This is a genomic window from Vibrio gelatinilyticus, assembly GCF_022836845.1.
Classification (GTDB): domain Bacteria; phylum Pseudomonadota; class Gammaproteobacteria; order Enterobacterales; family Vibrionaceae; genus Vibrio; species Vibrio gelatinilyticus.
This window is the reverse complement of record NZ_JAJNNZ010000008.1, coordinates 57,672-115,342: the sequence shown is the minus strand read 5'-3', so window position 1 is coordinate 115,342 and position 57,671 is coordinate 57,672. Positions and strand designations below refer to the sequence as shown.

General features: G+C 43.5%; 53 protein-coding genes and 1 pseudogene (1 of these 54 only partly in view). 29 read left to right on the top strand and 25 right to left on the bottom strand.

Going from position 1 to position 57,671, the window contains the following annotated elements:
- Positions 1 to 401 precede the first annotated feature (401 nt).
- Complete coding sequence (gene zwf, locus LNL84_RS11725; RefSeq protein WP_244357528.1) at positions 402 to 1,904, top strand: glucose-6-phosphate dehydrogenase; 1,503 nt, start codon at positions 402 to 404, stop codon at positions 1,902 to 1,904.
- Between the two features lie 93 nt (positions 1,905 to 1,997).
- Positions 1,998 to 3,446 (top strand): decarboxylating NADP(+)-dependent phosphogluconate dehydrogenase, encoded by a 1,449-nt coding sequence (gnd, locus tag LNL84_RS11720; RefSeq protein ID WP_244357525.1) that lies wholly within the window; start codon positions 1,998 to 2,000, stop codon positions 3,444 to 3,446.
- A 72-nt stretch (positions 3,447 to 3,518) separates the two neighbouring features.
- On the opposite strand, the gene nfsA is transcribed toward gnd, so the two are convergent.
- The gene (nfsA, locus tag LNL84_RS11715; protein ID WP_244357522.1) at positions 3,519 to 4,241 is read right to left on the bottom strand and encodes an oxygen-insensitive NADPH nitroreductase; all 723 of its coding nucleotides are present in this window, start codon (positions 4,239 to 4,241) and stop codon (positions 3,519 to 3,521) included.
- Between the two features lie 89 nt (positions 4,242 to 4,330).
- Positions 4,331 to 4,603 (bottom strand): annotated as a pseudogene (locus tag LNL84_RS11710) (hypothetical protein); the annotation flags it as partial.
- Between the two features lie 256 nt (positions 4,604 to 4,859).
- Between LNL84_RS11710 and LNL84_RS11705 the strand changes: the two are divergent.
- On the top strand, positions 4,860 to 6,116 hold the full coding sequence (locus tag LNL84_RS11705) for a sensor domain-containing diguanylate cyclase (RefSeq protein ID WP_244357516.1): 1,257 nt from the start codon (positions 4,860 to 4,862) through the stop codon (positions 6,114 to 6,116).
- 20 nt (positions 6,117 to 6,136) lie between these two features.
- Here LNL84_RS11705 and amrA read toward each other — a convergent pair whose 3' ends face one another.
- Positions 6,137 to 6,748 (bottom strand): AmmeMemoRadiSam system protein A, encoded by a 612-nt coding sequence (gene amrA, locus LNL84_RS11700; RefSeq protein ID WP_244357513.1) that lies wholly within the window; start codon positions 6,746 to 6,748, stop codon positions 6,137 to 6,139.
- A complete protein-coding gene (gene amrB / locus LNL84_RS11695) occupies positions 6,720 to 7,511 on the bottom strand; it encodes an AmmeMemoRadiSam system protein B (RefSeq protein ID WP_244357511.1) in 792 nt (263 codons plus the stop codon). The genes amrA and amrB overlap by 29 nt, the downstream gene beginning before the upstream one ends.
- A gap of 91 nt (positions 7,512 to 7,602) precedes the next feature.
- Here amrB and amrS point away from each other — a divergent pair, with 91 nt between their 5' ends.
- Positions 7,603 to 8,679: an AmmeMemoRadiSam system radical SAM enzyme gene (gene amrS / locus LNL84_RS11690; RefSeq protein ID WP_244357508.1), complete on the top strand. Its 1,077-nt coding sequence runs from the start codon at positions 7,603 to 7,605 to the stop codon at positions 8,677 to 8,679.
- Positions 8,680 to 8,765: 86 nt separating this feature from the next.
- Here amrS and LNL84_RS11685 read toward each other — a convergent pair whose 3' ends face one another.
- The 4 genes from LNL84_RS11685 to LNL84_RS11670 all read right to left on the bottom strand — a co-directional run bounded on the left by LNL84_RS11685 (position 8,766) and on the right by LNL84_RS11670 (position 12,713).
- Entirely contained in the window at positions 8,766 to 10,004 is a 1,239-nt protein-coding gene (locus LNL84_RS11685) for a quaternary amine ABC transporter ATP-binding protein (protein WP_244357505.1), read from the bottom strand.
- Positions 10,001 to 10,897: an ABC transporter permease gene (locus LNL84_RS11680; protein ID WP_244357502.1), complete on the bottom strand. Its 897-nt coding sequence runs from the start codon at positions 10,895 to 10,897 to the stop codon at positions 10,001 to 10,003. The genes LNL84_RS11685 and LNL84_RS11680 overlap by 4 nt, the downstream gene beginning before the upstream one ends.
- Before the next feature lie 80 nt (positions 10,898 to 10,977).
- Complete coding sequence (locus LNL84_RS11675; protein WP_244357499.1) at positions 10,978 to 11,988, bottom strand: ABC transporter substrate-binding protein; 1,011 nt, start codon at positions 11,986 to 11,988, stop codon at positions 10,978 to 10,980.
- 536 nt (positions 11,989 to 12,524) lie between these two features.
- On the bottom strand, positions 12,525 to 12,713 hold the full coding sequence (locus LNL84_RS11670; RefSeq protein ID WP_244357496.1) for a hypothetical protein: 189 nt from the start codon (positions 12,711 to 12,713) through the stop codon (positions 12,525 to 12,527).
- 304 nt (positions 12,714 to 13,017) lie between these two features.
- Here LNL84_RS11670 and lhgO point away from each other — a divergent pair, with 304 nt between their 5' ends.
- The 5 genes from lhgO (at position 13,018) to LNL84_RS11645 (ending at position 18,456) form a co-directional block, all read left to right on the top strand.
- Positions 13,018 to 14,256 (top strand): L-2-hydroxyglutarate oxidase, encoded by a 1,239-nt coding sequence (gene lhgO, locus LNL84_RS11665; protein WP_244357493.1) that lies wholly within the window; start codon positions 13,018 to 13,020, stop codon positions 14,254 to 14,256.
- 189 nt (positions 14,257 to 14,445) lie between these two features.
- On the top strand, positions 14,446 to 15,561 hold the full coding sequence (locus LNL84_RS11660; RefSeq protein WP_244357490.1) for a phosphoserine transaminase: 1,116 nt from the start codon (positions 14,446 to 14,448) through the stop codon (positions 15,559 to 15,561).
- Between the two features lie 126 nt (positions 15,562 to 15,687).
- A complete protein-coding gene (locus LNL84_RS11655) occupies positions 15,688 to 16,857 on the top strand; it encodes a 3-phosphoglycerate dehydrogenase family protein (protein WP_244357487.1) in 1,170 nt (389 codons plus the stop codon).
- A gap of 155 nt (positions 16,858 to 17,012) precedes the next feature.
- Positions 17,013 to 17,903: a patatin-like phospholipase family protein gene (locus LNL84_RS11650; protein WP_425244305.1), complete on the top strand. Its 891-nt coding sequence runs from the start codon at positions 17,013 to 17,015 to the stop codon at positions 17,901 to 17,903.
- Positions 17,904 to 17,976: 73 nt separating this feature from the next.
- Positions 17,977 to 18,456, top strand: coding sequence for an aminoacyl-tRNA deacylase (locus tag LNL84_RS11645; protein ID WP_244357484.1), 480 nt, complete (start codon positions 17,977 to 17,979; stop codon positions 18,454 to 18,456).
- A 107-nt stretch (positions 18,457 to 18,563) separates the two neighbouring features.
- Here the strand turns inward: LNL84_RS11645 and LNL84_RS11640 are convergent, their stop codons facing one another.
- Both LNL84_RS11640 and LNL84_RS11635 read right to left on the bottom strand, forming a co-directional pair.
- A complete protein-coding gene (locus LNL84_RS11640; protein WP_244357481.1) occupies positions 18,564 to 20,375 on the bottom strand; it encodes an ABC transporter ATP-binding protein/permease in 1,812 nt (603 codons plus the stop codon).
- A 168-nt stretch (positions 20,376 to 20,543) separates the two neighbouring features.
- Positions 20,544 to 21,278 (bottom strand): HAD-IIB family hydrolase, encoded by a 735-nt coding sequence (locus LNL84_RS11635; protein ID WP_244357479.1) that lies wholly within the window; start codon positions 21,276 to 21,278, stop codon positions 20,544 to 20,546.
- Positions 21,279 to 21,548: 270 nt separating this feature from the next.
- On the opposite strand from LNL84_RS11635, the gene LNL84_RS11630 reads away from it, so the two are divergent.
- Both LNL84_RS11630 and LNL84_RS11625 read left to right on the top strand, forming a co-directional pair.
- On the top strand, positions 21,549 to 22,217 hold the full coding sequence (locus LNL84_RS11630; RefSeq protein WP_244357477.1) for a glutathione S-transferase: 669 nt from the start codon (positions 21,549 to 21,551) through the stop codon (positions 22,215 to 22,217).
- A gap of 152 nt (positions 22,218 to 22,369) precedes the next feature.
- Entirely contained in the window at positions 22,370 to 23,029 is a 660-nt protein-coding gene (locus tag LNL84_RS11625) for a nitroreductase family protein (RefSeq protein WP_244357474.1), read from the top strand.
- Positions 23,030 to 23,035: 6 nt separating this feature from the next.
- Here LNL84_RS11625 and LNL84_RS11620 read toward each other — a convergent pair whose 3' ends face one another.
- A complete protein-coding gene (locus tag LNL84_RS11620) occupies positions 23,036 to 23,986 on the bottom strand; it encodes a LysR family transcriptional regulator (RefSeq protein WP_244357472.1) in 951 nt (316 codons plus the stop codon).
- 248 nt (positions 23,987 to 24,234) lie between these two features.
- Here LNL84_RS11620 and LNL84_RS11615 point away from each other — a divergent pair, with 248 nt between their 5' ends.
- Positions 24,235 to 25,290, top strand: a complete 1,056-nt coding sequence (locus tag LNL84_RS11615) for an alpha/beta hydrolase (protein ID WP_244357469.1) — start codon at positions 24,235 to 24,237, stop codon at positions 25,288 to 25,290.
- A 176-nt stretch (positions 25,291 to 25,466) separates the two neighbouring features.
- Here LNL84_RS11615 and LNL84_RS11610 read toward each other — a convergent pair whose 3' ends face one another.
- Together LNL84_RS11610 and LNL84_RS11605 are read right to left on the bottom strand one after the other, a co-directional pair.
- Entirely contained in the window at positions 25,467 to 26,333 is an 867-nt protein-coding gene (locus LNL84_RS11610; RefSeq protein WP_244357468.1) for an alpha/beta hydrolase family protein, read from the bottom strand.
- Between the two features lie 347 nt (positions 26,334 to 26,680).
- The gene (locus tag LNL84_RS11605) at positions 26,681 to 27,172 is read right to left on the bottom strand and encodes a VOC family protein (RefSeq protein WP_244357467.1); all 492 of its coding nucleotides are present in this window, start codon (positions 27,170 to 27,172) and stop codon (positions 26,681 to 26,683) included.
- A gap of 1,109 nt (positions 27,173 to 28,281) precedes the next feature.
- On the opposite strand from LNL84_RS11605, the gene LNL84_RS11600 reads away from it, so the two are divergent.
- Together LNL84_RS11600 and LNL84_RS11595 are read left to right on the top strand one after the other, a co-directional pair.
- Complete coding sequence (locus LNL84_RS11600; protein WP_244357465.1) at positions 28,282 to 29,442, top strand: hypothetical protein; 1,161 nt, start codon at positions 28,282 to 28,284, stop codon at positions 29,440 to 29,442.
- Between the two features lie 66 nt (positions 29,443 to 29,508).
- Complete coding sequence (locus tag LNL84_RS11595; RefSeq protein WP_244357463.1) at positions 29,509 to 29,982, top strand: hypothetical protein; 474 nt, start codon at positions 29,509 to 29,511, stop codon at positions 29,980 to 29,982.
- Positions 29,983 to 30,015: 33 nt separating this feature from the next.
- Here LNL84_RS11595 and LNL84_RS11590 read toward each other — a convergent pair whose 3' ends face one another.
- On the bottom strand, positions 30,016 to 30,894 hold the full coding sequence (locus tag LNL84_RS11590) for a LysR family transcriptional regulator (RefSeq protein WP_244357461.1): 879 nt from the start codon (positions 30,892 to 30,894) through the stop codon (positions 30,016 to 30,018).
- Positions 30,895 to 31,151: 257 nt separating this feature from the next.
- Between LNL84_RS11590 and LNL84_RS11585 the strand changes: the two genes are divergently transcribed.
- Complete coding sequence (locus LNL84_RS11585; protein ID WP_244357458.1) at positions 31,152 to 32,366, top strand: hypothetical protein; 1,215 nt, start codon at positions 31,152 to 31,154, stop codon at positions 32,364 to 32,366.
- A gap of 34 nt (positions 32,367 to 32,400) precedes the next feature.
- Here the strand turns inward: LNL84_RS11585 and LNL84_RS11580 are convergent, their stop codons facing one another.
- A complete protein-coding gene (locus tag LNL84_RS11580) occupies positions 32,401 to 33,282 on the bottom strand; it encodes a LysR family transcriptional regulator (RefSeq protein WP_244357455.1) in 882 nt (293 codons plus the stop codon).
- Between the two features lie 327 nt (positions 33,283 to 33,609).
- Between LNL84_RS11580 and LNL84_RS11575 the strand changes: the two genes are divergently transcribed.
- The 3 genes from LNL84_RS11575 (at position 33,610) to LNL84_RS11565 (ending at position 35,902) form a co-directional block, all read left to right on the top strand.
- On the top strand, positions 33,610 to 34,038 hold the full coding sequence (locus LNL84_RS11575) for a hypothetical protein (RefSeq protein WP_244357452.1): 429 nt from the start codon (positions 33,610 to 33,612) through the stop codon (positions 34,036 to 34,038).
- Positions 34,039 to 34,146: 108 nt separating this feature from the next.
- Entirely contained in the window at positions 34,147 to 35,040 is an 894-nt protein-coding gene (locus LNL84_RS11570) for a LysR family transcriptional regulator (protein ID WP_244357449.1), read from the top strand.
- Positions 35,033 to 35,902: a LysR family transcriptional regulator gene (locus LNL84_RS11565; RefSeq protein WP_244357446.1), complete on the top strand. Its 870-nt coding sequence runs from the start codon at positions 35,033 to 35,035 to the stop codon at positions 35,900 to 35,902. Before LNL84_RS11570 ends, LNL84_RS11565 begins: the two co-directional genes overlap by 8 nt.
- Positions 35,903 to 35,910: 8 nt before the next feature.
- Here LNL84_RS11565 and LNL84_RS11560 read toward each other — a convergent pair whose 3' ends face one another.
- Entirely contained in the window at positions 35,911 to 36,786 is an 876-nt protein-coding gene (locus tag LNL84_RS11560) for a LysR family transcriptional regulator (protein ID WP_244357442.1), read from the bottom strand.
- Positions 36,787 to 36,954: 168 nt separating this feature from the next.
- Between LNL84_RS11560 and LNL84_RS11555 the strand changes: the two genes are divergently transcribed.
- The 4 genes from LNL84_RS11555 (at position 36,955) to LNL84_RS11540 (ending at position 39,466) form a co-directional block, all read left to right on the top strand.
- On the top strand, positions 36,955 to 37,947 hold the full coding sequence (locus LNL84_RS11555; RefSeq protein WP_244357439.1) for a DUF1989 domain-containing protein: 993 nt from the start codon (positions 36,955 to 36,957) through the stop codon (positions 37,945 to 37,947).
- A 63-nt stretch (positions 37,948 to 38,010) separates the two neighbouring features.
- Complete coding sequence (locus tag LNL84_RS11550; protein WP_244357437.1) at positions 38,011 to 38,325, top strand: hypothetical protein; 315 nt, start codon at positions 38,011 to 38,013, stop codon at positions 38,323 to 38,325.
- Positions 38,326 to 38,382: 57 nt separating this feature from the next.
- Entirely contained in the window at positions 38,383 to 38,562 is a 180-nt protein-coding gene (locus LNL84_RS11545) for a hypothetical protein (protein WP_244357435.1), read from the top strand.
- Positions 38,563 to 38,566: 4 nt separating this feature from the next.
- Positions 38,567 to 39,466 (top strand): transporter family protein, encoded by a 900-nt coding sequence (locus LNL84_RS11540; protein WP_244357433.1) that lies wholly within the window; start codon positions 38,567 to 38,569, stop codon positions 39,464 to 39,466.
- 811 nt (positions 39,467 to 40,277) lie between these two features.
- Here LNL84_RS11540 and LNL84_RS11535 read toward each other — a convergent pair.
- The 3 genes from LNL84_RS11535 to LNL84_RS11525 form a co-directional block, all read right to left on the bottom strand.
- A complete protein-coding gene (locus tag LNL84_RS11535) occupies positions 40,278 to 41,204 on the bottom strand; it encodes a LysR family transcriptional regulator (RefSeq protein WP_244357431.1) in 927 nt (308 codons plus the stop codon).
- Positions 41,205 to 41,349: 145 nt separating this feature from the next.
- Positions 41,350 to 42,057 carry a hypothetical protein gene (locus LNL84_RS11530; RefSeq protein WP_244357429.1) on the bottom strand — a complete coding sequence of 236 codons (708 nt, stop codon included), beginning with the start codon at positions 42,055 to 42,057 and terminating at the stop codon, positions 41,350 to 41,352.
- Positions 42,058 to 42,143: 86 nt separating this feature from the next.
- Positions 42,144 to 42,902 (bottom strand): hypothetical protein, encoded by a 759-nt coding sequence (locus tag LNL84_RS11525; RefSeq protein ID WP_244357427.1) that lies wholly within the window; start codon positions 42,900 to 42,902, stop codon positions 42,144 to 42,146.
- 434 nt (positions 42,903 to 43,336) lie between these two features.
- Between LNL84_RS11525 and LNL84_RS11520 the strand changes: the two genes are divergently transcribed.
- Together LNL84_RS11520 and LNL84_RS11515 are read left to right on the top strand one after the other, a co-directional pair.
- The gene (locus tag LNL84_RS11520; RefSeq protein WP_244357425.1) at positions 43,337 to 44,794 is read left to right on the top strand and encodes a DUF1214 domain-containing protein; all 1,458 of its coding nucleotides are present in this window, start codon (positions 43,337 to 43,339) and stop codon (positions 44,792 to 44,794) included.
- A gap of 172 nt (positions 44,795 to 44,966) precedes the next feature.
- Positions 44,967 to 46,406 carry a DUF3943 domain-containing protein gene (locus LNL84_RS11515; protein WP_244357423.1) on the top strand — a complete coding sequence of 480 codons (1,440 nt, stop codon included), beginning with the start codon at positions 44,967 to 44,969 and terminating at the stop codon, positions 46,404 to 46,406.
- Between the two features lie 859 nt (positions 46,407 to 47,265).
- Here LNL84_RS11515 and rplY read toward each other — a convergent pair.
- The 5 genes from rplY to radD form a co-directional block, all read right to left on the bottom strand.
- Positions 47,266 to 47,544: a 50S ribosomal protein L25 gene (rplY, locus tag LNL84_RS11510; RefSeq protein WP_244357421.1), complete on the bottom strand. Its 279-nt coding sequence runs from the start codon at positions 47,542 to 47,544 to the stop codon at positions 47,266 to 47,268.
- 191 nt (positions 47,545 to 47,735) lie between these two features.
- A complete protein-coding gene (locus LNL84_RS11505) occupies positions 47,736 to 49,109 on the bottom strand; it encodes an ATP-binding protein (RefSeq protein WP_244357420.1) in 1,374 nt (457 codons plus the stop codon).
- A complete protein-coding gene (locus LNL84_RS11500) occupies positions 49,102 to 49,758 on the bottom strand; it encodes a response regulator transcription factor (RefSeq protein ID WP_244357418.1) in 657 nt (218 codons plus the stop codon). Before LNL84_RS11500 ends, LNL84_RS11505 begins: the two co-directional genes overlap by 8 nt.
- Positions 49,759 to 49,768: 10 nt before the next feature.
- The gene (locus LNL84_RS11495) at positions 49,769 to 50,131 is read right to left on the bottom strand and encodes a PepSY domain-containing protein (RefSeq protein ID WP_425244306.1); all 363 of its coding nucleotides are present in this window, start codon (positions 50,129 to 50,131) and stop codon (positions 49,769 to 49,771) included.
- Between the two features lie 114 nt (positions 50,132 to 50,245).
- Positions 50,246 to 51,985, bottom strand: coding sequence for a DNA repair helicase RadD (radD, locus tag LNL84_RS11490; RefSeq protein WP_244357414.1), 1,740 nt, complete (start codon positions 51,983 to 51,985; stop codon positions 50,246 to 50,248).
- Between the two features lie 71 nt (positions 51,986 to 52,056).
- Between radD and rsuA the strand changes: the two genes are divergently transcribed.
- The 3 genes from rsuA to LNL84_RS11475 all read left to right on the top strand — a co-directional run bounded on the left by rsuA (position 52,057) and on the right by LNL84_RS11475 (position 54,887).
- On the top strand, positions 52,057 to 52,755 hold the full coding sequence (gene rsuA / locus LNL84_RS11485; protein ID WP_244357412.1) for a 16S rRNA pseudouridine(516) synthase RsuA: 699 nt from the start codon (positions 52,057 to 52,059) through the stop codon (positions 52,753 to 52,755).
- A 264-nt stretch (positions 52,756 to 53,019) separates the two neighbouring features.
- On the top strand, positions 53,020 to 54,222 hold the full coding sequence (locus LNL84_RS11480) for a Bcr/CflA family multidrug efflux MFS transporter (RefSeq protein WP_244357410.1): 1,203 nt from the start codon (positions 53,020 to 53,022) through the stop codon (positions 54,220 to 54,222).
- Positions 54,222 to 54,887 carry a DUF2913 family protein gene (locus tag LNL84_RS11475; protein WP_244357408.1) on the top strand — a complete coding sequence of 222 codons (666 nt, stop codon included), beginning with the start codon at positions 54,222 to 54,224 and terminating at the stop codon, positions 54,885 to 54,887. Before LNL84_RS11480 ends, LNL84_RS11475 begins: the two co-directional genes overlap by 1 nt.
- Positions 54,888 to 54,921: 34 nt before the next feature.
- Here the strand turns inward: LNL84_RS11475 and LNL84_RS11470 are convergent, their stop codons facing one another.
- Positions 54,922 to 56,349, bottom strand: a complete 1,428-nt coding sequence (locus tag LNL84_RS11470) for a DUF2867 domain-containing protein (RefSeq protein WP_244357406.1) — start codon at positions 56,347 to 56,349, stop codon at positions 54,922 to 54,924.
- A gap of 257 nt (positions 56,350 to 56,606) precedes the next feature.
- Between LNL84_RS11470 and LNL84_RS11465 the strand changes: the two genes are divergently transcribed.
- Both LNL84_RS11465 and LNL84_RS11460 read left to right on the top strand, forming a co-directional pair.
- The gene (locus tag LNL84_RS11465) at positions 56,607 to 57,278 is read left to right on the top strand and encodes an ABC transporter ATP-binding protein (RefSeq protein WP_244357404.1); all 672 of its coding nucleotides are present in this window, start codon (positions 56,607 to 56,609) and stop codon (positions 57,276 to 57,278) included.
- A protein-coding gene (locus tag LNL84_RS11460; RefSeq protein ID WP_244357402.1) for an ABC transporter permease crosses the window boundary here: on the top strand, positions 57,259 to 57,671 show its 5' portion. 2,041 nt of this gene lie beyond the right edge of the window; 413 of the gene's 2,454 nt are visible here — the first part of the coding sequence; the start codon lies at positions 57,259 to 57,261; the stop codon falls past the right edge of the window. Before LNL84_RS11465 ends, LNL84_RS11460 begins: the two co-directional genes overlap by 20 nt.

The following is a 57,671-nucleotide window of genomic DNA, read 5'->3' as shown; positions in this document are numbered from 1 at the left end:
CGCTGTTTTCGCTCTACGTCTAGCCTGTGGTTAGTCCTATAACCCAAATGACCAATATCCTTATTGGTATGAATTACAACTAAGTAGTGTCCATTCCACATGTCGTAACTGCATATAAAAATTTCGTTTTTGCATTATATCTTATTTATCAAAAAGGACGGTGGAATTCTCTCTCAGAAGGTGGATTCATTCATATCGGATTCTAGGATCCATCAACGAAACGCATACAGTTGTATAATGTAGTACGGTGGATCGAACTTTGACTACACTAGTTAAGGCGTAATATATCAAAGATATGAATTTACCTATGGATTTAATAGGCAAAACTTATTTTTAATTTGCGTCGTCCGCTGTTAACATTGCGCGCGCTAAAACAACCGCCTAGTTCTTGAGGAAACAAGATGGTAATACCTGAAAACAGTAGTATTGTAATTTTTGGTGCGTCGGGTGATTTGACTTATCGTAAGTTGATCCCAGCCCTATACCATTTATTTGCGAGCGATCAGCTCCCTAAATCCTTTGCAATCCTAGGTGTGAGTCGAACACACTACAGCGATGAATCCTATCGCGAAAAGCTCAAAGCGTCTCTTCAAGAGATGGAAAAAACTGAGCCTGCAGTTTTGGATGCTTTCTGTAATTATTTGCATTATCAAGCAATCGATACCTCCGACACTGAGGACTATCAGAAATTGTCTGTTCGTCTGGATGAACTTGCTGATTCTTATCAGTTTGAACAGCGAAATACCTTATTTTACCTAGCGACACCACCAAGCCTTTATAGCGTTATTCCTGCTAGCCTTGCTGCTCATGGACTCAACAGCGAAGAGGACGGTTGGAAACGCCTTATCATCGAGAAGCCATTTGGTTATGACTTAGCGTCAGCTCAGAAGCTTGACAAAGAAATCCATGAGCATTTCCAAGAGCACCAGATTTACCGTATTGACCATTATCTAGGTAAAGAAACGGTTCAAAACTTATTGGTTTTCCGTTTTTCCAATGCGATGTTCGAGCCGCTTTGGAACCATCGATACATTGATTACGTTGAGATCACAGGAGCAGAGTTCCTTGGTGTTGAAGGCCGTGGCGGCTATTATGATGGGTCTGGTGCCGTACGCGATATGTTCCAAAACCACTTGCTGCAAGTGTTGGCAATGGTGGGAATGGAGTCTCCAGCGCAAATTAACGCTGATGCAATGCGAGATGAAGTGGTTAAAGTTCTTCAGTGTCTAAGACCACTGTCGAATAGCGACTTGCGTGAAAACTTAGTGTTGGGTCAATACACCGAATCAAACGTACGTGGTGAATTTTTGCCGAGCTATCGTGATGAAGCCGGCGTAGCGGATGACTCTCGTACAGAGACTTATGTTGGCCTTAAGATGTTTATCGACAACTGGCGTTGGAATGGCGTGCCATTTTACGTTCGCTCAGGTAAACGCTTGCCGACACGAGTAACAGAGGTTGTTATGCATTTCAAACGCACACCGCACCCGGTATTCGGTAAAGATGCTCCAGAGAACAAGTTGATTATTCGTATTCAACCTGATGAAGGCATTCAGATGAGTTTTGGCCTGAAAGAGCCGGGGGCTGGCTTTAAAGCAAAAGAAGTAAAAATGAACTTCCATTATGCTTCTTTGCAAGAAACACAAATGCTTACCGCTTATGAGCGCTTGCTTCTAGATTCACTCAATGGTGATGCAACTTTGTTTGCTCGTAGCGATGCGGTAGAAGCGTGTTGGAAGTTTGTACAACCTATTCTTGATTTCAAGCAAGATCCTCAATCACTATTTGGCTATGCCTCTGGTACTTGGGGGCCGAAAGAGTCAGAGCAACTGCTGCAGCGCGACGATCGAGTATGGCGCTATCCATGTAAAAACCTCACAGATACTGACTATTGTGAGTTGTAATAACCCATAAATTTGCAGCCGTGAGTCATGCACTGGCGGCTAACAAGAATAACACTCGGCATGTTTGATTGCTGAATCGATGGAGAAGATATAATGAAAGGTGATATCGGTGTAATTGGCCTAGCAGTAATGGGTCAAAACCTTATCCTAAACATGAACGACCATGGCTTTAAAGTTGTGGCGCACAACCGTACTGCGGCAAAAGTAGACGAGTTTCTAGAAGGCCCAGCGAAGGGAACCAACATTGTTGGTGCTTACTCGCTTGAAGAGCTCGTTGAGAAGCTAGAAGCGCCACGCAAAGTGATGCTTATGGTTCGTGCTGGCGACGTTGTTGATAAGTTTATCGATGCTTTAGTACCACTTCTAGACAAGGGTGACATCATCATTGATGGCGGTAATACTAACTTCCCTGATACCAACCGCCGTGTTGCTGCACTTCGCGACAAAGGTATTCACTTCATTGGTACCGGTGTTTCTGGTGGTGAAGAGGGCGCTCGTTTTGGTCCTTCTATTATGCCAGGTGGCTCTCCTGAAGCTTGGGAAGCGGTTAAGCCTATCTTCCAAGGTATCTCTGCGAAAACGGATGCTGGCGAGCCATGCTGTGATTGGGTGGGTAACGATGGTGCTGGTCACTTTGTCAAGATGGTTCATAACGGCATCGAATATGGTGACATGCAGCTTATCACTGAAGCCTACCAGTTCATGAAAGACGGCCTAGGCATGTCAGCGGATGAAATGCAGGCGGTATTCGCTGAGTGGAATAAAACAGAACTAGACAGCTATCTAGTAGAAATCACAGCGGACATCCTTGGTTATAAAGATGAAGATGGTGAAGCCCTAGTAGAAAAAATCCTAGATACAGCAGGCCAAAAAGGCACTGGTAAGTGGACAGGTATTAACGCGCTAGATATGGGTATCCCACTAACGCTGATCACTGAGTCTGTATTCTCTCGTTGCCTATCTGCACTAAAAGATCAACGTGTGGAAGCTGAGAAGCTATTTGGTAAAACAATTACTCCAGTGGAAGGTGATAAGCAAGAGTGGGTGGATGCACTTCGTCAAGCGCTACTCGCATCAAAAATCATCTCTTATGCTCAGGGCTTTATGTTAATGCGTGAAGCATCAAACGAAAATGGTTGGGATCTTAACTACGGTAACGTCGCGCTAATGTGGCGTGGTGGTTGTATCATCCGTTCAGCGTTCCTTGGTAATATTCGTGATGCGTTTGAAGCGAATCCAGAAATCGCATTCCTAGGCTCTGATGCTTACTTCAAAGGCATTCTAGATAATTGCATGGGTGCTTGGCGTAAGGTTGCAGCAAAGTCAATGGAAGTGGGTATCCCAATGCCATGTATGACTTCTGCACTAACGTTCCTAGATGGTTACACAACAGCTCGTCTACCAGCAAACCTATTGCAAGCTCAACGTGATTACTTCGGTGCTCACACATACGAGCGTACTGATCGTCCACGTGGTGAGTTCTTCCACACAAACTGGACTGGTACAGGCGGCGATACTGCATCCACAACTTACGACGTATAATTTGTTGGAGTGATAAGAAAGGATGCCTAGGCATCCTTTTTTTTGTGTAGTAGCAACGAAGCTGCAAGACGATTATTTACTGTTGAGCAACTTACTTTCAAGATAATGCTTCATATGAGGGCGAGATTCACCAGCGAGTTTACTGGTTACCTGTTGCGACCAACTTACTTGTTTTTGATTGCTTGACCTCGCTGCATAGTAGGCTTGCATGGTTGCATCGTATTTAGCTACTGCCTCTTTATCAAGAGGTTGATAGCTGTTTTCATGAACAATCACATTGGCGGGAAGGCGAGGTTTTTGTTCTGGATCTTGGTCTGGATGGCCAAGACACATGCCAAACAATACCGCACTGTGTTCGGGAAGCTCTAGTAACTTATCTACTTGCTCAGCGTTATTACGCAGCCCTCCAATATAGACGCCGCCTAACCCAAGAGACTCCGCTGCAAGCAAACAGTTCTGGGCCATAATGCCGGCATCGACAGCTCCAATGAGCGTTAACTCTGTAAATTCAGATTGAACGGCGTTATTCAATTCAAAGTGTCGATGGTAATCAATGCAGAAGACTAAAAATTCCGCGGCGCTAGCCACATAGGGCTGGTTGCCAGACAGTTCAACCAGCTTCTGCCGTTTATTGCCGTCGGTGATCCGAATGATTGAAACAACTTGTAGTAGGCTCGAAGATGACGCAGCAAGTCCGGATTGGATGATATCGTCAAGCTGCTTTGAAGCAATAGGTTGGTCTTTGAATTTGCGAATGGAACGATGCGATAGGATGCTTTGGATGACTGAGTTCATAGCTGATTAACTGATTAGGTGATTGTAATATATACAACTAATCTAACCTATTTGTTCCATCACAGCGAGAGTTACCTTAGTGAGATACGCTAGACTATTCCATTTCTGGAAAGACCGCGCTTGACGCTTTTACATAACTTTCCGAAACGACGAATTTCTTCAAAGTTGGGGAAATGACCATTTGAAACGGAGTACTCCCAATAACTTACTTCACTTTCTACCAGTTCCATCAGTTTTTTGGGGCAGCCGATACAGTTACTTTCAGGGCCGCAAACAAATGTATCTTCGTCATAGATAGGCAGCTCTTTTTTGACCTGGGCGAGCAGATCTGTCATCGCGGTTTTTAAATCAGGCTTAGTTGACATCGGGCATAGTGCGATTTGAAGGAATCGTGGATTGTATCGCTCCAATAAGCCATACGCTATTACACCAATTGAGTATATGGGCCGTGTTCAATGATGAAAAACTGTTCAATTAATGAGACAGAAAGATGTTAATGCAATGTTGACATGTCAAAGTTCGTTTGTTGTAGATACATTTATCATTGGTGAGCCTTTAGCTTTGAGGGCTTCCTTTTTTACTTCATCTTGATGTTTCACTGCTAAATGTGCGTAGTCCATGAATATAAAAAGTATAGAGTTACTCGATAGCTCAATATATAGGTTGTTTGAGATCACTCCTGTTGCAACGATTCTATCGTTTCCAGATGGGCACCTGGAATACGTTAATCCGGCGCTCAAAAAATTACTGGGCTACGAGGGGGAAAGTATTTATGACAGTGACGTTGTGATTACCTACCATGGTGATTTGGAAGCGAACAAAAAGCTTCGAGAAAGCCTTCTCGCGTTTCCATCCAATCCCATACAAATAGAAAAACGTTATTTACACCGCTTAGGGCACGTCATTAATGCGCAGCTTAATATGGTTGCTCAGTTAGATGACTCAGGAAAGGTCATTCGCTATATTTCACAAATTATCGATCTTACTTCATTGAGAAAGGCGGAAGCGGCTGACTTAATGCTCAATCATTTCGTTGATAAAACTAACGATGCATTGTATGTGGCCGATTTTGAGTCTGGACAAATTGTGAATAGCAACCAGCTCGCGTACACTCGTTTAGGCTACAGCAAAGAGGAGTTACTCAAACTACGAGTTTCTGACATTAACGAGAAATTTACCGATGATAATTCCTGGACAAAACATGCAAACACAATCAGATTGAAGAAAAGCGCTTTCATTGAAGGTTTTCATTGCCGCAAAGATGGCTCGAAGTTTCCTATTGAGGCCTCAGTCAATTTCATCAAATACAAAGAAAGAGAATATTTGGTTGCGATAGTGCGTGATATTTCCCAGCGCCACGACAAAATGCAGCTAGAAATCGATAGGTTGAATCGAGATCCTTTAACAGATCTCCCTAACCGTCGTTTATTAGATTCATTGTTGCAGAGTCTTCTTACAGAAGCTGAGAGGGAAAATCATACGGTGGCGTTTATGTACATCGACATTGATAAGTTCAAACAGATTAATGATGAACATGGTCACTTAGTCGGCGATGCTATTTTAGTCGAAATGGCACACCGCTTGTTAAATAGTGTTAGGAAACCTGATATTGTCGCGCGCCTTGGTGGCGACGAGTTTCTGATTGTTGTGGGGGGCATAAAAAACAGCACCCACGTCGAAGTGGTCGCCAATAAAGTAGCCAAAAAATTTTTTCAGCCATTTAAAATAGATGACCAAGTGATTGATGTGGACGTCAGTATTGGCATCACAACCTATCAGCGCAGCAATATGGATATTCGCACCTCAATTGGTCGCGCTGATAAGGCCATGTACGTAGCAAAAAAACGGCAAGGAACCGCAATAAATCATGTCTAGCTTATAGCCTTTGATGACGACTAATTTTGATAGGCACGAGCTTTATTGGCAACGTCAAACAGTTTGACTTGTATGTTGTCACTCCAATAATGTTGAGTCCATCCGCCTTTCAGTTTTAGGTGTGTGACAAACTCAGAAGGTGTTGGTAATTGCTCCCAAACTTGAGGAAGAAAGAGAGCATGATGATAAGCGTCCTCTAGGATAACCCCGCAGTGTTTGTGTCGTAGTACATCCAAAAGCTCTTGTTCTGTAGTTACTTCCAATGCTATTGGTGTGCTCAGTACTGAAACTTCAATTTCAAGCCCGCTTGCTTGATGTTTTTGCAGCGGAGCGAATCGACTGTCCTGGCACGCACTGGCCCAAGCTTTACGTTGAACCTCAAGAACTAATGGCGAACTTTCGGAAGTGGTACCAATGCAGCCTTGCAGTTGCCCATCAACATGCAATGTCACAAAACATGCCCCCAGCTGTTGAAGAGATTGTGGAAACTCAGACAAGACAAGCTGAGGAAGAGGGAGTTTATCCAAATAACAGCGAACGGTACTTTCGACGATATCAAGCAGTATTCGAAGCTCGCTTTCCTTTAGTGAAGTGTGACTGTGTTCAATGTTGTGTAATTGTGTAGCTGACATAACCGACCACCCTGTGTTTGTCTCCGAATTCTGTATCGCCGGAATTAATAAGCGATTGTCTTGTAAGTTGATAACCACGAAACTGATTAAGTAATAGAAATGCATTCACTCCCGTCGCGCCACAGGCTTGTTTGTGAGTAACGATAGCCTGCCCGTCTTCTATTAAGGCGCAAGTCGCGGTGTCTATTTTATGAGCGTCTTCATATTGATGAAAGTGACTTAAATCAGTACTAATGACCAATAAGGTATTGCAGGGATCCCAAATAGAATTGATTAACCTCGCCACGTCTTGAGCCTCGATTTGTCCAAAAACAATAGGGACGAGTGTGAAGTCAGCAAGGCAAAGTTGTAAAAAGGGCAGTTGAACTTCTAAGCTATGTTCATGTTGATGGGCATGATCAGAGATGTGCACATTGTCATTTTGACAGAGCTTATTTAAGAGTGGACGATCAAGAGGGATCATACCTACTGGCGTAGAGAATGCGTCTACACCGGGGACGGCACAACCTTGGAACGGGACATAATGGCTTGGCCCAATTAATATCACATGCTTGATGCGCTTAGCGTGGGATAACAGTGAGTGATAGGCCCTTGCCGCCACTTGCCCAGAGAATATATAACCAGCATGGGGAACGATCAGGCCACAGACGTGCCTAGTGTCGGGACTCTTTTCACCCAAAAACGTCAAAACTTGCTTCCTTAGCGAGACGGGGTCATCTGGATAAAATCGGCCCGCTACCGCAGGTGGACGTATCATCGTCATAGTGCCTACTCACAAATAGATTCACGCAGCGACTTTGAGCCCCGCGTATATAATAGAAGTATAGTTAGTGTTTTGAGGGAAGAGGCATTCGATGGAAACGAGCGGTTACCATACGACTAAATACTGGCGGCAACTTGCTGACGGTCGGGTTCGATGCGAACTATGTCCAAGACTATGTACACTACGAGATGGCAAGCGAGGTGCGTGTTTTGTCAGGCTGGCCCATGAAGGCGAGATTGTTCTTTCTACCTACGGCCGCTCTAGCGGGTTTTGTATCGACCCCATTGAAAAAAAACCGTTAAACCATTTCTATCCTGGTAGCTCAGTTCTGTCATTTGGCACGGCAGGGTGCAATTTGGGGTGCAAATTTTGCCAAAACTGGAATATCAGTAAATCTCGAGAGATTGATACACTCGGTAGTAAAGCGTCTCCGCTGCAAATTGCCAGTGCGGCGAAAAATAATGGTTGTGACAGTATCGCGTTTACTTACAACGATCCGGTAATCTTTTTAGAGTATGCAGTGGATACGGCTCAAGCTTGCCACGATGTTGAAGTGAAAACCGTTGCCGTGACGGCAGGATACATTTGTGATTCCCCTCGTGAGAAATTTTTTTCTGTTATGGATGCAGCCAATATCGACTTGAAGGCGTTTAGCGAACGCTTTTATCGAAAGCTATGCAGTGGCCAGCTCGCACCAGTGCTCGAAACCCTGCAATACGTAAAACAGGAAACCGACGTTTGGTTCGAAATCACGACGCTATTGATCCCAGGAGAAAACGACAGTTCAGATGAGCTTGATAACATGACCCAGTGGATCATGAATCACTTAGGGCCAGATGTCCCTCTGCACTTTTCTGCTTTTCATCCTGATTTCAAAATGTTGGATAAACCCAGAACACCGAGCTCGACACTCATTAAAGCAAGAGAGATTGCGCTCAAAAACGGATTACACTACGTGTATGTGGGTAATGTTCATGACGAAGCCTGCAGCAGCACTTATTGCCCAAGTTGTCGCCGTAAATTGATTTCCAGAGATTGGTATGAAGTGGGAGTCGTGGAAATTACGCCTGAAGGGTTATGTGGCCATTGCGGCGGCCATATCGCAGGGCGGTTTAGCAAGCAATCAGCCGCTTTTGGTCGGCATCGTATTCCGATTACTATTCGCTGAGAAGTATGGTGTTAACTTTGATCTAAAAAGCCGAAGAAAAACTCCGGCTTTGCTTAGTGACTACAGCTAATGATTAGTGTTAGTTGTTAGGCAGCATCATTGCTTTTCTTTTCTTCTGGATCGTCTTGATTGCTTGTGGGGGTGTCACTTAGCACATCCGCGAGTGTAGACTTAGAAAGGTGGCCTTGAAGATCGCCTTTTTCATCGACAACGGGCAAAGGATGATCACTGTCTAGTGTTTCTGGTATCACCTCTTCAAGCAGAGCATCGTTTTTCACCGCTGGAACATCATCGAGTAGGGTCGAACAAATCTGTTTGTCGTGATCCTTTTTCTCAACTTGTTCTAAGGTCTCTTGAGTGATAACACCCTGATAGCCGTCATCATTGACAACGTAGCCGTAATCTTCTGAAGAACGTCTCATTTGTTTGAGAGCACCACCGATAGTTTCTGCAGATATGCGTGAAACCTGTGGTTGCATAACGGTTTCTACCGTGAGCGCTCGAGCTCGATTAACGTCTTTAACAAACGCTTCGACGTAATCATCAGCAGGCTTAAGTAAGATATCAACAGGCTTACCTTGCTGTACTACAACACCGTCACGAAGAATAGCAATGCGGTCACCGAGCCTTAACGCTTCATCTAGGTCATGGGTGATAAAGATTATGGTTTTATGCAAGGTTTCTTGCAATTCGATAAGCTGATCTTGCATTTCACTGCGGATTAGAGGGTCAAGGGCAGAAAACGCTTCGTCCATCAAGAGAATATCAGCATCGGTACATAATGCGCGAGCAAGACCTACACGTTGCTGCTGACCACCTGACAATTGCATAGGGTATTGTTTTTCGTAGCCTTCTAGTCCAACAGTGTTGATCCATTGTCGAGCTTTCTCAAGCCGCTCTTGTTTTTCTAACCCTTGGATTTGAAGACCGTAAGCAACATTATCAAGAACAGTTTTGTGTGGTAGTAGCCCAAAGCGTTGAAATACCATCGACATCTTATGACGGCGGAAGTCCTGAAGCTCTTTATTAGATAGCTTCATGACGTCTGAGCCATCAACGATGATCTCACCTTCTGTTGGGTCAATCAATCGGTTAAAGTGACGGATAAGTGTGGATTTTCCAGAGCCAGATAAGCCCATAATCACGAAGATTTCACCAGGATAGATATCAAGATTAATGTCACTTAAACCCAGAGCATGGCCCGTTCTGGCCAGCAACTCATCCTTTGACTCACCGTTTTTTACGTCGTCTAAATACGTCTTATCTTTAGGACCGAAAATCTTGTATAGATTTTTAATTTGAATAATAGGTTCAGTTTTGCTCATGACTCTCTACCTCTTAGATGTGACTGGGTACGTTTTGCATAACTTTGAGTCACACGGTCGAAGATAATGGCTAGGGCTACGATGGCGAGCCCATTAAGAAGGCCCAAAGTGAAATATTGGTTGGTGATTGATTTCAGTACAGGTTGACCTAAACCTTTAACACCAATCATTGAGGCAATAACAACCATCGCGAGCGCCATCATTATCGTTTGGTTAATACCCGCCATAATGTTAGGCATAGCAAGAGGGATCTGAACACCGAACAATCTTTGCGTTGGGCTTGCTCCGTAGGCGGTCGCAGCCTCTAAGACCTCTTTATCGACTAGACGTATTCCTAAGTCTGTTAACCGTATTACTGGCGGGATAGCGTAGATAACCACAGCAATCACGCCGGGTATTTTACCAATGCCAAGCAACATTACGACGGGAATGAGGTATACAAATGCTGGCATTGTTTGCATGATATCGAGTATCGGCGTGATGATTGCCCGAGCCTTATTCGATTGCGCCATGGCTATACCGGCGGGAATACCTATGGCGATAGCCAATAAGGTCGAAACGAGAATAATACTCATGGTTCGCATGGTATCGTCCCACATTCCAAAAAAACCAATTGCAAAGAAGGCGACTCCGACACTTGCACTTAGCTTCCATGAACGACTGGCCGCGAAGGCGAGTCCGACTAGAATGGCAATAACAATCCACCAAGGGGTAGAGAGGAGTAATTTCTCAAATCCGATAAGAAAGCTGAGTAGAGGGTCGAATAGAGACTCGATAAAGTCACCGTACTCTCTGGAAAAGTCTCGATATGCTCCATCGAGGGTTTTACGAATTTGCAGTAATTCTTTACGGTCGAGTTGAGGTATTTCGCTCAACCAACTTGCATCTGACATGTTACTTTCCTTGTGCCAAAAATTTGTATGATCAAATGGGGATCAAAAAAGCCCAGCGAGGTGCTGGGCTAATATCGTTTTTATAATTCGTCGATTGCTTTCTGTACTTTCTGTGCAACGTCTGCTGGCAACCAGTTTGCCCAAGTTTGTTTATACTCGGTCATGAAATGCTCAGCAGCAAATTCACCGTCAGCTTGCTCGTCTTCCATCCAAGCTAAGAGTTCATTCATTTGTGCATTAGTAAATTCACGTTTTGAGAAATACGCCATAGCGTCTGCAGATCGTGCTGCAAATTCACTTGTTACGACTGTTTCTACAGGTGATGGCGGATACATTGTCGCTTTTGGCTCTAGACAAGTTTCTTGAGTTACACACTCTTGAAAATGCTTCTCGTCTACGCCACTACCAAAATCCACTTTAACCATTTTGTATTTACCCAAAACGGCTGTTGGCGCCCAGTAGTAACCTAACCAGGCTTCGTTACGCTCATACGCTTTAGCGATTGAGCCAGACAAGCCCGCACCTGACCCTGGATCGATAACGTCGAAGCCTGAGTTATCAAGACCTAGTGCACGCACCAGATTGCCAGCTGAGATCTGACAGTTCCAGCCAGCCGGGCAAGAATAGAACGCTGACTTTTCAGGATCTTCAGGGTGTTTAAAGAGTTTAGCATTGGCAATCACGCCTTCAATGGTTGCAAGAGATGGGTCTTTCTCAACCATGTATGCTGGAACCCAGAAACCTTCCTCACCACCGTTAGTCAGTGTGGTACCTGCGTATTGGATTTGGCCGTCTTTGACACCCTGGTCTAAAGCGTCTTTCATTGAGTTACTCCAGAATTCTGGAGCAATGTCAGGTTGGCCTTTCGACATCATTGATGCGCCAGTAGGCATCGTATCACCAGGAACAAGCTCGGCATCACAGTCGAAGCCGTGTTCAAGGATAAACTTATCAATGTTGGCGATAACGGTTGCTGAGTTCCAGTTCATGTCAGCAATAGTGACAGTGCCACATTCGCTAGCAGAAGCGATTGGAACACTCGCAGAGAGTAATAAAGATGAGTACAAAATGCCTTTGAAAATTGGTTTCATAATATCCTTCCATGAAAAAATTCGTAAACAATTATATAAAACTTAAGGACAATCACGAAACGAGATGCTACTTATTGCCAGTTTTGAAGGCATCTGGTGGCAATTTGCACGAAATATTGCGGTGTTAAATACTGCTATTGTGTAAGTTTTGGTGAATTCCACTTCATTATTGAACGCCGACAACCCAATGACACCTTAATATGTTTAATATTAGAATAATTTATAATTTTTGGTTATTAAAGAGGGGGAAGTTGGTGATAAAGAGAATATAGAGGCAAGAAAGTGTGACCTTACTCACAACGCTTCCTTACGGAAGGTGCCTAAATGCGGAAGTAGGTACGATTTTGTAAGTAGAAGCTCAGCTAGACAAATGAAATGCCATTTAACAAGCAATAGGTCGGTAACCACAAAGCCGGTAACAAATACTCAGAGACATCCATTGGCGGGATTCTGTGGAATGATTTTTACATCACTTGACGTCTCAGTAGATTGAAACCAGCGTAGGTAACGTTACCGCCATCTTATTAAACTGACATCTAGACAGGGGAATGATATTGGCTATAGATGTCAGACAAACTGCGTAACTTCTTATTTTTAGGAACACGCATTGGCTCGTCAAGCTGCTGTATGGCTTTTTCGTGAGCCCTGGCTGATTCAACGAAATCAGGATTTGATAATGCTTCTTTGCGAAGACGGTTAATGCGTTCTAATCTTTCATGCAACATAACACCACCTCAATTTTCTGTATATAAAAACAGTGTAGTAACCACTGTTTATTTGTCCAGTATTTTTGTTGGTTTTGCTGTTAATTGGCAATATTTCAGTGTCAACATGAGCCCAAGGAGGGAATCTCGAGACACATGTTGCGTCTGACTACCACTATTTAAAGGCGACGAAAGGGCTTGAATGATTAAGAGAAAACGGTTTGATTTGTGTACTGCAGCACCGAGTGTAGCGAATGGCAATGGAACTGACACAAATTGGTGAGTTTAAGACGTAGTGATCTTTAGTGGCAATGGGTGAAGGTGCATGAGCGAAAAAACAGAACCGGTAAAATTTGACGTGGTCGTGGTCGGTGGTGGCATTGTGGGTACCTCCACCGCTTGGCAATTAAAGCAACGATTTCCGAACAAGTCGATACTTTTGATTGAAAAGGAATCGAGCTTGGCTATGCATCAAACTGGACATAATAGTGGTGTGGTTCATGCGGGTGTCTATTACCCACCAGGGAGTCTTAAAGCCGAATTTTGCAAACGTGGAGCGAAAGCGACACTTGAGTTTTGCAAGCGTCATGATATCGCTTATGAAAATTGCGGTAAATTGCTCGTAGCGACTAATCGACTTGAACTCAAGCGAATGAATTCACTGTTCGAACGCTGTTTGACCAATCAGATTGATGTCCAGTTGTTGACAAGCTCTGAGCTGCAACATTTAGAGCCAAACGTCCAGGGGTTGGGCGCTATGTTGGTAAAGTCGACAAGCATTGTCGACTATGGAAAGATCACACAAAAAATGGCAACGGAGTTTGAGCGTATCGGGGGGCAGATTCGATTGGAAACGGAATTAGTTGGCATTGAAGAGTTGCCCGAGCGAGTGATTTTGTCTGGACGCTCATCACAAGGAAACGTGACCATTACCTCACATCAAGTCGTCACATGCAGCGGTTTGATGGCCGATCGCGTTGTTCGCATGCAAGGTATTAAACGACGTTTTCAAATAATTCCGTATCGTGGAGAGTATTATCGATTGCCCAAAGAGCATAATGATGTAGTAACCCATCTGATCTACCCTATCCCTGACCCTGAACTACCGTTTCTAGGGATACATCTTACGCGCATGATTGGCGGGTTTGTCACCGTTGGACCTAATGCCGTTCAAGGCTGGAAAAGAGAAGGGTATGGTCGAGTCAACTTTAGTTTGCGAGATACGTTTGAAATGCTAGGGTTCGTAGGTTTTTGGATTGCGACGTTTACTCACCTAAAAGTGGCTTTAGGAGAGTTAAAAGGCTCCATCTTTAAAGCGGGTTATTTAAAGCAAGTAAACAAATACTGCCGTGCAATAAAAAGAAAAGATCTGCAACCTCACCCTGCGGGGATTCGAGCTCAAGCTGTACTAAAAGATGGTAACTTGGTCCATGACTTTTTATTTGAGGAAACGCCTCGTAGTTTGCATCTTTGTAATGCCCCCTCGCCGGCAGCGACATCTGCCATCCCCATAGGTGAATATATTTGCAACAAAGTAGAGATAAAGTGCCAATTGGACAAGTAAGCTGCCATTGTGTTGCGAGAGCTCTTTTCCAAAATGTCGAACCGTCGTCGTTTTAGCGAACATGTTCAATTTACTGCAGCTCCCAATTTTAAAAGAATAGTACGATTTGTATTGCAAGTAGGGGCGCTTTATTGAGATGATTTTGAATATATATTCAGAATTAGTTTTTACTTCTAGGCAGGGAGGCTTATGAAACCACAAGTTAAACCCCAAAACCCCAACTTTTCATCGGGACCATGCTCTAAACGTCCAGGTTACGATATTAACCAGTTGGATATATCGACGTTAGGGCGTTCACATCGCAGTAGTATTGGCAAAGCGGCTCTAGCGCAATCGATAGAAAAAACCAAAGCATTGTTGGGTATCCCAGATGACTACCGAGTCGGAATCGTGCCCGCATCTGATACAGGTGCAATGGAAATGTTTATGTGGTCGGCACTCGGTGAGCGTGCCGTTGATGTCTTCCATTGGGAGTCGTTTGGTTCGGGTTGGTTAACGGATATTGTTAAACAGCTTAAATTGCAAAATGTGAATTCTTACCCTGCACCGTATGGTGAGTTGCCCGATTTTAGTCTAGCCAATCCAAATCACGATATGGTGTTTACTTGGAATGGTACTACCTCGGGCGTGAAAGTACCGGATGGTGACTGGATCAGTGAACAACGTCAAGGTTTAACCATTTGTGATGCAACTTCAGCCGTTTTTGCTATGCCCATGCCGTGGGAAAAGCTGGATGTCATAACATTTAGTTGGCAAAAGGTATTGGGAGGCGAGGGAGCTCATGGTGTCTTAGTATTAAGCCCAAGTGCGGTTAAGCGACTGGAGTCGTATACACCGCCATGGCCTTTGCCAAAAATATTTCGTATGACCAAAGGTGGAAAGCTGATCGAAGGCATCTTTAAAGGTGCAACCATTAACACACCTTCCATGTTGTGTGTGGCTGATTATCTTGATGCGTTAGATTGGGTTGAGAAAATCGGTGGTGTAGAAGCATCTATTGAGAAATCATTCAATAATCTTACTGTACTGACGAACTTCGTAGAGTCGAGAGATTGGATTCATTTCTTAGCGAAAAATAAAAATGAACGCTCTAACACGAGCGTTTGTTTGACTTTAGACGCAACCGACGAGCAGGTAAAAGCATTGATTAAACTGCTCGATGACGAAAACGTTGCTTTTGATATTGGAGCCTATCGAGATGCTCCTGCAGGGCTGCGTATTTGGGCTGGAGCAACGGTTGAGTCGATAGACTTAGAAAATTTATTGCCCTGGCTCGATTGGGCTTATGCACAAGTCACTAAATAAATTCAAAGCACCTGCTTGTCAGGTGCTTTGTTGTCTCTGGCGCAACAATAAGTAATGGTCAGTAGTGGGACAGGTGAAGTGACTGAGAAGTAGAAAAGGATTTTCAACTTAAGGTGAAACGACACGATGAAACTCATTAAAACCTACAATGCAATTTCTGCGAAAGGGCTTGATATATTTCCCCGAGATCAATATGAAGTGTCCAGTGAATGCAGTCATCCAGACGCCATTTTACTGCGTAGTCAAAAATTGCACGATGAACCAATTGCAGACAGTGTAAAAGCGATTGCTCGCTGTGGGGCAGGCGTTAATAACATTCCCATTGATAAATGTATCGAGAAAGGCATTGTGGTGTTTAATACACCAGGGGCCAACGCAAATGCGGTTAAAGAGTTGGTATTGACCGGGTTATTGTTGGCATCAAGGGACATTAAAGGCGGCCTCACTTACGCAGACAGTCTGACACAAATATCAGATGCTGGCGAGATGGATAAACTGCTTGAAAAAGAGAAAAAGCGCTTTTCGGGATCTGAGATCCGCGGTAAAACCCTTGGCGTTGTAGGTTTAGGCGCAATTGGAGCATTAGTCGCAAATACTGCAATTGATCTGGGTATGAATGTGATCGGATTTGACTCTGCGTTAAGTGTTGAAGCTGCGTGGCGACTATCAAGTGACATTGAGCGTGCAGAGAACCTTCAATCCTTAGTCGCGAAATGCGACTTCGTGACTGTACATGTACCCGCGCTGGAAACGACCAAAGGAATGATCAATTCCGAGGTGTTGGGTTCTGCGAAGAAAGGGCTAGTGTTATTAAATTTCGCTCGTAAAGAGATTGTCGATACAGATGCCGCCATCACTGCTCTTGAGAATGGTCAACTTAGCCAGTATATTTCGGACTTTCCTACACCTTCTCTTATTGGGCGTGACAATGTGATATTGATGCCTCATATCGGCGCTTCTACTTCCGAGGCTGAAGAAAATTGTGCAGTAATGGGTGCTCAGCAACTTATTGATTTTATTGAAAATGGCAACATCGTCAATTCTGTCAATTTTCCAAGGATAAAACTCGAACGAACAGAAGGGTATCGAATCACCTTTGCAAATGACAATGTACCCAAAGTACTTGGGCACGTATTGTCGATGTTGGCAGATCTCGATATTAATGTGCTCGATATGCTCAATAAGAGTCGAAATGAAGTGGCCTACACGATATTGGATGTCGAGCAAGAACCAACGGCAGAGTTACTATTTGCTCTCAGTGAAGTTGAACATGTCTTTAATGTTCGAGCGTTGTAGTGAGTCATTATAACGATTTCCGCAATGTAAAAGTCTGGCGAGTCACGCCTGACTTTTTCACACGCTCTAATCATTAAAGGGACGTTAGCAAGCCATTTGTATTTTTTAATTCAAGGCTTAATAATTGTATTAAATCACATTTTTAACCCAAGAAGATGAATTCTAATAAACAAGCCGATGAGAGCGCACAGATGGTTGCTGAAGACACCTCGCACAGAAAGCATGCACTAGTGGTCGAAGGTGGCGCAATGCGTGGTATTTTTTCAGCGGGCGTGCTTGACGGTTTTATTGATCGTCACTATCGGCCATTTGATTTCTGTATTGGCGTCTCTTCTGGCTCGACGAGTCTAGCTTCTTGGCTCGCCAATCAACGAGAACGAACTTACGACATTATTACTCACTATTCGTGTTCCCCTAAGTTTATTAACTTTAGGCGTTTTGCGATGGGGGGGCATTGGCTCGACCTTGATTGGTTATGGGACATATTGGCGCAGGAGCATCGATTCGATATGGACGCTTTTACTGCTCAGTCAATGCCCTTTTATATCGTCACGACAGAGATTGAATCGGGTCGGGCCGCTTACATTCATGCCAACTCGGAAAATATTGAACAAGCCTTAAAGGCATCATGCTCAGTACCGATAGCTTATCGTGACTATCCAGTTCTCGATAATATTGCCATGACTGATGGTGGTATCGCCGATTCCATCCCTGTGTGCAAAGCGTACGAGATGGGAGCTAATGAAATTACGGTGATTCTTTCTCGACCTTTGGGTTATCGCAAAAAGGTCACCAAAGCGCCGTGGCTGATAAGAAGGGCATTTAAAGAACAACCCCACTTGGCCCAAGCTATGCTAGAACGCGCAGAGCGCTATAATTCTGCGATCGATTTTATCAGTAACCCCCCTTTAGATTGTAAAGTTAACGTTATCGCTCCACCGAAACATTTTGCCGTGGGGCGTCTGACTACAGACCAAACTAAATTGCACGATGGCTACAATATGGGGCTGGCTTTGGCGAACGTAAATCAACTTTCTCCCAAATAGTGCCGCTCACAGTTGGTCGGCTCTCGAGATTATTTCTATACTCATAATGGGTCCTAGAGATACGGAGGTTTGTATGACTATTGCAACCCGACTAGACCGATACTTACATAGTCATGATATACAGTTTCAGACCGTACAACATAACCATAGTCATAGCTCGATGCACAGTGGCGTGACTGCTGGCGTGCCATTGGTCAGCCTCGCAAAAGGCGTGGTACTTGAAGACCATGAAGGGCGCCATGTTATGGCTGTATTGCCAGCGAATAACAAGATTAGTTTGTCTAGGGTTAATGACGAACTCAATGCAAGTTTCCATCTCGTTAAAGAGCAGCAAGTTTATCAGATGTTTGGTGATTGCGATCATGGTGCGGTGCCACCTATTGGCAGTGCTTACCACATGTCTACAGTATGCGATGAGATGCTGACTCATCTTGATTATGTTTACATAGAAGCAGGTGACCACGAGACCCTGCTTAAGTTAGATAGAAATGCGTTTAAAGAGTTAATGGGGGAGAGTAAATGCTTTAGATTTAGCAGCCAAATATTCCATTAATGCATTTCCATCTGCAACCGATAGCTAAAGGCTTTTACACTTTCAACTTGAAGGAGTAAAAGCCTTTTTAGTTATAACTCGCTGTCTTTACTAGTTTGTGGTTTGGCTTACGGGCTCATATGCTTAAATTGCAAGTCGACCAAACGTTGGTACAACTCGCAGCTTTGCATGAGTGACTTGTGATCGCCAATATCCACCAGTTTACCTTGCTCTAACACGGCGATTTGATCCGCATGTTGAATCGTAGATAAGCGGTGAGCAATGATGAGGGTCGTTCTGCCGCGCATTAGCTCTTCAAGGGCTTGTTGAACGTGATGTTCACTTTCACTGTCGAGGGCGCTTGTCGCTTCATCAAGAAGCAGTATTTTGGGATCTTTCAAAATGGCTCTGGCTATTGCGATGCGCTGACGTTGCCCACCAGACAGTCTTACCCCTTTTTCACCTAAAAAACTGTTGTAGCCCTGAGGTAAGTTAGAAATGAACTCATGGGCATGTGCTTTTTTAGCAGCCTCAATGACTTGTTCGTCGGTAGCCATTGGATCGCCGTAACGAATGTTGTGAAATACATCATGACTAAATAGGGCGGGTTGCTGAGGCACTAGTGCCATTTGCTGACGCAGATCGTTAGGGGAAAACTGGCGAATATCGATGCCACCTAGTGTCACTTTCCCTGCTTGCGGGTCATAGAAGCGCTGCAGAAGTTCAAACAGTGTGGTTTTTCCAGCTCCAGAAGGGCCAACTAGCGCCAGGACTTTGCCTTCCGTGGCCTTAAGGCAGAGCTGCTCTGTGGCGGGCAGGTCTGGTCTAGACGGATAGTAAAAAGTGACGTTATCAAAACACACTTCAGCGGATTCCACATTGGCAGAACGGATGTGCTGATCTGGAGCCATAATATGACTTTTGACTTGAAGGATTTCGATCAACCTTTCTGTTGCGCCAGCGGCGCGTTGTAATTCACCAAGTACTTCGGAAATGGTGGCGAGTGATGAAGCCACCATGATGGCAAAGAAAACAAACGCACCTAGGTCTCCAGCGGACATCGTGCCATTAATAACATCACTTCCGCCAACCCAGAGCATGCCAGCAATCGCACTAAAGACGATAACAATGACACCTGAAATCAAGATAGCACGTTGCTTTACTCGTCGTCGTCCAATGTCGAAGGCTTTTTCTACTTCAATGGAAAATGACGCTTTTTCTTGAGCCTCATGACTGTAGCTTTGTACTGTTTTAATATGCTCTATGGCTTCGCCTGCGTAGCTGCCAACATCTGACATTGAATCCTGGCTTTGGCGCGACAGTGCTCTTACTCGACGTCCATAAAACAGTATCGGAACGAGAATAAAGGGCACCGAGGCCAATACAATCAGAGTCAGCTTAATGTTAGTGGCAAACAGCATGATAATAGCGCCAATGCACATTAATGCGCTGCGCATCGCCATGGAAAATGAAGAGCCAATAATGCTTTGCAGTAACGTCGTATCGGTGGTGATTCGCGACATTATGTCACCACTACCATTGGTCTCAAAATAGCTTGGGTGCAAGGTGATGACGTGATTAAACACAGCAAGACGAATATCGGCGCTAACTCGCTCACCTACGGAGGAAACTAGATAGAAGCGAAAGAATGTGCCAATAGAGATCAGTAATGTCACTATTAAAATGAATTGTATTGCGCTGCCAAGTTCCTCTACCGACTGTTGAGAGAATCCGTTGTCAATTAATATCCTGACGCCATGACCAACAGATAAGGTCAGAGAAGCAGTAAAGATCAGAGCGATCAGTGCGGCAATGACCTTCCATTTGTATGGCCGAATGAACTGCGCTAACTCAAATAGGATCGCCAAATTTTTACTTTTTGCAGTGGATGTTGAGCTTTGAGGCTGTGGTATTTCGGATATTTTGGGACTCGATTCCATGTGTGCGCCTACTATTCGTTGTTCTAAAAGGGCTATAGGTCAGTGGTGTTAAATTAAGCCGAGATAAGCAAAAGACCTAGCCGTTAGTTGATCTCTAAGCTATTTGGAATCAAGGGCAATAGCAACCCCCGAGCTTCAATTAGAAACGTTGTGAACAACGGATAACGGTTACTTATCTAGATGAACACTTTGCCAGTATTTCAACCCTTCCAACACGCCTTGAGCATGTGTGGCTTTGCTTGTATAGACATGATCAAGTTTTGTTAGGTGTGCGACTTCCTGATAGTGATTAGCCACTAGAATTGAGTTCACTCCACTGATGGTCAGCATTGACGTATCGTTAGCTGAATCGCCAGCAACGCATACTTCTTCGACAGACAAACGGTGCTTTCGCATTAAATAATGAATGGCCGATGCTTTATTAATACCCTTGGGAGTAATATCGAGAAACCAGTCATGAGAGTAAGTTAAATCGACTTCTATGGCATATTGCTGGAGCTGATGTGCTATGGCGACGTATTGCTGATGATTGAGTTTACCCTCAAAGGTAAGTTTGTAATCACCTTGATGCTGTGCGTTACAATCGCCAAGAAAGTCAATACTTTGTAAAGCCTCTTGCACTGAGGATTTGTTCCACTTTGCCTGCAGTTTCTCTTGCCATTTGTCATCTTTTATAAGATCGTTATCGTGATGAATTTGGGTACCGACATCACTGATAATGCTTCTTGGGGTAGGGTAGCTATTCGCAGATAAACCTTGCTTGATGGAAGGAAGTGTCCTTCCGGTAGCAATGACGAATGATACCCCCGTTTGCTCTTGGATATAGCTGGAAAATTGTTCTACTCCTGCAGATGGCCCTCCATCGAGCGTCCCATCAAAATCACACACCAACATTTTTATCATGATTACTCCAAACGACTAAAATCCATAAGTAAACAACATGGCGGCAACGCTACCAGATAGTTAGATTGTCCTATCTGAGCGCTTGTGGCAAGAACAGAGACATTGATAAAGGTGAGCTATCTCCCACGTATCGATATGGTTCAGAAATAGCTGAACATTTCATCAAAAGAGGTTTAGATAATGCGAGTGGTCATAGAGCGATAACGCATTAGACTACATTTAAATTTATATTATTGTTTTTATGAGCATTTCAATTTTGTAGGTGAAAGTATGGCCAATTACGCTATCCCGATACTCTATTCACTGCAGCATTGCCCTTATGCGATGCGCGCTCGAATTGCGCTGATAAAAGCGAAGCAATGCGTTTTGATTCGAGCTATCAAGCTTTCTAACAAGCCAGGTGAAATGTTACAGGTGTCCGCCAAGGGCAGTGTCCCGGTTTTAGTGATCAGCGATGATGTCATCATAGAAGAGAGCCTGGAAGTGATGCTTTGGGCTCTGGCGCAAAATGATCCAGATGATTTACTTCATATTAAACAGGCTAACGCGCTGCCAAGTATGATCAATACAATCCTTGAATTTGAGGCTGAGTTCATTCCTCTGCTCGAAGCTTACAGCTGCGCCAAGCGTTACCATGACGATAATCTCTGTGACCGTCGTTTAGCGTGTCAACGGTATCTGCAGAAACTTGAAGAGATACTTCAAGTACAACCTTTTCTATTTTCAGACAAGGAAAGTGTACTTGATATTGCCCTAATGCCATTTATCAGAAAGTTCGCTCGAATTGAGAAAAAGTGGTATCGCGATAGCCCGTATCCAAATTTACGAACTTGGTTAGCGCGGTATTTACAAAGCTCTTTATTTTCTAAAGTCATGACAGATCATGAGCTGTGGCTTGAGAGGCGCAGCGATATCTATTTCGGTGGTGAGAAATTATAGGAATCGGAGTAGATTATGGACATATTTCTCCATAGTGATTGGTTCATGGTGCTCTGTTAGTTTGAGTGATAGTTGATTATCTTTGTCGCATCAACAACGCACAAAGCAAAGTTTTTGTTTGGTGCATTTGTTTCATTGTTTAGGAAAAAGATATGACTCACCCAATCATTGCGGATTTGAACTCACGTTACACGGCAAAAAAATACGATGCGACCAAGCGAATTTCAACGGAAGATATGGACGTGATCAAAGAGTCACTTCGTCTATCGGCTTCTTCTATAAACTCTCAGCCCTGGAAGTTTATCGTATTAGAAAGTGAAGAGGCAAAGGAGCGTTTTCACGGTACATTTTCGAACATGTTTCAATTTAACCAGCCGCATGCAAGGGAAGCGTCACATACGATCCTGTTTGCTCACAACCCTAGTTTTGATAAAGTACAATATCGCAAAGTAGTCGACGCAGAAGTCAGTTCAGGTCACCTTCCTGCCGAGCGTTACAACGACATGTTGGAAGGTGCTTTTGGGTTTGTTGAATTAAACACCGATGAATCTGGCTTTAACGGCAATTGGACCAAAGCACAATCGTACATTGCACTGGGCAATACCCTACATACCCTGGCACGTATGGGGATAGCATCAACTTCAATGGAAGGTGTGGACGCAAAATTAATTGGTGAAGAGTTTAAAGATGAACTCGGAGGCTACGTGTGCGACTTTGCGCTTGCACTTGGTTACCCTAAGCTGGATGAAGACTACAATTATGGTTTACCAAAAGCGCGTCTACCGCTAGAAGAGATCATCACGGTCCTTTGATCTCGACTATGCAGGATACAGGTGATTAAAATTGGGGATATGCTTTTCCCACAAAGGTGTATCCCCAACATATTGTTGAACCGCTTTGATAAACTCTGTAACCAAAGCGGTTTGTTTTCTATGAGGATATAGGGCGTATAAGGCCAGTCCTTGAGTCGAAATTGCGTAGTCCGTCAACAGTGGTTTTAGGTTCATCTCTTCTATTGAACAAGATAAATTAGACGATGCGATTGTTGCGTATCCCAAGCTGTCTTTCACAGCACTAATTAATGTACTCACATCATTAACTTTATAATTTCCCTTCATTTTGTAATTATTGAACGTTGTACTCCCTGGTTGTTCATTTAATTTTACCGTATCAACGGTTAAATTCCCGTTGCTGTAAATAACAGAAGGTAAGTTCATGAGCTCTGTTGGCGTTTTAGGGTCTCCGTGCAGCGCAATAAAATCATGTGATGCAAGAATTACGGGCCGTATGTCGGCAATTTTTTTGGCGATTAAGCTTGAGTCATCCAGCCTTCCTAAACGAAAGGCCACATCAAAATGGTCAGAAATGATATTTGAGCGTTTGTCATCAACCATTAGATTCACCTCGACCAGAGGATAACGTTTCATAAACTGGGAAATCACAGGCTGAAGGTAATGTTGACCGATATGTATTGGTGACGTGATACGAATACGGCCTTTGAGTTCAGTATGATAAGAGCCCGCGATCGAGTGTACGTGCTCGAGGGTAGTCACTAAATGGTGGGCTTGTTCAAGGATCTCTTCCCCAGCTGGTGTGAGTGAAAAAGCACGAGTGGAACGATTTAGTAGTTGCACTCCCAGTGCCTTTTCCAGTTTTTTTATTTGTTTAGATAGAGATGAGTTGTCCATATCGTGCAGTGCAGCCGCTTTGGTAAAGGAGCCTTGTTGCACGACATCAATAAATAGAGAAAGCTGATGAACCAGAGACATGAAATACTCTCATTGTAAACAAAGGGATGGCAAACGTATGATAGTAAAATAGCACGTATTGAAAGTAGGTGTGTAGTTTAGGTTAGAGCTGTAGCTTTGTTGCAAGCTGGTAAGCCCCAATTTCACCAGACCCTGCTCTGATTTTGGGTAGAGGATCTTAAAATAGCAGGCCACATCAAGTATCCCCACGCATATATGTTAGATTGTTAAACAACTTCGAAACTTTCTCTAAATTAATAACACTATCGATGAAGAATAACCGTTTCGCTACGTTGCTACTTATATGCTTTACAGCGATGAATTTTGGTTGCAAACAACAAGGAAATGGCGAACCCAACCTCAGCATTGGTACACCAGTGGTTAGTGCAGAGTCAGCTTATTTGGTATTGGTTGAAAGTGATATTGAATACGCTGATGGTCTTGTTCATGACAATGTAAGCACATCCCCTTTTGCTGCGCCGCAAACACTTGATATTTACTATCCAACAAATGATCACGCCGATAGGCCTGTTTATATGTTCATTCATGGCGGAGGCTTTCAATCAGGTACGAAGACGAAACCTGAAATTATCGATTTGGCTAACTATTTTGCATCAAGAGGCTGGGTGTTTGTATCTGTCGATTATCGTACCGCTGAAGACTTAGGAACAATTACAGGTAAAACGACAGAAGAGCTATTAAGCTACTATAACGGTATTGCTCCACAAGAGTGGATCGAATATGCCGTGCAAACAGCGGAATCTCCAGATCAAGTAAAAACCAGTACCGCGATGTACACCGCGCAAAGAGATGCAAAAGCAGCGCTTCGCTGGATTGTTGCTAATGCAGATAATTATAACGTAAACCCCGATTACATTACCGTGGGTGGAGCCTCGGCTGGCTCCATCACAACGATTGCTTTAGGAATTTCCGATAACGAGGATTTTAGAGACGAAATATCTATCAGTGACGATCCTACTCTTGTGACTACCCATTTAGACCAGAGTTATGTTGTACAAAGCATGGTGTATTATTGGGGTTCGAACGTAAAATTGGACTTGTTTGAAAATGTGTATGGCCTAAATCGATATGACAGTAACGACCCTGAATTATTTATGGCCCATGGTACTGAGTACGATGCCGTAACTCCTTATGCAGAAGCCGTTGAATTGCAGGATATCTATAATGATTTAGGCATTTACAATCGACTTGAGACGTTAGAGGGGTATGGTCACGGCGCATGGAATGCACAAGTCGATGGCAAAGGTTTATCTGAACTTTCTTTCGACTTTCTTGTTAATAGACAAAACTTAACCGTCCAGTAGTTGGTGCCAAGAGACTTCGGGTAGGCGCGTGCGAGGTAGGGCGCGCTAGCTCCCCCCGATAACAAGGGTTTGTCGGGGTCACAGGACCAACGAGCTATCCTCGGTTAAACACAGTTCTTTAAGCCTCCAGTTCTTGTTAAGAACTGTCTAGCAAGCCTTAACATATTCTTCTCGCTTCAATGTTCAAACCGAAGTTCTGTGATTTGCGAATTCAATACTTCAAGTTTTTCTTTCGGATTATTCTTAAGAGAAAAATCGAAAAAAGAAATAATGTAGTAACTCATTTGTTCGTGAAATCTTTTAGCTAAAGCGCCATCTGTCCAGGATGAATGCCTAGCTCTCTTGAATATTTGCAAATACTTTGATGGCTTCGTTTTGTCAAAGGTGCCGTTTGGTTCAATTAAGCCTGTTGATATTGGGCGGTCTTTAGAACCACCTTGATAAAGGGTTTTAACGTTCCTAATGCTACTCATTCGTCCTTGTACCGCATAAGGCTTATTCCATGGAGAGAGTAGAGCAACAGAGTTGATTTCAATCCGTTTCCATGAATCCCAACCACCAGAAAGCCCCATACAGGTATAGCCACCCATAGAGTGCCCGGCGCAACCCACTTGTTTAAATGTCTCTATGTACTGTGCATACTTACTGTGAGGCAGGGCATCTAGTACCGTATGAATGTCGTCTCTTCGATTATTGTTGGTATGTTCTGTCCACTTTTCCGGGGTACGCCAAGGCGTATCCGGAGTTGTACTGCCTGAAATGCAGTCCGCATGTTTTGGGGCAACGACGATATAACCAGCATTAGCAAGACGCCCCTGGATACCAGAGTAATCAGCTGGGCACCCCCCCATCCCATGGGAAAAAATTATGAGTGGATACGTGTCGTCATCCGGTCGACGAATTTCAAGCTCTATATTTTCAATTGTATCGGTAGTCAAAATCTCACCAATGACGGGGGGCGTTTGTAGCGTCAAAAATAGTGCGCTCAAAACCACTATTTTCTTTAGTATTGGTTGCGGTTTGGTAATGGTAGAGAAATTCACCTTTTATCCTTAACGTCTTTATGAAGAAGTTGGAGCTATCGCTCTGCTTCTTTACTTACCTAGTGGCTGTATGCTCATTCTGCTACTGTAATGACATCTAACTGACTCTTACACCATAAGCTAGAAACAGGTTTTGAAGCAAATGAGTTGACCACTACAAACCCTTTTCTTGCCTCACCTCGCAATCAAACATACGATATCCCCTGAAAAAGGGGATCTTCTACAGCGCGTTAGTCCTCAGCTCAAAAATAATTGTGCTCCAAAATCATATCGATAGTAAAACGACAATACCCACGAGATCAGATATCCAGTGGGCATTGATAATGTCTATTTAGCGAGTGAGAGAATTACTCGTAATCAGAAGCGTAAGTGTCTTCGTAAGAGTGAGAGTAGAACTCAAATAGGTTACCAAACGGGTCTTCTAGGTACACCATTTGTGCTTGCTTAGAATCATCTTCTGGGTGATAACGGTGGATATCCATGCGCACTTTACCGCCAAACTCTTCTACACGCTTGATTGCTGATTCAAATTGTTCTTTTGGTAGTTGCAGACAAAAGTGGAAGATACCTAGGCGAGAGAAGTCAACTTTGTGACGCTCTTCACGGTCAACCATTTCGAACATTTCAACACCAATACCATCTGTTGTTACTAGGTGAGCGATGTTGAAACCTTTGAAGCCTTCACCGAATACCGCGATACACATACGACCGATTGCAGATTCGCGCTCTTCGATTACCTTAGTGTTATTCATTACAACGCGAAGGCCTAGTGCTTTAGTATAGAACTCTACCGCTTTGTCCATATCGCCAACCATGATACCTACGTGATTCATTTTCATAACTTTCTCCAAAAAGTAATTTAATTATTTGTTTCGTGTTTCGTGTTTCGTGTTTCGTTTCGTTTCGATGTGGAGAAGTATAGGAGAGGGGAATGAATTTAAAAAATTATCATTGGTTATAAATATGATAATTAAAATTTATAATTGGACGTTAATACCGCTTTGTATTAATAAACCTAAGGTAAATACAATTATGTTCATAAGTGAGTTGAGTTAATAGATCGGCAAGACGGTTCTGTCCAAGTACCTAAACACAAGATAAAGGCAGTTATTTACCACCACAAAAGTAACCGTCATTCCTTTGAAAAAGTGAATCTTCTTAAGCGTATTATCGGTAATTCATTTCTATTTAAAGCGAGTCATGTGTTATGGAAGACGCTCGTTATCAAGAGGATGACGACCGGAATAAAACGGTACTATTTGGAGCACATTGACAAACAGTGTATTACTTAAAGGCCAAGATTGGGGAGGGGTTATGAGGGCGTTAAGGCTGAAAATAAAAGGGCGATTTTCCATAAGTTAGCGGGAAATCGATCTAATTCAGATACTTAAAATAATAGAGTTAGCTGGTTGGGTTCACGGGTTTTTGATAAAGGCTCCGGCGCCTTTAACTTTTCTTGAGCTCTCAGTTGTAGGCATAATTCTTAGTTGAACATGTCTAAATAGAAAGTGTGGTTCACAGGGTTATGGTTGTTGTAACTCAACGTATTTCTTCGAAGTGCCGTTTCGATATAGAGAGCACGGCTCTCATATGTCTATGGTTGTTGTGTTTTCGAAGTTCTAGTTGGTAACTAGCAAATGGCTCTCTTTTGTATCAACCCACCTTCCTATACCCCCCCCCATGTTTACGGGAAATTTGTAGTTTATAGTCGTTGAAGATCTGCTTGATTGAATGTCTTTCCAATTATGTAATTGATAATTAAAAAATTTCCTGTATTCGTTTCTCGTAACCAGATTCAGTGCCAATTAACCCTCCAGGTTTTCTGTAGGAATCCTATTTAGAGATCCTTCGATCGAGTTGTAAATTACACCACATGGAACGGACAGGAGGTCTTCGGAATTTTCCATGAATATCAGTTAATTTGTAATACTTAATCGAGGTAATCATTATGTCTAAAGCATTCCGTCAAGAATCATCATCAGTAGAAGTCCGTGAAGCTGTCATGAAAGCTATGGGGATTGATACCAGCCCTATGATGTACCAACGCGACGAGCACAGTACGCTAAGAGAAGTCATTATCGGTCACACCATTGGTGCAGCTTACCCACCCAAAGGTAAATCGACAGATAACTTTGCAGACCATATCCCATATCTGTCGGGTGACTTCTACGACCAATTCGAAGAAGGTCAGCGTATTCCATTTGAAGCGTTTGCTCCAGAAATTGTCGAAGCATACAACCAACTACACGCCGATATGAAAGCAGCATATGAGGCAGAAGGGGTGATTGTTAATGTGCTTGAAGCTCCCACAGACCGTCAACTGGACTATTTTGGTTGGACAGAAGGTACAGGGTACTGGCCTGTGACTCTTGCGAGTAACTACCAGGTGTTCGGTGACGTGCTTGTAGAGATGATGAGCTCAGATAACATTCTAGAATCGGCTCTCGCAGGCTTCCAGTCACGCGAAGTTTATAGGAAAAAGTACCAAGAGAACCCTAATGCTGTGTGGGCAGCAATGTCGGCAAGTGCTCCATATGATCAAGCTGCGGATGACAGTGATACGCTCTTTGTCCAAGGTGGTGATATTCGCATGCTTGATGACAAAAACATTATTGTTGGAGTTGGTGAGGCTACAGGTCAAGAGAAGGCGACATCAACCAACTTAGAAGGTGCAGAGCACTTCAAGCGTATGATGGAACGATTTGGTTTCACCGTTCACATTGTCCGCTTCAACGGAGACCTAGCTTTTCACTTAGATTACTTGTTTGGCAATATCGCACCAAATACGTTTGCGGTCATTGAAGGCACTTTCCTAGATGGCTTGCCAGAGATATTGAAAGATGCAGATATTATTTGGCTACCAGCGGAAGATGCCGATAGAGCTGGCGCGAATGTTGTATCACTTGGGCCTGATGCACGTGGCCAGTATCGAGTGATGGTGCCTAGTCGTCGAACCGGTCCAACGTTGGTTGAAGGACTAGAGATACGCGGTATTCGCCCTGTGGAGATTGAATGTGAAGTCGTGGCATCAACTGGCGGTTCGATTCGCTGCGCGACGTTAACCGTGGCTCGCGAGAACAATACAGTCCCTGAGTCGTTCAGCAGTTAAGCTTCTATCTCAAAATTAAGCCCCTTCTCAGGGGCTTAATTGTTTAAGCTGTATGGGGAGTGTATCGTGAATAAATATCGGTTTTATCTAGGAGTGGTGCTTGTCGCATTAGGCGTTGCCCTACCTTTTATTGTAAGTCCACTTGTACTAAGTACCTCTTTATCATCGGCTTGGAAAACGTCCATCATTGGCGTAGCCATCGTTGGGGGACCTGAAGTTTTTATGGTTTTCGCAGCGATTGTTGCAGGTAGAGAAAACGTTAAGTTGATTGTATCTAAAGTTTCAACCCTGTTTAGTCACATGGTCGGCTGGCATGTGGATAGCAAGTTTAAATATTACTCAGGTTTGTCGCTTATTGGCACCGGATTATTGGCGACAACCATTGAGTTATATGCTTTTCCAGAGCAGGTATTGCTATCAAACGGGCAAATCGGAACGACCTACATCAATTCTTTGACCGGTGATTTTTGTGTGTTAATAGGTTTCCTTGTAGCGGGGCAACGATTTTTCCATCGGATGGTAGCAATACTGCGCTATTAGTATGATCCGCGTATGAGCAAGGGATTGCGCCATTTACACCATCTGCGTGAGCTTCGAGATAAGGAAACTTAAGGCTGGTCTGCGAATTAAGTTAGACGGAAACCTAACTTCGGCAGAAAGTACATTACTAGTTCGACTAATTTCTGATGTTTCGAGCAGGTTGATAGTCCCTTGAGCTACATACTTCTCTGCGACTACTTTAGGTATTAATGCCCAACCCAAATCAAGCTCAACCAGCCTCACAACCCCTTCAAAATCATCTACATCCCATGTTTCAAATCCAATAAGAAATTGTTGGTAACCTGGATTCTCGAACATTGCCTTACAGCAGATTTGTCGATGAGATGCGAGGGTGGACATGCTCACTATTTTGGTGCCGGAAAGAGAGCTTTCAGGTGAACAGATGCCTACGATTTCAAAGTTAGTAAAATGAACAAACTCATAATTATCTCCAGCAGTACCTTCGGATAGGACAACAATACACTGAACTTTTTCCTCTGATAATGCTACACGTAAGTCTGACAAGCTCCCCCTCATAATAGACAGATTGATGTTTGGATATTCGTTGGCAAGCAGTATTAATCCATGTTCAACCAACTCAATGGGAACCACCTGATCGACACCGATGGTGATACTGTCCTCAATACCACTGAGAAAGCTATTGGCAATCGAGATTATTTTGTCATTTTGAAAGAGAAGGTTACAGGCGACGGGGTAGATAGCTCGGCCATGCTCATTGAGTACCGGGTACTTACTCGTACGATCGAACAGTTCTAACCCAAGTTTATCCTCTAGGCCTGAAATCGCGGAGCTCACGGTACTCAGGCTTTTTCCATGCTCTTTTGCAGCAGCTGTAAATGATCCTTTTTCAACTGAAGATATGAAAAGCGCGAGATGTTCGATATTAAGCATAGGATGTCATTCCTTGGATCATTATTCGCATAGTTAACTGATGTTTTAACTATTCTGTGCTGATGTCATTAGTGTAGCCTGAGGTAAGTTTATCTGCTTAGGAGTAAAAATACCTACTGCTATCTTCCATGTTGTTTCGAAAAATCGGTAAGGAGCTTACTCATACCTTTCCTGTTAGTTGGTCATAATGTGCACATCAAATGAACGAAGCGAACGCTTCATTAATTACACATTTACTAACAGAGTTGGAGATTAACATGTCTACTACAAACAATGACCGCAGAGAATTCTCGAAGAACGCTGGAATAGCTGGCGAGATTAGCAACAGCGTATCGACGAAGGCGAAGTTACACCTAACAGCAAAGGATTTTAAAAACGTTATCCCTAAGGAGGGAGAAGTGATCCCTGGCATGGCAGAGCAAGGGAAAGGTATTCGTCACTATGTAGAAAGTGAATATGCAAAGGCGCGTGCCGTGTTGGTTGGAAATGCCAGTGAACTTTGGATCCCGGATGTTGATATGTGGGAGTACAACAATCTATTAAAGGGTGCACCTGAGGAACTTAAGGACTTTATGGTCAAATATGGCGGCACCAACTTATGGGAATCGAATCCAGAAATTGCGCAGCAGATGAAAAGTGAATCTGATGCATTGGCGGCTGCATTTCGCAAACATGGCGTGCATGTAATTCGAAATGAAACTGGTTCAACGCCAAAAGAGCTGGTTGACTATAACTACGCATGGTCTGGTCAGCGTCAGTGGACTCTATTCGGACAGTCTGCGAGTGAATCATTTGGTCATGCGTTTGTGTCATTTTGGGAAGTATCGAACTCATGCATCTCAGAGTTAGCGCACCGCGAAGCTATTAACGAAATAATGAAAAACGATAAAGAAGCAATTTGGATGTCGATGCCAGCGCATTTTCCGGCAGCAGACCGCAAGAACTTAGGGCCATTCCTAGCGCCGGGGGACCCAATTGTTTTGAATAAAAAAGTCATTATTGGTATTGGTGTAGAAGATCCATCACATATTAATGACCCTAGCAAGCCTCGCTCAAGCGGTGATGAATATGGCGCAGAGATCCTAACACGTATGCTCAAGCCGCTGGGCTGGGAAACTGAGATTGTGTACTTCAACAGCAATTATACTTATCACATTGATTGTATGATGGCTCCACTGGAGGAGGGACTAGTCGCCGTCTATGAAGAGGCATTGATTACACCTCTTGAAGAGATTGAAGCGCTTAAAGGCTGGGAAGTGATTAAGGTATCTTACGAAGACTTTAAGCAAGGTGCTTGTAACAATGAGCCTCTTGGCGATCAGAAACTGATTCTTCCAGCAGGATGCGACAATCTTGTATCAGAGTTGGAAGGGAGAGGTTGGTTGTGTGAGCAAGTGCCATATAACACAATCTATTCATTGACTGGCTCAGGTATCCACTGTTCTACAGCGGGTATATGGCGTCAATCATAATATTAGTAAAACGGCCCTATGCGGCCGTTTTTTTCTATGAGTTTGGAATGCCTTTTAGTTGTTCCACCATGTAGGATAGACCTGGGCCGTGGCTCAAGCTTGGGTTGACTTTAAAATCGAGCATAAACGTGGTCTTGGCAAAGTTATTCTCTAGATTCATGACTTTTAACGTCCCTAGTTGAGCGCGTTCATCCGCAATGGATTTGGGAACGATTGCCCAACCCAAATCATTCTCCACAACCCTTATTACATCGTCTGTAGAGGCAAACTCCCACACCTCGTTTGAAACAATAAAGTCGTTCAACATTTCATTGTTCATTAGGCCAGAGCTACAAATTTGTCTGGTCTCAACGAGTTGCTCACCATTAACTGCACCAGAATCCGAGAGATGCGAATCGGGAGAGCAAACAGCGACCATCTCTATATTGGCAATGTGATAGTAGTCAGCGGATACATTCTTGAAGCTATTAGCAAAATGAATGGCGAGATCTATCTCTTCAGTGTCGAGCATTCGATAGAGTTGATTTACGGTACTGCGAGTTTGCCTCAGTTTGGTATTTGGGAATTTGGCTTCAAACTTTGCAATGATAGGTTCAATTAGCGAGAAAGGGACGAGCTCATCCATGCCGATCACAAGTTGCTCCTCAATATCGTTTATGATGCTGTGAGCCATGATCTCCATTCTCTCGGCTTGTCGGAGCAATTGGACGCCAATCTCATACATTCTTTGTCCTTCCGGAGTCAATTCCGGATATTTCGTGGTTCTATCGAATAGTTTGACTCCAAGCTGATCTTCTAAATTGGCAATAGCCGCGCTAACAGTTGTGAGCGCTTTATTCTTTTTCCTAGCAGCGGAAGAGAATGATCCAGAATCAGCAGCACAAATGAAATAGTTTACGTACTCAAGGTTAATCATAAGGACTCCGATTCATGACACCTCTTACATTATAGAGGGGCGCAAGCGACTATCAAAACAGGCAATAGATTTCGAGATTCGTCTTTGTTCATGTGAGTGGGAACTAAAGAAGACATAAAGCGATTTTCTCAATGACTTTACTTTTTAACTGATTGAAATATAAGAGGTCAACCCTTCGGTAAACTCGTAGGAACCCTACTTGAGCCTGCATGGCGAGAAGTCTAGCATGGTGATGATCTGTTAGTAAATAGCAGCCACTGAGCAAGCTCAAGCGAATGATTTGTTCGTTAACTTAATTGATATGTAATGTGTTTAAAGTTGTAAGGCATGAAAATGAAGACGGCTATGCGATATCACTCCAATTTGGATACAGAGAAATGTGTCTTTGTGCTAAGAGAACTAATACCAACGATTCAAAGTCATTTTGATGGCTTCTATCTCGATAAATCTCTGGTTGGTCAGTTATCGGAGATGAACTTAAAAGATATTAACGACAAGATTAGTAACCCTAACCCAGACTTTTCGAACTATTTAAATCGCGAGTCATATATTACGCAATGTTGTAGGAAACGAGAGTTCGTCTATTATCTTGATAAATGTATGAGTCGGTTTAATGGTAGTCAAAATAGTATTATTAACTTAGCCTTCGTAGTGATGTTAGACCTGCTTGTTGAAGCTAGAGTATTGCGCTACAAGCAGAGAAGTGAGTTGTTATACAAAGCCATGATGAATGCAAGTGCTGTCTACACTGATTAGGTGTTCGCTTTGGTCATGTCAATAAGTGCGAGTAGGAAAGTTAGAGAAGATAGTGCTCCATGTTTGTGTTAGATTTTGCATATAGCCTTTTGTTACGCGAGCGTATCAATGATGAACATAGAGCATCTCAAAATATTCATTACTTCCGCAGATTTCGGCTCTTTTTCAGCAGCCGCGCGTCACCTTTCTAAAGGGACAACTACGGTTGCAGTTACTGTGGGCAAGTTAGAGGACTATCTAGGGTGCACCTTATTTGATCGCTCTGGCGGTAAAGCAAACCTGACTGAAGAGGGCAAAAAACTCTACGACATGGCGCAGCAGGTGTGCTGGCAAGCGACACGCTTAGAAAACAGTATTTCAAGAATGACGACTCAGCAAGAGTCTCAAATAACGATTGGCTTAGATGGGATAGTGCCAATCTCATTCATCCAACCTTTCATCGACAACATTGAAACAGAGTCTCAGCTAGAAATTTCACTGATTCGCGCGTCGGCTAAACGTTTGTTACATCAGCTTGAAACTGGTGATATTGATGCAGCGATCATTGTTGCTGATGCGTTTAATACGTCCGGAACCGAGTTTTATCACATAGCTAACCTAGATTTGACTACAGTTTGCTCTCCTGATTCTTACCTTACCGATGAGGATGTAGTGTCACTTGAAGCTTTGACTTTGTATCGCCAAATTATGACCGAAGATCAGGTCACAAACGTTTCACTGTCCTCTCAGCACACTGTGTCGAGTGATGTTTGGGTGGTGGAAAGATGTGATGAGCAAATCCGCTTGGTTGAACAAGACCTCGGATGGGCAATATTACCGAAACAAAGTGCCAAAGTGTTTTTAGAAGCAGGGTCAATTGTAGAGTTCCACAATGCGGTCGAATGTGTCCCGACAAGCATTCCGTTGGAGCTCAGAGTTCAGCCTAGCTTCAAAAGAGGCCCAGTCATGCAGAGCTTATTAGACGGTTTATGTAAAGAAGCTAAAGGTCAAATTCATGGTTAACCTCGAACAACTATCGTTATTTATTGATATCGTTGATAAGGGCTCTTTTTCGGCAGTAGCGAGATTGCGTAACAAAAGTGTTAGCACGGTGAGCTATTCAATCGGTCAGTTGGAGTCTTACCTAGATGTGTTATTACTCGATAGAACAACCAAATTTCCGACATTGACAGTCGATGGAAAAATCATTTACGACTCAGCCAAGTTACTATTAAGTCAGACCCAAAAGCTTGATTCAGCGGCTCGTGACCTCGTAAATGGTGTAGAAGAACAGCTAGCCGTTGGCATTGAAGAGCTACTACCATTGAGTCTTGTTGAAGCGGAACTGGCGAAAGTAGCCAATGCGTATCCAAATACCAAGTTAACGGTAAAAAGAGGTAACAGGGACGATCTTTGGCGAGCCCTACAATCTGGTAGTCTCGACCTTGCTTTGATACCTGGCTCTCATGATGGTGGCAGTATAACCAAATGCAGTATAAACCTCGTCGCGATTCGAGCACCTGATCATATCATCAAGGAGCGAAATCAATACTCACCGGCAACAGGACTGTTTGTGCTTTGCCAAAGTATTACATTGCTGCTAGAAACAAGTTTGGAAGGACTAAATGCACTGCCAATACCTCGCATAAAATGTACGACTTTAGAAGACGCTGTCAGCCTTGTGACTCAAGGATACGGGTGGTCGCTGGTACCAGTGGAATTGACGAAAGAGTTTCATCAAGCGCAAAAAGTAGTTACTTTCGATAGTGGGTTAACGGTTTCAGAGCATGCATTTCCAGTCTACATGCTATCCTCTGGATCTAGTATTAAAGGTCCGGTGCACCGATACGTTGAGGCGCTTTTTTCAAAAGCACCTAGTCATTAAAAATAAAGCTAGTTGGCTGACAATTGCTCAATTAGATATCTGAGAGCGACCCCTTGGCTCGCCGTTACGTTGTATCTAAGATCAACGGCCAGAATATCACTTGCTCTGCTCACTTTTGTGGTATCAAAGCGAGTGACGGTTCCCAGCGAAATGTACCGTTCGGCGATTGGCTTAGGTACTGCTGCCCAGCCCATATCTAACTCTACCAAGCGAATTAAATCTTCAAAATCGCTCACTTCCCAAGTATCTGTACCAACAATATATTGTTGAAAACCGGGGTTACTTTTCATAGTGTCACAGCAGATCTGGCGTTGAGAAGCTAGATACTCAGCATCAATATGCGGGGTTTCTGAAAGCGGGGATTCGGGAGAGCAAATTGCGACAACATCAAAGTTAGCGAAATGAATAAACTCACAACCATCATCAGATGTTCCTTCTGACAACACGATAAGAAGTTGTATTTTTCCTTCTTTGTGGAGTTGTTTAAGTTCAGACACTGAATGCCTAATGATGTTAATTCTGACGTTAGGGTATTTATTTTGAAGCTTAATGATGCCACTTTCGATCACTTCAAACGGAACGACATCGTCAATACCTATTGTTAATGTGTCTTCAACTTCGTTCAATAATCCATTGGCCAGTGAAACCAGACGTTCACTTTGACTAAGTAGGTTTCGTGATACTCGATAAAGCGCCTCGCCTTCCTTTGTAAGGGTGGGGTATTTACTTTTACGATCAAACAGCGAAAGCCCCAGCTTATCCTCCAGACTAGATATAGCAAAGCTAACAGTACTTAAACTTTTCCCTTTAGCCCTTGCCGCTCCTGAGAATGAACCACATTCAACTGACGCTACAAACAGGGATACATGATCCACGTTTACCATTTTCTAGACCTCTCCCATTTGCACCCTACAGAAAAATCGTAGGGACCCTTTTTTGGAAATTTCGAATCAAATTATAAAGTACAACCCATGGAAACGACAGGACGTCAAACAGGTAAGTTCATGAATAAATTTTAAAACTAAATGAGTTAAATAGTCGAGGTAAACACAATGTCTAAATCAGATATCAAATCAGCGATCGATGTAGCAACGCTGGAAGCAGTAAAAGAAGCTGGCTATCACGTTTTCTCAAAAGGTAACGTGCAAGACACGGGTGACGACAAGGTAGGGCAACATAAAAAAGTGCTGAAAGCACAATACGACGATGTCACTAACGCAGCCATGGCCAATGCAGCAAGAGGGTTACGTGTCGTTGAAGAGCGTATTTGCCAACCATATCAAGGCCACAGCTTTGAGCTAAAGAAAGGTCAAGTTATTCGCTATGAGCTGATTGATGGTCCTCAAATTCTCGACACAGTATATCTCATGAAAGATAACCCAACAGGTGAGTACGCAGACAGCTATTGTACGGCTTCATTTAGCGATTTGGTGTTTACGAAAGGCAAGCACTATTACTCAAACACGCCTTATGCGCGCCCAGTAGCAACGATTATCGAAGACACGGTAGACCACGATAGCCTCAAAGAAATGTATGGCGACCTCGCGTCACATAGCTTTATTTATCCATCGGGTCGTTGTAATGCCGCTTTGATGGAAACCTACCTCGGTGAACCAAATATCAACAACTGTGATTCGAATCTTGCACAGGCATTTGTTGAGCTATTGGGAGAGGAAAAAGCGCGTGAACTTCATACCCCACATGTATTCATGCACTTTCAGCCTATGGCCTATGACCGGTTCCCAACGAACTACTCGTTGTTCCCGTCAAAAGGTGTTTTCAAGAAAGGTGACCATGTCGATGTATTGGTTCACCACGACATGTACGTGGCGTTTAGCCCTTGTCCTTTAGGTGACCAGAACAACACGACATCGCTGGAGGAATTTACGTGCTATCCAGTCAAGGTTCAGATTCTTGAGGGATTAGATGGACCACTCGAAACCATTGAGACAACACCATTGAAATCAATCAATGCAGTGGATTGGGTCATGCAAGGTAGACCGGGAATGAAGCACGGCAAAGTTGGTACTGGAAACGGTTTTTAGTCACCAACCCAAGCGGAGGAAGCCCCAGTCATAGGGGCTCTTTTAAACCTAAGCGAGGTAAATATGAAAACGATTAATGGTCCGGTGGCATCGGCGCCAACACTAAAAGATTTAGTTAATACACCTACAAAGCAAATAGCCTTAGCAGTAATGATTCTGGGTAATGTGTTCATGCTTTCTAGCCCAGTGATGATTTCTATGATCAGCGTTCATCTTCGCCTTTCAGCGATGGAGATAACAGAACTCACCGCAGGTTATCTTATATCCGCAGAGGCGATGGCAGCGCTGCCAATCATCGTTTTAGGTAAGCCAGTTCTGGCTCTAGTGAAAGCAAAGTTTCTTTCACTATTCAAACGAAAGAATCGCGACAAAAAATGATCAACGGCAAGGAAGCCCTGTAATTGCGGGGCTTTTTTATTGAAGTAGGTATTTCTAATGAAGATATTTTCACATGCTGTGGGTCAGCGTCGCAGCAAATACATTGCAATAGGCACTCGAGTGTTGCTCATTGTTACTGGGTTATTAGTGATGCCAAGTGGTTTCGCTTCTGAAGAAAATAATGGGGTTAACTATGGTGATCCAAAGGCTGTATTCCATGTTCTGGTAATGGAGTGATGTTATGAAGAAACTATTGTTATCAGCATTATTATTGCTATCAGTTAGTGCATTCGCAGCTGTCGATTTTGGTAGTCCTGAGCTCACGACGACGCAGCCAGGTAGTGGGGCAGGTGCAAATGCATCAAAAGACCCAGGCAAAGGTTGGCTTGGTGCTATTACACTCGGTCACTATAACATCCGAGGAATCAACGCGAACGGTCAAGACCATGCTTCGGATAAGTACACATCATTGGATTTAATTTTGCCTCATCTGAGTTATTACACCGATACCAGAATATTGGGGGGTCGATATAGTTTTGGTATCACTGGTGTAATTGGTGGTGTCCACCGCGGTAGCGAAGAAGTGGGCGTAGGCGTGAGTGGAAGCCCGTGGTTACATCCTATCCGACTTAATTGGACTGTTGGAAATGATTTACATGTCGTGGCCGGCTACTCGGTGCGATTAGGATTAAAGTCCTCCCGCATGTCCATCGACAAAGCTTATGACATGCACACGCTCAACACTGGTGTCACTTACGATATTAATGAACGGTGGCAAGTAAACGGCGCTTTACAGTATGAACATCGCACCGCGACAACTCGCAATGGACATCGTTGGCAAGCAGGTGATATTGGTTACGTTGAAGGTTCACTGATACGCAAGTTTGATAATGGTATGACACTCGGCGGTTACGCCTATCATATTGGCCACTTAAATCGTGATAGCGGTGTGCAATATGATGGAGCGAATTACTTGCTCATGGGGCGCTATGGCTCTCATGTATCTGCGTTAGGAATGGAGTTCACCACCCCAATCGAAGCAATCAACAGTTCACTTTCGTTACGAGTTCATGAAGAAGTCGGACAGAAAAATCATTCATATGGAACCCGTGGTTTCTTAACACTTTCACACAAGTTTTAGGAGGAGCTATGTTTACACTTGTTACTGTAGTTGGCCTTAGCGCTATGACTATATTTTTTATTACAGACGGCGTATATGTTCGCCTTTTCTAATTGTGGTGTTACCTCGCCATAGCCTCGACAGGATGTTGAGGCACCTTTTGATAACCTCGCCTGTATGGCAACAACTGAGTTATATAGTCTATCTAAATCTAGTTCTCATAAAGCTGGCTTACTTTTGCCCCATTCGGTGTTTCAAACCATCCCAAAATCACCGTCATTCCCTTGAAAAAGGGGATCTTATCGAAGTGCAGTTAGTGGCCAAATTGGAGTACGGGCCTGACACATCTTTGCCCCTTTTCGTGTTTCAAACCATCCCAAAAATCACCGTCATTCCCTTGAAAAAGGGAATCTTATCGAAGCGCAGTTAGTGGCCAAATTGAAGTACGGGCCTGACATATCTTTGCCCCATTCTGTGTTTCAAACCATCCCAAAATCACCGTCATTCCCTTGAAAAAGGGAATCTCATGCAGCGCGTTTCAAAGCTGAGTTACTTGACTTATTCGAAAATTTTCAGTTACCCATACGCGGTAGGAGATCCTCACTTTCGTGAGGATAACGAATATATTGGAAGTGTAGGGTTTGGAATAACCAAGAAGCTTCTGTCCATAAACATCGTAACCTACATATTTAATGCGACTAATGATGTGCGAGCCCTGTTGACATCACTTTAAATGAGCTCGGTTTGATGCTCTAAATCCATGAAGGTCTTTCTGGAAAGATACGCGTGCTTTGTCCTTCCTTCATAGAAGGAGGGGCATGTTGTACGGTCGTTAGCTTAGGTGCTTTATCGTGTCGAAAACAAGCCCTTTTAACCAAGTTAGATACGGTGAATGTCGGGAGCGATGAGCAAAAAAACCACCAATGGAGAATTCTGGTCCATCTTCAAAGTGCTCTATATCAAGTAGCGTCATATTTTCTGGAATAGAGTGTCTAACAATATGGCTGACAGGAAAAAGGCAGTGGTGTTTACGTACTGCTTGATAGCATAGACCTATTTTGTCTGTTCGTAATAATACCCGAGGTTCAATATCCCGCGCTCTCAAATAGGTTTCTGCAAATGTTTCCCCTTGGTGGTAATCAGGCATTAACATTAATGCTAACGGCATGCTTCCGACATCTTGTGGGGTTATGCTTCCTTTTCTACTCATTGGATGTTCGGTAGAGCAACAGAGCTTAAACTGAGCCGCAACAACATGTTGCTGCACGATCTCTTTAGTAATGCCTAAAGGCATAAAATTAATCCCTAGGTCTACTTGGTTGGTTTTGATTTTAACTTCGGTATCGTGAGACCAGTTTTGGATGACGATCGTTGCATTGGGAGCGCTTTTAGTGAGTGTTTTGAATAAGGGCTCCATTAGTGGGTAGCAGAGCACTGTGTTGATGTGAATATTGATTTCGCCAGAGTAGTCCTCCGGGTTGAAACTACTTCCTTGTTCAAATATCGCTTCCAGTCTTGATAAGACATCGGGAAGTTGTCGAAGCAACTGATCACATTTGGGTGTCGGCTCTAACCCATGCTTTTGTCTCAAAAACAGTTGATCGTTGAACTGCTCTCTGAGCTTTCTTAGTGACTTGCTTACTGCGGGTTGGCTGATAAAAAGTCGCTCGCCGGCTCGTTTGGTATTCTTCTCTTCGCCCAGTATTTTAAGCAACTTTAGAGAATTAAAGTCGAGTTTTAACATCTCCGACTCTTTCATAGGCAATCCTTGCTTCATGATAACCACATCAGGTTATCATGAAGTTAAACATATTGCACAGAGTCCAATAAAGTAGCGATCGGTTGGATAAAGGAGGGCTGCCTTTGTGTGCACCTTCGATCGATAGTGTATAGAGTTTGACTAACTAATTGAACTCGTATCGATAGTTAATTGACAGGGTGTTTTTTGAACCAAATTGTGAGCTATTACTGACAATGCCAAAGCTGTTTATTGATTGGTTATCATCGATTCGATAGCTTATGCCACCACCAAGATAACCATTATTTGTGTTATTGCTTCCTGCACTACCTCCACCACCTAACATCAGTGTAAGTCCATGACCTATTGGCTTAAGTGCGAGCATTCCCAGATACGCGCCATGGCTTTCAATGGGCACCATTAATGATTGACCGTGGTATGAGTGAGTGGTGGCCACTACAGCGCGTCCTTCTGTGTAGTTATAACCAAAGGCTGGAAAAAGTTGCCAGCCAGCTGGGTTCACACCGAAAACGCTGAGAGGTATAAATGTCCCCAAGTTGTAGCTGGTGCTGTTACCACCACTCTCATACTGATTTTTCTTGAAGTTGAAGTTCACGATCCCCTTGCTAAATAGCCAAGACCCGCCAATACGCCACTCACTAGCATCGGAATTGATATTGCCGCTGATCATTCTGGCTTCATCCAGCCCTAACGAACCATTAAGCGTTAACTCTCCATTATAGCCAGCGCCAACTCTTGTCACTATTTTAGTAGGGTCTTCTTGGTTTTTTTCTTCATCAACTAGCTCATAAGCCGCTACCTGCAGCGTTATGATGGGTAATATGAGAGATGTAAGTCTCTTTTTAAGTAACATATTTAATCTTCCGATATGTTTATAATTGGTTGTTTTTATTTTTTGGTTTTATATTTCTGAGCTGTTCGCCATCCATGGCAATAGTTCTAAAATTGATAGTTATATTCGACTCTGAAATCAGTGCCGTTTACTGCTTCACCAAAATTCCAAAATGCTCGGATATTGCTTTGAGTGTCTATTTGATAGCTCAAAGCAACTTCATGCTGCCAACCATATAAACTGCTTAATGCTTCAACACCACCCAATTGAGTTGTGTACATAGGGTTGTAGTTCAACCAAACTTGGTCGGTTATCTCTATTTTCGAGTAGAGGCCTAGCAAGCCAAAACTAGATGGGATGGCATAACCTATTGATCCGAACGATTCACCTTCATCGACTAATAGAGCCGAATCAACGTCCGCAATATTCACTCCAATGCCAGCTAGTGGGTAGAGCTGAATCGCTCCCATAGCAGGGAGTGCTTGAATCATGGAGTATGAGGCTGAGCCTAGCTTTTGATTGAAGTCCCAGTTAATGTCCACTTGAGAGCCAATACCGTTTTGCATATTGACATTAAAGTGGCGGTAACGAAGAGAATCGAAGCTATCATTTCCTTTTAATCCAAGGGTATCAGCAGCAAACCCCTTTGCTTCAAGGACATGCATTGCCATTGTGGATTCGTTGTTGGTGTCATACGCCTGGCCGAACTTGAAGTTTAGGCCTTTGTTTGTTGCGCCAATTCCTGCTTGTGAATAGACTGAAAGCGGGTCTGACATATCTTGATATTCTTCAGCAACAGAAGTGTTAAATACGACAGATAGAGCAGATGCGATAGTTGCTACTTTAATATAATTGATTGTTTTCATAATAACTCTTATTTAATTTCTCCCTGGTGAGTATTGAAAGCCCATTCCAATTAGGCCATCAAGTGATATGCATAGACTTAAAATTAAATGCCTTTGCTATGTGGGAAATTCTATAATAAGGTCTTTTTATTTAAGAAATGACTATGGTGATTTCATGCTATTACGATTGGTTATATCTAAAATTCACCAAGATAAATATTAATTTAATGATATGATTTCAAGTTATTTCTTAATGTAATAATTGTTATTTCTTGTTGGTTTAATTAGTCGCTAATATTAACGTGGATTGATGATGTGGGGAGCAATCATCTTATATTGAAGAAATGCTGACTATGGAATGTCTCGGTGTCTCTTATAGAGTAAGCACGATAGCTATATTGCCAAGTTAACATAACTTTTGCGATTGCATTGCGCTATACCAAAAAACTAACTCCATGAGTGAACTTAATATTATGAAAAAATCAATGATTACTTTGGCATTGGCAACGGCTGCTTTTACTAGTATTGCGAGTGAAGTTCCATCTGGATATCCGGTTCTCAATAGCGAAGAAGTTTACCAGCAAATGGATCTCGAGAATCTAACAAGAGCGTTTGTCGACCTGCAACCTGAAGCGGCCTTTATGTCTCTTTACCACTCTTATTTTGATGCCGGTTCAACAGAGCAGAATATAGGTATTATGGAAACGTCGGTAGATCCAAGACAAATTGTGCTTACTGCAAACTCTGAAACCGTTTATGCCGTTCATCCTGTGAACTTGGAAGTACAAGGAGGAGCCGTGGTGTTAGAGGTTCCACCGGGTGTGATGGGTATGGCAAATGGTCCTGGATGGACGTCGTTTGCAGATTTTGGATTGACTGGTTCTGATCGAGGCAAAGGAGGTACCTATTTACTTACTGCACCTGGATGGGAAGGAGAAGTGCCGTCAGATATGATTCACGCACCTTCACCGACCAATACTATCGTCTGGCTAATTAGAGCTTTTCAAGGTAAGGAGGGAATGCCAGGGGCCGTCAATACATTAACAAACGGCCTTAAAACGTATTCTCTTGCTGATGCGAATGAGCCACCTAAAACTACCTTCTACAATACCTCTGCACCGGTATACGATGATGGTGGGTATCAGGATATGCTTTTTCATAAGAAGGATATTCCGGCATTGATTCAACAGTACTATCTATTAAATGGATATGATGCAGAGAAGCACAGTTACAATACTGCACACTTATATCATGCTGGCTTTTTTAATAATTCGATTGATGAAGATTTGCTAAAAGAAGCAAAGGATCTAGCCTGGGAACGCGTACTTACATTAACGTTTTCTAACCGAGAGCACAATGCTTATAAATGGGGGCAAGAGCAAAGCCATTGGGTATTACCCAATACAACGGCTGATGAAAACTGGACACATCGGGACTTTGATATTGTTGACCCAGTAGCTCAAGTTGTTTGGGCTCATCAAGCAACCTTTACCGCTGCAGCCATGACTCGGCCGCCTAGAGGCACAGGAGCCGTCTACGTGTCTACCTATGTAGATAGCGACGGAAACTATTTGAATGGTTCAAATTGTTATCAGCTAGACATTCCAGCAGGTGTTCCTTATAGCAATTTCTGGTCTTTGGTGACCTACAATGCGCCAGAGCGTTCAATGATTCAGAACGATCATTTTACGTGGGGAATAAATAGTTACCAAGAAGGGCTGGAGCAGAATACCGATGGGTCTTACAGTATTTATTGGGGGCCTAATGTAGACAATAATGAAAATTCAATTCAAACCAATTTCAATGAAGGGTTCTTCCCATATTTTAGAATCTATGGTCCTACTGACACGTGGTATGACAATAGCTGGGTAATTCCGAATATTGAGAGAGTTGAATGTTCGGAATATAAATAAACGTTCCCATACTATTTATATAATTGTATGAGCAATATGGTGCCTATATTCCAAGGCATTATATTGTTCAACATCTCTTGAAAATAGAAGCCTCTCCAATTTAATAGTCACTTTGCAAGGCATTTATTGTCGACGCTCCATTATATGCAACGTGATGTTTAAAGGTGCTCCAATGAATATACCGTTTATCACTGCTCAGCTAGGGCTAGTGTTGACCATTTCGATGTCCGCAGCGTTTGCAAGTAACACCGGAAAAACGCTTAAGCTAAGTAGTGAGAATGTTGTCATTACAACAACTCACTGGCGATATAACTCTGTCAGCGAGTTAGAGGATGCCAATGACATCACAAGCCTGACGATTTATTCAGCGAATAGCTACTCCAACTCGGCGTGGGAGGAAATGGATCATTGGGATGATGTGTACCATTCTCCCTATCGAGTCTCTTTGTTCTCCGCTGAAAATGGTGAGGATGCCGAGCGTTTGTGGTCCCAAACTAAATCAATAGGGGCCTATGGGCTGGGAGTCGCTGGAGTGTTAGCACTAATGCCTACCTCTATTACTCAATGGGAAAAAAACGGTGATCCATTAATGGAGAAATGGTGGAACAATGTCAGTAAAGGACCAGTTTGGGATCGTGATGTTTGGTATATCAATTACCTTGGGCATCCTTATTTCGGTGGTGTCTACTATCAGTCGGCAAGAAAGTCTGGTTACCGTCAGTGGGACTCATTTCTATATTCCACATTGATGTCTACGTTTTACTGGGAGTACGGTGTAGAAGCATTTGCAGAAGTCCCCTCTATACAAGATTTATTCGTAACACCCATCATGGGTTGGGTGTATGGTGAGTGGGCATATCATAAAGAGCAACAGATTAGGCTCAGTGGCGGAACAGTTCTAGGTTCCTCGACGTTAGGGAGCACTACACTGTTTTTCTTAGATCCTGTTGATAGTCTAGGGAGAGGTGTCAATCACTTAGCGGGTCGCGACTTAGTGACTGCGGGTTCTGGTTTCATGGGGGTTCAAGAAACAAACTTGCCCAATGGAAGTGCCGAGAGGCAGTTTAGGTTCCAGGTTCAATATGATCTGGTCACGACAACAGGTTCAAAAAAACATAGAAGTGATTATTACTCACAAACAACGCAAGATCCCGTGACGTACAGTATCGTAGGTGTATCTGCGGGTGTCAGTCATGTCGCCCCTGCTAACAGTTGGTCACTGGAGCCAGGTATTGGAGCGACATTTTCCCTTGGTTTACATTTTTCACCTGAACTCTCAGGCCACTTAACTTATACCCGAGCTCAACTGAAAGATGTTCAAACTCAGCAGTCGGTTACTTACGAAAACTACAGTGTAAATGCACTTTACTATTTCAATAGTGATTCTTCGTTAAGGCCTTTTTTTACCGCTGGCTTTGGTGAAGCGATGAAAGACATGGACAGAAAACAAAAAACGTTTCAAGTTAACGGAGGTCTAGGCCTTCACTACAAAATTAATAACAATTGGGCGATTCAAACAGATTGGCGTTATGCCAAGGGAACAAGAGAGAGTGTTAATGATAAAGTGACAACAGGAAAGCTCATTTATAGATTTGGTCGTGGAGAGCTGTAGCAGCAGTGTACTCAAGTTCATCCAAGATAATAACGTGTACATACAGCGAGCGAATCTTTATTGGAGATTTTCAAACTGATATAGGTCGTAGATACCGTGACCCTAATGACGCACGGAGCGGGCTAACAAGGGGGTATTGGGGTTCCGTTACAAGAGCTAGACTACTTTGAAAAACTCAGACATCTTGCTACCGCGATGGTGACCACAGGTGTGTTTCTTAAGATGAGTGACCTCATCGTAGGGTAGAGGTTTCCATCTGATCCGGTATGTCCTGGACGTCAGTTTAGCTATTTACTATCCCTGTCGTTATTAATTGCTAATATTTGATTTTGCGTAGATGACTTTTTTCCAAATCCGTGTTGGTCACCGTTTCTGATTTGTGATATCTGTTAGAGGGCGATTTTGTAGCAAGGATATGAAAATTTCTTTGCCAACAGGCTTAAATCTCGAACTAGTATCGATGACAATTGTTTGCATATATCTAGCGCTTCTTTCTAGCTTTGGTGTGTATCTGCAGAGTATTATTTTTATGGATTGGTTTCGGCTCTCCCCAATGAAATATTTGCCCTTTTAAAGCTAGGTTGAGGAGTTTGCTGTTTTGACTTTCGCTTTTGAAGCTGATTTAGTGGAATAATCAAAATACGTTATAACTACACCTATAAATTGTGGTTATTGGTATTGAAATCATTTAAATCAGGCAATTAGATGGATTTTTCGGATTCTCAAACCCCAGAAAAGGTGAAACCCCGATGTTGGTAGCATCGGGGTTTCGAATTTTTAGATGTCTCGATTGGTAAGGTCGATAATCTTTTCTATGCAGAAGGCTTGGATATTATCCAACTAATTCCTTGGTAGGGAATTAGATGCGGATGAAGTCCATGTGCTCAACTTTTGGCTTGTAAGCGTGACGTTGAACGTCTTGTGGCTTAACCTTAACTTCTGCGCCGTCAATCACTAGAGTGATTGCTTCGTAGAATTCAGGCTTGTCCATTTGGTTCATCACGATATTGTGGTCTAGAGCGATAGAAACAGGTGCTGCTTCACCACCGTAAACGATTGCTGGGAATTGGCCAGCGTGACGTAGGCGGCGGCTCGCACCCTTACCTAGTTCAGTACGTACTACTGCTTCGAATTTCATAGTATTTACTCTCAAAATAGTAAAAATTAAAGATGTCCATCAACGTAGCGACCTAGTTGATGATAGGTCACTTTAAAAGTGAACGAGTCGTTACTCTTAAAGTGAGCGCGGATACTACCATTCTATAGCTGTCTGAGCAATAGCGAAGCCAGGCTAAGCCGCTGTTTTTTTCATCTTTTAAATCGACTTGCTTAATCGTTAGCCACTCTGGCGATTAATGTGGCTTTTAGTCCACCTAACTGACTGCTTTCTAGAGTAAGTTCACTGCGATAGCTGTAGGCCATTTCATTCACTATGTTTAGCCCTAATCCTGTCCCCGGTGTGGTTTCATCTAGTCGCACACCTCGTTTTAGCACTTCTTTAAGTTTGTTCTCTGGGATACCAGGACCGTCATCTTCAATGATGATTTCCACCAATTCACTATCTGATTGGTTGGTATGAACCCGAATGAGGCTTTGGCTCCATTTGTAGGCGTTTTCCAATAGGTTACCGAGCATTTCGTCGAGGTCAGTTTGCTCTATAGCTATCTTTAAATCAGGATCGATTTCATTGATGAGCGCGATATCTCGTTCGACAAACACTTTATCGAATGCGATGGAGATAGCATCCACACGTTCGCTAGGGCAGCTTTTAACAGACAGAATGTTCATTGAGCCAGCCATCCTCGCCCTGCCTAAATGGTAATCGATATATTCTTGTATTTGACGAAGTGACGGCTCGATTTTTGCTCGGTCTTGCTCTGATAAGTGGTCAAGTTCATTATGAATGACCGATAAAGGTGTTTTTAACGCGTGAGATAGATTACCAGCATGGTTGCGAGCACGCTCTAGCAATTCTTGATAATGGAATATAAGCGCGTTGAGGTCAGTAACCAGAGGGGCGACTTCTTTAGGGTAATGCTCATCAAGCAAATTTTGTTCACCACTTCTTAGGTGTTTTAATTCTTTTTGCATTTTGCCCAATGGCCTCAAGGACCAGCTGATTTGCGTGATAACGAGGATTAAGATCCCCGCAACCATCAAAGACAGGATGACCCACACCTGATTAGTGAGTTGTTCCAGTGTGTTGTCGACGGGCGCTTCTTCTTGGCCAATAAAAATCATTACAGGGTCACTTCTTCCAGGTAGGTAGATGCTTCTGCTGATAGTGACGAGCTTTTCCTCTCTTGCGCCTAAATCGCGAGGGTTAAGTTTACTCTCATTTTGGGTAATCACCTTATCCCACAGTGAACGTGAGCGTATGGTTTGATCTTGTGCGGTAATGGTCCAGTAATAGCCACTATACGGGCGGCTGTATCTTGGATCTGATATCCGAGAACCGAGTGTCATTTCGCCTTGTTCATTGGTATCAAGATTCGCGATGAGCTCGTCCATGGAGAGCAACATTTGCTGTTTTAGATCATCAATTAGGTAATCTTTAACAAGGCCGGGGATAGAGACGCCAGCGGCAAGCGTCATGGCAGATAGCCAGGCGGTAGCGGCTAAAACTAAGCGAGTTTTGAGGCTCAATCTTTTAAGCTTAGACTTGAGCCTCTGGTCAAGAGCTTGTCGCTCGGTGTTAGGCATTCAATTGGTATCCCAAACCGCGAACGGTTTTGATAATGTTCGGTGCAATTTTTTTGCGAATACGGCCAACGAATACTTCGATAGTGTTTGAGTCTCGGTCAAAGTCTTGTTTGTAGATGTGCTCCACCAGCTCGGTGCGAGATATGACCTTGTCCGCGTTGTGAACAAAGTACGCCACAACTTTGTACTCAAGTGCGGTTAGGCTTACCGCCTGGCCCTGCCATAGTACTTTGGATGTGCGCGTGTCTAAAGCAAGGTCGCCGACTTGCATGACAGGGGAGGCGTTACCGGACGCCCGTCTTAGATGGGCTCTGATCCTTGCGATCAATTCCACGACTTCAAAAGGTTTGGTGAGGTAATCGTCTGCGCCAGCATTGAGCCCCTCAACTCGTTGGGTCAGTGTGTCTCTGGCGCTCAAGATGATGACTGGAGTGTTAATGTTCTCATCTCGAATGCCTTTTAAAACCGTTAAACCATCAAGTTTGGGTAGGCCAAGGTCAAGGATAATGGCATCCCACTCTTCAGAGGTCGCACGATAGAGAGCATCAATACCATCTTGAGAGAGTTCAGGAACCCAGCCAGCTTTCTCTAGCGCAGTGACCATTTGTTCACCAAGTGTCGCATCATCTTCTACAATCAAAATTTTCATAGGCTTGCTCTTATCTTTTGATGACTTTTTGCAGATTTCTGCCGCGCAGTTCAATTAGCTCAAGTGTAGTCGCGTTATATTCAACTTTAATTATATCTTGCTCATGCATCAGTTTTAGTTCGTAAAACCATTCGTCGTCGTCTTCTTCGAGTTCGACTTTAATAATTCGACCGTTTAGATCGTTTTCAACTGTGGCAAACAAAGCGGAAAATGGCTTGATGAGCCCTTTCTGTACAGCATCAAAGACTTCGTCCTGATCTTCGCCAATTTCAATACGAGTACCTTCAAGGGGAACATCCAGGACAGTATCGTAATTTTTGTCTGATGATGAGAACAGGCTGGCATTGGCTCCCGGTGATGCGACGGCAAGCATAGCGAGCAACGCAGTGATGAGTGTTTTATTTTTAAAAGCTGGCATGAATAGCCCCTTGGGACGATAACAATGGTGTCACTATAAACGTTTTATCTGAATAGAACCTGAACAGAGTTATTGAGTGAGTTCATCATCAAAGATTTTGTCCCTTAGCTTCCAAAAACGACCACTTTTGCGGGCGATAACAAACGCTGGTGGTCTAAAGCGATGCTGATTATGAACCACTTTTGTTGGGGAAGCCGCGTCAAACTCACGATGTTTGTCTGCCAGATGCGGCCTAACAAAGCGCGATAAAAAAGTCTGTTTTTGTTTTTTGGTGGTTAACGACCAGAATTCGCTGACCCTGGCATTTTCGTCCCCCACATAAGTAATTCTCAGGCTCGACTTACCTTTTTCGTCTTTGTGAACGGTTAGTTCCATATCGTTACACGCGAAGACGAGTGCGTCTTTTAAATTAAGGGCCTCTTTGAGTTTTTTGTCAGGGTCGACCAATGTTGCGTCACACTCATGGCAAATACGAGCGGCGATGTCATTGTCTGCGCCACATTCTGAGCAATATTTAGCTCTAAAGCGATAATTACAATGTTCGCGCTCTTGAGTTTCTTCATCTGTGAAATAGCCCTGACATTTTCTGCCAAAGTGCTCAATCAGAAATCCATTACCGTCGAGCTTTCCCCAGAAATTGTTGTTAAAGCCACAGGCAGGGCAGGGAATGGTGATAATTTCCGAATCCGAATCCGGTTTTGGGTTACCCACTTCGGGCTGATATAAATCGTAGGTATTTCCCGCATAATCAAGCACGAGACATTCGTCTTTGCCCGGAGATAAACGCAACCCACGCCCAACGATTTGTTGATAAAGGCTGACCGATTCGGTGGGTCTGAGAATGGCAATAAGATCAACATGAGGCGCGTCAAAACCTGTGGTCAGAACGGACACATTTACTAGGAACTTAAGCTCTTGTTGCTTAAATTGATTAATGATCCGGTCTCGATCGACGGTTGCCGTATCCCCAATAACAATCTCACTTTGATGTGGCGGCAACAGAGCCAAAATTTCCTGTGCATGTCGCACAGTGGCGGCAAATATCATGACGCCTTTTTTATCGTCGCTGTAACGAATAATTTGCTCAACAATTTGTGGAGTGGCTCTCTTGGATTGTTCAATAACTAAATCAAGATCTGATTCTTTATAACGACCTGTATTCATTGGGGTAAGTTGAGAAAAGTCGTAGCTTAAAACCGGAGCATCAACGAGCTTTGCTGGTGTGAGAAACTGTTCATCAAGTAAATATTGAATGGGTAACTCAAAGATACAATCCCGAAAGAATCGAGACTCTTCACTTCGCACCAAACCTTTTGTGTGATATTGATAAATCCAGCCGACACCTAAGCGATAAGGAGTGGCGGTCAAGCCTAGGATTTTGATGCCAGGATTGATATCACAAAGGTGGCTAATGACTTTTTGATAGCTCGAGTCTTTGTTATCAGGAACTCGATGACACTCATCGATGACCAGCAAAGAAAACTGATTGGCAAATTTATCCAGGTTTCTAACCACCGATTGTACAGAGGCAAAGACCACTTGTTCGTTGGTTTCCTTTCGACCTAAACCGGCAGAGAAAACAGAGCCTTTAAGATCGTAACCTTCGTATTTAGCATGGTTTTGTTCAACTAATTCCTTGACATGAGCTAATACCAACACTCGTCCTTTGGCGAGTCTTGCCAACTCGGCAATCACGAGACTTTTGCCAGCACCAGTGGGTAAGACAATGACCGCTGGCGTGTCGTTTTTGCGAAAATAATGCACGACCGCTTTTACGGAGTCGGCTTGATATGGACGAAGTGTGTACATATGAGTGAGTTTGACTCTACATCTGAATGAAAAGCCCATATAATAGCGAACTTAACCAGATTGAGGTATTCATGCGTTTAGATAAATTTTTGTGTGATTCGCTAGGTGTCACCCGTAGAGAGGCAACCATCCTTTTACGTAAAGGGGAAGTGACCGTTAACGGCGAGAAAAAAAAGAGTGGTTCCGTTAAGGTTACTGAGCAGTGCTGCGTCGAGTGGCAAGAGCGTGAAATTACGGTTACAGGCCCTCGTTACATTATGCTTTACAAGCCAGAAGGGTTTGTGTGTTCTCATGAAGATGGATCAAATCAAACGGCCTTTGAGCTGCTTGATGAAATTAAAATGGACGCGCTACATTTTGCTGGGCGTTTAGATGTGGATACCACCGGCCTTGTTCTGATAACAGATGACGGTCAATGGTCACATCGAATTACGTCACCAAAACACAAATGCGAAAAAACCTATCGCGTGTGGCTTGATGAGCCAGTTGAAGAGGATTATGTCGAGAAGTTTAAAGAAGGCATTCAGCTTCGCAGTGAAAAAGGGTTAACGTTACCGGCACATTTAGAAGTGAGAGCCGAAAAAGAAGTGTTGTTAACCATTCACGAAGGTAAATATCATCAAGTGAAGCGCATGTTTGCAGCGTTAGGCAACAAAGTTGAAGCTCTGCACCGTGAACGTATCGGTGACATCATCTTAGACGAAGAGCTAGAACTTGGTGAATATCGCTATCTAACGGAAGAAGAAGTCAATTCCATCTGGCAAAAATAGTGCGATGGCTCACGTGAATCGTATGCCAATGACAAACAGGATCGGGTGCCATGTTCTCTTATAGTGGTACTCTATGTTCATACGATTACATTTCTTGAATAAATGGTTCTTTATCAGAACTTCCATCTAAGCGGTTGTTAGCTCCTCGTATTAGAAGATTAGTAGAGTTACGTAATGCTTCGCTTAACAATGGACAGTTGAGCTCTTTTTTGGCGTTGTATTGGGTTAGGATTTTCCAAAATAATGTCGCCTTTCAGGTGCAGTATGAATAAAACAGATTCAGCACAGTCCGATGCCCCCAAACTTGGTTTGGTCTTATTTCTTGTCTTGGGTGCGATTGGTACGCTGACGCCATTAGCCATTGATATGTATTTGCCCGCTATGCCCACGATTGCGCGCGATTTGGGCGTGTCTGCAGGGGCGGTGCAAATTACCTTAACTGTCTACACGGCGGGTTTTGCGATTGGCCAATTGCTTCATGGACCACTGGCAGATAGCTATGGTCGCAGACCCATATTAATCATGGGTGTGTTTTTCTTTGGTATTGCGTCTGCGGTGTGCGCTACGACAACGGATATTGAATCACTGACCTATGTCCGAGCTGCTCAAGGCTTTGCCGGAGCGGCGGCTGCGGTTATTATTTCTGCGGTCGTCAGAGATATGTTCGATCGTGAAGATTTTGCTCGGACTATGTCTTTCATTACATTGGTGATCACTTTGGCGCCATTGGTAGCGCCACTGATTGGGGGCCATTTGGCGATCTGGTTTGGTTGGCGCTCGATTTTTTGGTTTCTCACGATTTTTTCTGTTTTTGTAATTGCGGCGGTTTATTGGAAGATCCCTGAAACTTTACCAGTCGAAAAACGACAACCGTTAAGAGTTAGAAGTACGCTGCGTAATTATCTCAATCTTTGCAAAAACCCAGTAGCAATGGGACTGATGTTTTCAGGAGCCTTTTCATTTGCGGGGATGTTCGCTTTCTTAACCGCGGGCTCGTTTGTCTACATCGATATCTATGGTGTGACGCCTGACCAGTTTGGTTATCTGTTTGGCTTAAACATCGTGACAATGATTTTGATGACCAGCATTAATGGCAAAGTGGTTAAGAAAGTTGGATTACATGGCATGCTACGCTTTGGTTTGGCCGTGCAGTTGTTTGCGGGTCTAGGCTTGCTAACCGGATGGCTGCTAGATTGGGGGCTATGGGGGCTGGTTCCTTTTGTGATGCTGTTTATTGGAACTTTGTCGACTATTGGCAGTAATTCTATGGGACTACTATTGAGTGGTTATCCAACAATGGCAGGAACTGCTTCGTCGCTTGCTGGCACATTGCGCTTTGGCACTGGCTCTATTATTGGCGCAATTGTAGCGTCACTTCCAGCCGCTTTATGGCCTATGATTTTGCTTATGACGATTTGTTCGGTATTATCCGCCACCTTATATTGGACCCTAGGGAAAAACGCATAATGTCTGATTACTACGCAGAAATCCAAAATGTTGTAAATAGTGCGCTCAATGAGTTAAAACAAGAGCACATGTCCGGGAAAGCGGTGAATGCTCCCGTAGCAAATAATCTCTTTTTGTTGCGCTGGGTGACCAAGGCAATCAAAACACAGCGTTTTTCTACATTGACCAGTGGTGATCTGATTCGTTGGCAGAAAATGGGTCGCTCTAAAGGTAATAATGCCGCTTTATTACCAACTTTTGAGAGAATCTCAGCCTTTTATGGCCAATTCTTCGACAAAGGAGAGCAAGAGCTTACTGATGCAATGATTGAGCAGTTTTTAGAAGTAATGGAAAACTCCGATTGGGGCGTAACCACATCTGAAGTACTGACAGATGGCAGCAAGGTCCAATTTTATACTGATGGAAACAACTCATTAGCGCTATGTGCTAACCAGTGTGATGATTGCTTTGAAGGTGAGCATCTTGTTAAGCCAATGAGTTGGTTTGTGCGTGGTAATCACGCCGAATTTATTGAACTGGCTTCTAAAGCGGGCTTTATGGTTCATAAGATCACCGACTATAAGTCGAAAGTAAAATACCACGGCGAGTATTTGGTTTTTCCTATGAACAAGGGCTCTCAGCTGGCTGAAATTCCGTTAAGCTTCCAGGTAAACAAAGAGTCATAATACGTTGTCCAGGCAGATGTAGTTTGGCCGTCTGCTATGCTTTTCGACAGATTGCTCGCACCATTCCTCTGAATATAAACAGGTGTGCGGGCATCATGGCGAACCAATAAAGTAACCCACGAAACCCTTCCGGGTGCCACCATGCTGTGATGTTGATTTCTCGGTAATCGCCCTTGTCGGTAATGGTAAATTCAAGCCGGCCAAGGCCTGGTCCTTTCATTCCAAATAGCAAAGATAGAAAACCGGGCTTTTCACAGCGGATTACTTTCCAAGAATCGATGAAGTCGCCAACGTTGAGCTCTGGACCAGGCGGAGAACGTCTGATGGGTTTCCCTCCGCCAAAAAACAGATCCAACCATTCACGCGTCCGCCACAGAGTATTGGCAAAAAAGTAGCCTTGCTCACGGCTTCCAATGAGTTTTACCACCTGCCAAAGCTGTTCTGTCGTTTTGTTTGTGGTGTAAGTGGCACCCGCCTTTTTGGGGTAGTACCCATAACCAGCCTGCCAGCGTGTTAAAGCCTCGGGCTCAAATCCCCAAACATTACTGCGGACAAATTTGCCCTCACTTTTTAAACTATTGGCAACGGCTTCCTGATATGGGATCAGTGTTTGTGGAAAGCGCTCGTGAATAGCGCTAGCGTTGGCCACAAAATCATGCTCAAGGCCACTCAGAAGAGCCCGTCCAATATTTGACGGAACCGAGGTGATGACGCCAAGCCAGTATGACGCTAATTTAGGGGTCAATAGTGGAGTGGCCCATAAACGAAGCGGTTTATTGATTTCTCGGCAGAGGACTTCAAATTGTGCCCGATAAGAAAGGGTGTCAGGTCCTCCAACTTCGTAGATGATATTGCCAGCCGCTTTTGCGTGAGACAGTTGAATTAAGTAATGATTAAGATTTTCTAATGCGATTGGATTCGCTTTTGAGTCGACCCATTTCGGTGTGATCAATATCGGGAGGTTATAAGAAAAGTCGCGCATAATCTCGAAGGCGGCTGAACCAGGGCCAATAACAACACCGGCTCGTAACTCTGTGATAGGGACTTTACTCGTTCTAAGGATATTACCAGTTTCCTTTCTGGCGGCTAAGTGCTCTGAATTTCCCGTCTGAGGCTGAATAGCACTTAGGTAAATGACATGTTCAACGGGGCTAATATCCAGTGCCTTTTTTACATGATGCGCGAGGGCTATTTCGTACTCTAAGAAATCATGTCCGTGTGCCATACCGTGTACCAGAAAAAACACAATGTCATAATTCGGGATCAATTCGAGAGTACTTTGTTCGTCGGCTAAATCAAGAAAGACCAGTGTCAGGTTGGGGTGAGGGGAAACCCTTGCTTTTAAGTAATCGATTTGCCTTGCGGCACCAGTGACGAGATAACCCTGTTTAAGAAGTTGTGGGATAAGTTGAGAGCCAACGTACCCGGAAGCTCCCAGGACCAATACACGTTTGAGGGACAATAATCGCTCCTTGAGCCAATGATCTTACAAATGAGAATATACAAAGTATAACTCTAGTTTATTTTTACTTTTTTGGAGAGTATTTGGTTCAACAAATTGTTAATATGGTAATGTAATATAAAAGAAAATCCGGTAGATACGAGTCAAAACGGCATTGTCGAAAGCATGACGAATACTCTACTGAACGAATACTCTTCCTACACATTAGATTTTAGTGTAGATTCACATTCCAATAATTTCATTGAGTATACGGGTCAATGCTTAAATTAGCTGAAATCAGTAAAGGATACATCGATGGCGGCGAGTTTCATCCAGTTCTGCAAAAAGCCGAACTATCGCTAGAACAAGGGCAGCAGTTGGCTTTGATGGGTGAAAGTGGATCAGGTAAAAGTACTTTGCTGAACTTGATCGCTGGTATTGATAAAGTTGACCGAGGTGAAATTTGGTACCCTGATTTTGCTATGCACAGTGCAACAGAAAGCGCTCGTACCGCCTATAGACGAAATAATATTGGTCATATCTTTCAGCAGTTCAATTTATTACCCACTCTCAATATTGCCGATAACATTAGATTTTGCCGACAAATTCGAGGGCTAAAAGAAGATCGTGGTCTTTGGCGACAAATCCTATCTGCATTAGATCTTATGGCTCTATTGGGTCGCTACCCTGAAGAGATCTCGGGTGGTCAACAACAACGAGCGGCCATTGCTCGTGCCTTGTATATGGAGCCAAAGATTCTACTTGCCGATGAGCCAACGGGAAGTCTCGATGAGCGTAATGCAGAAGCGGTGATGAGGTTGCTTACATCTCTAACAAAGCAGCTGAAATGTACGCTTCTTGTTGTCACACACAGTGAGAAGGTTGCGATGCACCTTGATGGCCGTATTCGCCTGCAAGGGGGGCAACTGCATGTTATGGCCCATAGCTAAAGCGTTATTGGGTCACTATCGTCGCCATCCTCTACAAATTTTTCTTGTCTGGGTGGGGCTCACTCTAGGTGTTTCTTTGTTTGTTGGTGTGACCGCCATCAATCATCACGCCACTCAAGCTTATGCTAGTGGTGAAAAACTGTTTTCAAATCCAGTTCCTTTTCGCATACGACCTAAGCACAGTGAGAGCAAAATTCCTCAAGGCTTTTACATACATCTACGTCGTGAAGGGTTTAAGCAATGCGTACCTTTCGACACTCAAAAAGTCATAACTAACAACGGCACTGAACTGACGCTGGTTGGTGTTGATCCTATTGCTTTACTGCAGCTGAAAACAGTGGTGACCATCGCGGACATTGCCTCACAAGTTCTCATTAAAAATCCGACTTCTAT

Bases quoted from the DNA above. Each gene is read 5' to 3' on its own strand.
- zwf (WP_244357528.1), top strand. From the start codon at position 402: ATGGTAATACCTGAAAACAGTAGTATTGTAATTTTTGGTGCGTCGGGT.
- gnd (WP_244357525.1), top strand. From the start codon at position 1,998: ATGAAAGGTGATATCGGTGTAATTGGCCTAGCAGTAATGGGTCAAAAC.
- nfsA (WP_244357522.1), bottom strand. From the start codon at position 4,241: ATGAACTCAGTCATCCAAAGCATCCTATCGCATCGTTCCATTCGCAAA.
- LNL84_RS11705 (WP_244357516.1), top strand. From the start codon at position 4,860: ATGAATATAAAAAGTATAGAGTTACTCGATAGCTCAATATATAGGTTG.
- amrA (WP_244357513.1), bottom strand. From the start codon at position 6,748: ATGTCAGCTACACAATTACACAACATTGAACACAGTCACACTTCACTA.
- amrB (WP_244357511.1), bottom strand. From the start codon at position 7,511: ATGACGATGATACGTCCACCTGCGGTAGCGGGCCGATTTTATCCAGAT.
- amrS (WP_244357508.1), top strand. From the start codon at position 7,603: ATGGAAACGAGCGGTTACCATACGACTAAATACTGGCGGCAACTTGCT.
- LNL84_RS11685 (WP_244357505.1), bottom strand. From the start codon at position 10,004: ATGAGCAAAACTGAACCTATTATTCAAATTAAAAATCTATACAAGATT.
- LNL84_RS11680 (WP_244357502.1), bottom strand. From the start codon at position 10,897: ATGTCAGATGCAAGTTGGTTGAGCGAAATACCTCAACTCGACCGTAAA.
- LNL84_RS11675 (WP_244357499.1), bottom strand. From the start codon at position 11,988: ATGAAACCAATTTTCAAAGGCATTTTGTACTCATCTTTATTACTCTCT.
- LNL84_RS11670 (WP_244357496.1), bottom strand. From the start codon at position 12,713: ATGTTGCATGAAAGATTAGAACGCATTAACCGTCTTCGCAAAGAAGCA.
- lhgO (WP_244357493.1), top strand. From the start codon at position 13,018: ATGAGCGAAAAAACAGAACCGGTAAAATTTGACGTGGTCGTGGTCGGT.
- LNL84_RS11660 (WP_244357490.1), top strand. From the start codon at position 14,446: ATGAAACCACAAGTTAAACCCCAAAACCCCAACTTTTCATCGGGACCA.
- LNL84_RS11655 (WP_244357487.1), top strand. From the start codon at position 15,688: ATGAAACTCATTAAAACCTACAATGCAATTTCTGCGAAAGGGCTTGAT.
- LNL84_RS11650 (WP_425244305.1), top strand. From the start codon at position 17,013: ATGAATTCTAATAAACAAGCCGATGAGAGCGCACAGATGGTTGCTGAA.
- LNL84_RS11645 (WP_244357484.1), top strand. From the start codon at position 17,977: ATGACTATTGCAACCCGACTAGACCGATACTTACATAGTCATGATATA.
- LNL84_RS11640 (WP_244357481.1), bottom strand. From the start codon at position 20,375: ATGGAATCGAGTCCCAAAATATCCGAAATACCACAGCCTCAAAGCTCA.
- LNL84_RS11635 (WP_244357479.1), bottom strand. From the start codon at position 21,278: ATGATAAAAATGTTGGTGTGTGATTTTGATGGGACGCTCGATGGAGGG.
- LNL84_RS11630 (WP_244357477.1), top strand. From the start codon at position 21,549: ATGGCCAATTACGCTATCCCGATACTCTATTCACTGCAGCATTGCCCT.
- LNL84_RS11625 (WP_244357474.1), top strand. From the start codon at position 22,370: ATGACTCACCCAATCATTGCGGATTTGAACTCACGTTACACGGCAAAA.
- LNL84_RS11620 (WP_244357472.1), bottom strand. From the start codon at position 23,986: ATGTCTCTGGTTCATCAGCTTTCTCTATTTATTGATGTCGTGCAACAA.
- LNL84_RS11615 (WP_244357469.1), top strand. From the start codon at position 24,235: ATGAAGAATAACCGTTTCGCTACGTTGCTACTTATATGCTTTACAGCG.
- LNL84_RS11605 (WP_244357467.1), bottom strand. From the start codon at position 27,172: ATGAAAATGAATCACGTAGGTATCATGGTTGGCGATATGGACAAAGCG.
- LNL84_RS11600 (WP_244357465.1), top strand. From the start codon at position 28,282: ATGTCTAAAGCATTCCGTCAAGAATCATCATCAGTAGAAGTCCGTGAA.
- LNL84_RS11590 (WP_244357461.1), bottom strand. From the start codon at position 30,894: ATGCTTAATATCGAACATCTCGCGCTTTTCATATCTTCAGTTGAAAAA.
- LNL84_RS11585 (WP_244357458.1), top strand. From the start codon at position 31,152: ATGTCTACTACAAACAATGACCGCAGAGAATTCTCGAAGAACGCTGGA.
- LNL84_RS11580 (WP_244357455.1), bottom strand. From the start codon at position 33,282: ATGATTAACCTTGAGTACGTAAACTATTTCATTTGTGCTGCTGATTCT.
- LNL84_RS11575 (WP_244357452.1), top strand. From the start codon at position 33,610: ATGAAAATGAAGACGGCTATGCGATATCACTCCAATTTGGATACAGAG.
- LNL84_RS11570 (WP_244357449.1), top strand. From the start codon at position 34,147: ATGATGAACATAGAGCATCTCAAAATATTCATTACTTCCGCAGATTTC.
- LNL84_RS11565 (WP_244357446.1), top strand. From the start codon at position 35,033: ATGGTTAACCTCGAACAACTATCGTTATTTATTGATATCGTTGATAAG.
- LNL84_RS11560 (WP_244357442.1), bottom strand. From the start codon at position 36,786: ATGGTAAACGTGGATCATGTATCCCTGTTTGTAGCGTCAGTTGAATGT.
- LNL84_RS11555 (WP_244357439.1), top strand. From the start codon at position 36,955: ATGTCTAAATCAGATATCAAATCAGCGATCGATGTAGCAACGCTGGAA.
- LNL84_RS11550 (WP_244357437.1), top strand. From the start codon at position 38,011: ATGAAAACGATTAATGGTCCGGTGGCATCGGCGCCAACACTAAAAGAT.
- LNL84_RS11545 (WP_244357435.1), top strand. From the start codon at position 38,383: ATGAAGATATTTTCACATGCTGTGGGTCAGCGTCGCAGCAAATACATT.
- LNL84_RS11540 (WP_244357433.1), top strand. From the start codon at position 38,567: ATGAAGAAACTATTGTTATCAGCATTATTATTGCTATCAGTTAGTGCA.
- LNL84_RS11535 (WP_244357431.1), bottom strand. From the start codon at position 41,204: ATGAAAGAGTCGGAGATGTTAAAACTCGACTTTAATTCTCTAAAGTTG.
- LNL84_RS11530 (WP_244357429.1), bottom strand. From the start codon at position 42,057: ATGTTACTTAAAAAGAGACTTACATCTCTCATATTACCCATCATAACG.
- LNL84_RS11525 (WP_244357427.1), bottom strand. From the start codon at position 42,902: ATGAAAACAATCAATTATATTAAAGTAGCAACTATCGCATCTGCTCTA.
- LNL84_RS11520 (WP_244357425.1), top strand. From the start codon at position 43,337: ATGAGTGAACTTAATATTATGAAAAAATCAATGATTACTTTGGCATTG.
- LNL84_RS11515 (WP_244357423.1), top strand. From the start codon at position 44,967: ATGAATATACCGTTTATCACTGCTCAGCTAGGGCTAGTGTTGACCATT.
- rplY (WP_244357421.1), bottom strand. From the start codon at position 47,544: ATGAAATTCGAAGCAGTAGTACGTACTGAACTAGGTAAGGGTGCGAGC.
- LNL84_RS11505 (WP_244357420.1), bottom strand. From the start codon at position 49,109: ATGCCTAACACCGAGCGACAAGCTCTTGACCAGAGGCTCAAGTCTAAG.
- LNL84_RS11500 (WP_244357418.1), bottom strand. From the start codon at position 49,758: ATGAAAATTTTGATTGTAGAAGATGATGCGACACTTGGTGAACAAATG.
- LNL84_RS11495 (WP_425244306.1), bottom strand. From the start codon at position 50,131: ATGCTTGCCGTCGCATCACCGGGAGCCAATGCCAGCCTGTTCTCATCA.
- radD (WP_244357414.1), bottom strand. From the start codon at position 51,985: ATGTACACACTTCGTCCATATCAAGCCGACTCCGTAAAAGCGGTCGTG.
- rsuA (WP_244357412.1), top strand. From the start codon at position 52,057: ATGCGTTTAGATAAATTTTTGTGTGATTCGCTAGGTGTCACCCGTAGA.
- LNL84_RS11480 (WP_244357410.1), top strand. From the start codon at position 53,020: ATGAATAAAACAGATTCAGCACAGTCCGATGCCCCCAAACTTGGTTTG.
- LNL84_RS11475 (WP_244357408.1), top strand. From the start codon at position 54,222: ATGTCTGATTACTACGCAGAAATCCAAAATGTTGTAAATAGTGCGCTC.
- LNL84_RS11465 (WP_244357404.1), top strand. From the start codon at position 56,607: ATGCTTAAATTAGCTGAAATCAGTAAAGGATACATCGATGGCGGCGAG.